Genomic DNA, 57,159 nt, shown 5'->3' with positions numbered 1-57,159 from the left:
GGGGGCCACGGCGCGGTTCTCCCGCCCGTCGGCGCGGGGATAGGAGCCCAGGAAGCGGACGTCGTCGCAGACCCGGTGCAGCGCGGCCAGCGCCTCCCCCACCCGGGCGTCGGCGATGTGCCCCTCGCAGTCCAGCGAGAACGAGTAGACGCCCAGCCGCTGCCGCATCGGCCGCGACTCGATGCGGGTCAGCGAGATGCCCCGGGTGGCGAACTCGCGCAGCAGGTCCAGCAGGGCCCCGGTGCGGTCCCCGACGACGGCGACCAGGGAGGTCTTGTCGTTGCCCGTCGGCTCGGGCAGCGGGCCGGGCCGGGTGACCAGCACGAAGCGGGTGACGGCTCCGGCGTGGTCGGCGATGTCGTCGGCGAGCGCGTCCAGGCCGTAGCGCCGTGCGGCGATCGCCGCGCACACCGCCGCGTCGAACTCCCCGGCGGCGACGGCGGCGGCCGCCCCGGCGGTCGAGCTGGCGGGCAGCGGGGTGACGTCAGGCAGGTTCGCCTCGAGCCACCGGCCGGTCTGGGCCAGCGCGTGCGGATGGCTGGCCACCGAGCGCACGTCGGCCAGCGTCGTCCCGGGCCGGACGGCGAGGGTGAAGGCGACCGGCAGGAACACCTCGCGGGTGATGATCAGCGGATCGCCGTCGGCCAGCCCGTCCATGGTGGCGGGGACGGAGCCCTCGACGGAGTTCTCCAGCGGGACCAGGCCCGCGTCGACGTCCCCCGAACGGACGGCGGCCAGCGTCGCCGCGACACTCGCGCAGGGGATCCGCGTTCCCTCACCGGTGGGAACAGCGCTGCTCAGCGCCGCCTCGGCGAAGGTACCCTCGGGCCCGAGATAGGCGAACCTCGTCGGAGACGTGCTGGGTGGCATCCCGGGCATCCGACGAGGGTAGTGCGGGCGGGTCATGGCGAGAAGGCGACCCGGGGGAAGCTGCCTCGCTGACCGGCAGCTCCGGCTGCCCAGCCGGACGACGACCCGCGACTGGAGGTGGCGTGCCCCCCGCCTCGTCGGCCGCTGCCTCACCGGCACCCTCCCCGACCCAGCTCCGCTCGCTGCATGCGGCGCTGTGGCGGCTGCTGGCCGCCGGCGACCGGGACGACGACGCCTTCCGGAGCACGCTGGACGACGTCGACGACGTCCTGGCCGGCTCCACGGATCCGTACTGGGCCGCGTGGCGTTCGGCGCTGGCCGCCCGCCGCAGCGTGGCCGACGGCGATCCCGACGCCGCCGCGGACGCCACCGCCGCCGCCCGCGAGGCGCTGCACGCCTGCCCGCCCTCGGCGTGGAGCGCCCTGGCCCTGGCCTACCTGGCGCACGTGGAGGTGACCGGCGACCACGTCGACGCCGCGATGCTCATGGCCGTCGACGCCAGCCTGCTCACCGAGGAGCCCTCGGCCCTGGAGCCCTCCCGCCCCCTGCTCCAGGCGCACCGCTGGCTGTCCCTCACCCTCGCCGGACTGGATCTCGAGGAGCTCGCCGTCGCGCACGCGGGCCGCGCGCACGACGTGGCCGCCCAGCTCCCCGACCTCGACGACCAGTGGCGCACGCTGCTGCTCAGCGCCCAGCAGCACGTCGAGCTGGCCCAGACGGTGCGCCGCCGCGGGGACGAGCAGCGGGCCCGCGAGCTCGCCGAGGAGGCCATCGGCTGCGCCACCGCCGCCCGCGAGCTGGACCGCGAGCCCGGGCCGGCCGAGGCCGACCTGCTCGACGTCGTCCAGGCGTGGGCGCTGACCTGCGCCGACGACCTCGACGGCGCGCTCGGGCCGCTGCGCCGCGTCTCCCGGCACGTGCGGGCCGACGGCGACGTGTGGCTGCGCGGCTACACCGACCTGGTCCTGGCCCGCCTGCTCGCCCGGATGGCCCTCCGCGACGGGGACCCCCTGCGTGGCGAGGAGGCCGTGGAGCTGCTCGTCGACGCGGCGGGCGCCTTCGCGTCCTCCGGCGACCGCCGCCGGTACCGGCAGTGCCTGCTGGAGCTGGGGCAGAACACCGCGGACCTCGGCCGCCCCGCCGAGGCGCTGCACTGGCTGGAGGCCTACCGCGCCGACACCGGCCGCGCGAACTCCCGCGGCCGCCAGCTGTGGGCGGAGATGTTCGTGCGCCGCAGCCGGCTGCGCGAGGCGGAACGGCAGGCCGCGGTGCTGCGCCGGCACGCGCTCGAGGACCCGCTCACCGGCCTGGGCAACCGGCGCAGCGCCGAGCGCCGGCTGGCCGGCCTGCGGTTCGGCGAGGAGCCGCTGTCGCTGGCCGTGGTCGACGTCGACCGGTTCAAGGAAGTGAACGACGGCGCCTCGCACACGCAGGGCGACGTCGTCCTCCGCCGGGTCGCCGACCTGCTGCGCGAGCACAGCCGCACCGGGGACGAGGTCTACCGCTGGGCCGGGGACGAGTTCCTCGTGCTGCTGCCCACGGCGACCGAGGCGCAGGCGGTGGTCGTCATGGAGCGGCTGCGCGCGGCGGTGGCGTCGGCGGACTGGTCGGACCTGCGGCTCACCGAGCCGGTGACCGTGAGCGTGGGGGTCGCGACCGCGCCGGAGGTGGACGAGGACCAGCGCGAGCCGGTCGTGGGGTGGCGGACGCTGTTCGACACCGCCGACCTGCTGCTGTTCTCGGCCAAGCGGAGCGGACGCAACCGGGTGCGCGCGCCCGGCGGCGGCCCGCTCGACGGGCGGCCCGGAGCGTGACGGCGGCGGCCGGCTGGGACTCGTGGGGCGCGACGGACGGGGGACGGCGCGTTCCCGGGGACGTGCTCGACAGCGACGGGGGTGCCGTGCACTCTGCGCTCGTGCCACCGGGAGCCCTGCACCAGCGGGTGACCGCTGCGCTGGCGAACTGGCAGCTCGACGACGCCGAGCAACTGCTGTCCGGCGTGGACTCCGAGCCCTCGCCCTACCAGGCGGCCGAGCCGGACCGGGACGCCGGCGGCGCCGCCTCGGACCTGGGCCGGGCCTGGGCCGACACGCTGCGCGCGGAACTGCTGGTGCGCCGGCTGCGCGTCGCGGGCTTCACGCTGGTGGGCGAGCCGGTGACCATCGGCTGCCCCGCGGGTGCGCGGGAACCGGCCCTGGACCTGCACGCCGGTGTGGCGGAGCTGATCGACGGCGCCGGCTCCCCCGCCGACCCGGACGCCGACCCCCGGTCGGAGTCCGCCTCCCACGCGGCGCTGGCCATCGCGCTGGTCCGTTCGGCCAAGGCCGCCTTCGACGCGACCGACGACGACCTGCAGCGGGCGGCCGGCCTCGCGCGGCACGCGCGCATCGAGCTGCTCTCCCGGCGCATCGACGCCGCGATGGACGAGGCGGTGGAGGCGGCCAGCCTGCTCGATCCCGGGCTGCCCCCGAGCCGGCTGCTGGTGGACACCCTCGGCACGCTGGCCGGCGTCCTCGCCGACCTGGAGCTGATGCCGCTGGCCCTGGACTTCCAGCGCCGGGCGCACGAGGCGGCCCGGTCGGCCGCCGCCGATCCCGGCCTGCTGGAGCCGGGGGACGGGGACCCGGACGTGCTCGTCGCGGGAGCCGCGACCCGGCTGGGTGAGCTCTGCGCCGAACTGGGTGAGGGGCTGCTCGACGACGGGCTGCCCGAGACGGCCGTGCCGCACTTCGCCGAGGCGCGGACGCTGGCCGAGGAGGCCCTGCGGCTGCTGCCCCCGGACTCCTCCGGCGTCGTCGCGGCGCAGATCGTGCACGGCTGGGCGCTGGTGGGCCTGGGCGAGCACACCGCCGCCACCGGCCCGCTGCGTGCCGCCGTCCGGGTGACCTCGGCCGCCGACGACCGTGCCCAGCGGGCGGCCGCCCAGCTCGCGCTCGGCCGGACCCTGCGCCGGCAGGGCGACGCGACGGGCGCCGACGAGCACCTCGCCTCCGCCCTCCACCTGGCCACCGAGCACGGCCTGCCCCGGCTCCGCCGCGCGTCGCTGCGGGAGCTGTGCACGCTGCACGCCGAGCTCGACGACGCCGGCCGGGCGCTGCCCTACCTGCAGGCCTACCTGTCCGACGAGCTCGACCGCGTCGACGAGCGGCGCACCCGCTGGGTGGAGCTGTTCGGCCGGCGCAAGAGCCTGCTCGAGACCGAGCGGGCCGCGGGCCAGCTCCGCCGCCAGGCCTACGAGGACCCGCTCACGCACCTGCCCAACCGGCGCTACGCCGAGGCCCGGCTGGACGGCCTGCTCGCCGGCGGCGGCGTGCCCGCGCTGGCCGTCGTCGACGTCGACCGGTTCAAGTCGATCAACGACACGATCGGCCATCCCGGCGGCGACGCCGTCCTGCGGGCCGTCGCCGAACTGCTCATCGCCGGCGTCCGCGACACCGACGAGGTGTGCCGGTGGGCCGGGGACGAGTTCGTCGTCCTGCTGCCCGACACCACCGCCGAGCAGGCCGAGCGTGCGCTGGAGCGCACCCGCCGCAAGGTCGCGGGCTACGACTGGTCCTCGCTGGGGCTCAGCACGCCGGTGACCATCAGCGTGGGCATCGCCTCGGCCGCCCGCGGTGACGACCGGCGCACGCTGTTCGCCGCCGCCGACGGCGTCCTCTACGACGCCAAGCGCAGCGGCCGCGACCGGGTCGTGCGGCTCTCCGGCATCACCCAGAAGCGCGCCGGTGGCAACCCGGTCGACGTGCTGTTCGGTGACTCGGAGCCCGGCGGGGCGCCGGGTGCGGACGACGCGGCGGCACCCGGGGACGACGGCTTCACCCCGCTGCTGGGCGGCCCCGCGCCCACCGACCCGGGAGCGGCCTCGGCCGAGACGGGAGCCGCGCCGGCCGAGCCGCCGCTGGGCGTCGACCGCCCCGGCGAGCCGCTCCTCGGCCCGCTGCCCGCTGCCGAGCCGGCGGATGTCGACGAGCCGGCTCCCGACCCCGCTCCGGTCGCCGTGCGCCGGACGGCCGTCCCCGAGCCGGAGGTCGTCTGGGCTCCCGGCCGCAGCACCGAGCAGGTGCTGGCGCTGGTGCGCGAGGCCCGCCGCGAGCACCCCGACCGTCCGGCCCTCGTGCTGCGGGCGGCCCCGGAGACCCTCGTCGCGCTGGCGAGCGAGCACGACGCCTACACGACCATGGACGCCGCCGCGATGGCCGCCGCCGTCGGGCCCCTGCCGGAGCCGGTGGGGCAGGTCGCCGTCGTCGGCGCCGGTGGCGCCGACACCCCGGTGGCCGCCGAGGCCGCGTTCGTCGCCCGCGTCTCGGGCAGCACGGCGGTCCGGTACGACGACGTCGCCGGCAGCCGCGTCCGCGCGCTGCTGGCCGACCCCGACCGGCTCCCGGACGTCGACTGCCTGGTCGTGGTGGCCGGCATGGACGCCGCGCTGGTGGCCACGCTCGGTGCGCTGACCGACGTCCCCGTCGTGGCGGTGCCGACGTCGGCGGGCCAGCCCCCCGGTGTCGGTGGCCTCGGCGCCCTGATGACGATGCTGACCGCGGCCGCCCCGGGCGTCGCGGTGATCAACGTGGACAACGGCTGGTCGGCCGGGGTGTTCGCCGCCCGCGTGGCCCGCCGCGCCGCCCGCTGACCGCTCACCCCCAGCCAGTTGATCATCGTCTCCGTGCCCGCGACACGGCTCGACGCGCCGCGCACGCGCGCACGCCGCCGATGATCGACTCGCTGTCCGGGCGCCGTCTCCCCCGGCGGCTCGTCCAGCTCTACCTGGGCCTGGCGCTCTACGGCGTCTCCATCGCCGCGCTGGTGCGCGCCGACCTGGGCCTCATGCCGTGGGACGTGCTGCACCAGGGGCTGGCCCGCCGGCTCGGCTGGTCGCTGGGCGTGGTGATCATCGTCGTCGGCGTGCTGGTGCTGCTGGCCTGGATCCCGCTGCGCGAGCGGCCGGGGCTGGGCACGGTCAGCAACGTCCTGGCGGTCGGTCTGGCGGCCGACGCGGTGCTGGCGGTGGTCGATCCACCGTCGTCCCTGCCGATCCGGATCGCGCTGGCCGCGTTCGGCATCGTGTGCAACGCCGTCGCCACCGCCGCCTACGTGGGGGTGCGGCTGGGCCCCGGGCCGCGCGACGGGCTGATGACCGGGCTGGTGCGCCGGACCGGCTGGCGGGTGGGACCGGTGCGCACGTCGATCGAGGTGGCCGTCGTCGTCTCGGGGTGGCTGATGGGCGGCACGGTCGGCGTCGTCACCGTCGTCTACGCCCTGGCCATCGGCCCGCTGGTCCAGCTGCTGCTGCCCCCGCTGTCGGTGCTGCCGCTGCCGCCGCCGCCCCGGCCGCCCGGTCCCGTCGGGCCGACCGGGAGTTGATCATCGTCTCGGTGCCCAGGACACCGCGCGGGCACGCCACGGCACGCCGGGGGACGGCGCACGCCGACGATGATCAACTCGAGCGGGTCCGCAGCCCGGACGCCACCACGGGCACGACGGCGAGCACGAGCAGCGCCGTCGCGGCCGCCCCGCCCAGCGCCCAGGCCGCGAACACCAGCAGGCCGGCGAGCTCGACCCCGAGGCCGGCCAGCGAGGTGACCGTCGCGCGGTAGGGCCCCTCGATGCGCTCCTGCAGCCGCGCCTCGGCCGCGACCAGCACCGCCAGGTACAGGCCGTAGGCGCCGGCGAGCGGGAGCAGCGCGGCCGGGCCGGGCAGCACGGCGGCGGCGCCCAGCAGCAATCCGACGGCGGCCAGCAGCGCCGGCAACCCGCCGTCGGGCAGCCCGTCGGCCCGCCCGCCCAGTTCGGCTCCGGCCGCACCGGCGAGCGCGATCGCGAGGACGGCGAACGGGACGGCGCCGGTCGGCACACCCCGCTCCACGGCGAGCACCGGGAAGTACTCCTCCATGGCGTCGAGTCCGCCGACCAGCGCGACGGCGCCGACAGCTACGCGCAGCGGTGCGTGCCGGACGACCTGCACCGCGCCTGCCCGGAGAGTGGCGAGCAGCGCCTCCTCGCGCTCGCGCGGCGGCTCGGGGAAGCGGAGAGCGAGCACCCCCGCCGAGAGGCTGATCGCGGCGCTGGACCAGGCCACGAGCGGGAACCCGCCGACGGTGTACAGCCCGGCGGCCGTGACCGCCGCGGGCGCCTGGGCCAGCAGTTCCACGGCGGTCATCCGGCCGTTGACGCGGGCGAACGCCTCCTCGGCCCCGACGTCGCGGAGACCGTCGAACACCAGCGCCTCGGCGGCGCCCGAGCCGAGCGCACTCGAGACACCCCAGAGGGCGAAGCCCGCCGCGAACGTCGCCGTCCCCGGTGCGGCGGCCCACAGCGCGAAGGCCGCGGCCTGGAGGACGGCCCCGCAGGCGAGGACCCCGCGGCGCGACCACCGGTCGGCCAGCGCCCCGGCCGGCACCTCGGCCAGCAGGGCGGTCACCGACCAGACGGCGAACAGCGCCGAGATCTCCGCCGTCGACAGGCCGGCGCCGAGGAAGAGCAGCGCGTACAGCGGGTACAGGGGCACGAACTCGGAGAGCGCGGCCCAGCCCACCGCGAGCCGGGCCAGCGGCCGGGCCTGCGGTGGCAGTGCGTTCGAGGATCAATGTCGGCGCATGGCCGGCACCGTAGCGGCGCCGGCCCGGCGACGCAGCAGGATTCCGCCGCGCCGTCCGTGCCCGACTGGCCCTCCGGCGTCGAGAGGAAGCCCACCTTCCCCGCAGTCGGTTCCGGGGGGACGACGCCACCGGCTACCCTTCCCGGCGAAGGGGAGTAGCCCCCCGTCCGCTGGTCGACATGCTGGCGCCCGCTCGCGGGCCGCCCGGTCAGCGGGTCCGCGCCCCCGGCGCGGGTGGGCGAGACCTTCGACCAGCAGCCCTGCGCTGCCGGGTCGGAGGCTGCCCTGGCTCCGCCTGGCGGTGCCCAGCGGAAGTAGGAATCACGTGGTCCTGTCGGTCGTCCTGGCCGCGTTCGTCCTGGTGCTCCCCGTGGAGCTGCCGGACAAGACGCTGTTCGCCAGCCTGGTGCTCGCCACCCGGTTCCCGCCGCTCCCGGTCTTCGTCGGCGTCGGGACGGCGTTCGGTCTCCAGGTGGCCATCGCGGTCACCGCCGGGTCGCTGCTGTCCCTGCTGCCGGAGGCCCTGGTCAGCGGCGTCGTCGCGGCGCTGTTCCTGATCGGCGCGGTGATCCTGTGGCGCAGCGCCTCGAGCGGGCCCGAGGACGCCGGCGACGCGGGCGAGGGGCGCGAGGGGACGTCGTTCCTGCGGGTGGCTGCCATCTCCTTCGGCGTCCTGTTCGCCGCCGAGTGGGGCGACCTCTCGCAGCTGGCCACCGCCGGGCTGGCAGCGCGCTACGACGACCCGCTGTCGGTGTTCGTCGGGGCGTGGGCCGCGCTGCTGGTCGTCTCGGGGCTCGCCGTCTTCCTGGGCAAGAACCTGGCCGACCGGCTGCCGATCGCGCTCATCCGCCGCGTCGCCGCGGGGCTGTTCCTCGTGTTCGCGCTCGTCGCCGTCGTCGAGACGGTCCGGGTGCTGACCTAGGCCGGCAGCTCAGCGGAGCCCGGGCAGCCAGTCGGCCACGGCGCGGCCGATCTCGTGCGGCGAGTCCTCGGGCACGAAGTGACTGCCCGGCACCGTGACCTCGGTCAGGGCCGGCCAGCGGCGGACCAGCTCCCGCTGGCGCCCGACCAGGATGGAACCGGGATCGGCGCCGATGAACAGCTTCGGGACGTCGCTGCCGGCCAGCCACGCCCCGTACTGCTCGACCCGGGCGACGACATCGGCCGGCTCGCCCTCGATCGGGAGCTGGCGAGGCCACTCCAGCGTGGGCCAGCGGTCCTCGCGCTCGGCGAACGGCGCCCGGTAGCGGTCGTGCGCCGCAGGCGTCAGCCCCCGGGCGACGGCGGAGGGCAGGATCATCTCGACGAAGACGTTGTTGTCCAGGACGGCCGCCTCGCCGTCCGGGCCGCGCATGACCTGGAAGATGTTGCGTGCGCCCTCCGGCCAGTCCTCCCAGGTGACCGGCGTGACGATCGCCTCCGTGAACGCGATGCCGCGCACCGCGTCGGGGTGCCGGGCGGCCCAGTCGAAGCCGAGGCCGGAGCCCCAGTCGTGCAGCACGAGCGTGACGCGCTCGGTCGCCCCCACGGCGGCGAGGAAGCCCTCCAGATAGGCGGCGTGCGTGTCGAACGAGTAGGTCCCCGGGCCCGGGTCGGGCAGCCGGTCCGACGCCCCCATGCCGATCAGGTCCGGAGCCAGGCAGCGGCCGAGGTGCTGCACGTGCGGGATCACGTTGCGCCACAGGTAGGACGACGTCGGGTTGCCGTGCAGGAAGACGATCGGATCACCCTCGCCCACGTCCACGTACGCCATCTCGGCGTCCCGGACCTGGACGCGCTGCCGGGGGAACGGGTCCTCGGGGGAGATGTCGTCGGCCATGGCCCGATCGTCACACGGGACCGCCGTCCCCCGCCGGGCGGGAAATCGCGCTTGACCCTGACGCGACGTCAGCCGGTTGCCTGGTCGGCGTCAGAGGAAGGGAGGACCCCATGAACGTGGGCGAGGTCGCCGCGCTGGCCGGCGTCACGGTGCGCACGCTGCACCACTACGACCGGATCGGGCTGCTGTCGCCGTCCGGCCGCACGTCGGCCGGTTACCGGCAGTACTCGGCGGCCGATCTGGACCGGCTGCACCAGGTGCTGCTCTACCGCGAGCTCGGGTTCCCCCTCGAGGAGGTCGCGACCCTGCTGGACGACCCGTCCGCCGATCCGGCCGATCACCTGCGCCGCCAGCACCGGCTGCTGCGGGACCGGCTGGAGCGGACGACGGCGATGGTCGCGGCCGTGGAGAAGGAGATGGAGGCACGGGACATGGGGATCTCGCTGACCCCGGAGGAACGGTTCGAGCTGTTCGGCGACTGGTTGCCGGAGGAGTACGAGGCCGAGGCCGAGCAGAGGTGGGGTGACACCGACGCGTGGGCGGAGTCCCAGCGGAGGACCCGCGCGTACTCGAAGGACGACTGGATCCGCATCAAGGCGGAGACCGACGACGTCGAGGCGCGCTTCGCCGGCGCGCTGCGGGCCGGCGTCGCGCCCGACTCCGAGGAGGCGATGGAGCTCGCGGAGGAGCACCGGCAGCAGATCAGCCGGAACTTCTACGACTGCCCGCCCGAGATGCACGCTGGCCTCGGCCGCATGTACGTCGAGGACGAGCGGTTCACCGCCCACTACGAGCAGCGCGCGCCCGGCCTGGCGCAGTTCGTGAGCACCGCCGTCCAGGCCAACGCCGCACGTCAGGCCTGAACCACCCGCGAGATCTGCACACCCGTGCCCGGGGGGTCCGACGAGGCCCCCGGGTGTGCAGATCTCGCAGACAGGCGCTGGTGACCGTGAGTTGCGCCACCCGCACGAGCGGTGAGCGGCCGCAGCGGTCATGCTGGCGGCCGATGAACCGCATCGTGATGCTGCTGCGCGCATCCGGGGTCCAGCGCGGCGTGCGCGCGGCCGTCGCCGCCGGGCTGGCGTGGCAGGTGGCCACGCTCCTGCCGCCGGTGCTGTCGGACTACGCGTACTACGCGCCGCTGGGCGCGGTCATCGCCGTCTCCCCCACCATCGCCGACTCGGCCAGCGCCGCCTGGCGCAGCGTGCTGGCGATCCTCACCGGCTTCGCGCTGGCCGTGACGGTCTACGAGCTCACCCTCGCGGTGCCCAACGCGCTCACCGTCGCCGCCATCGTCGCCCTGGCGGTGCTCGTCGAGCAGCTGAAGCTGTGGCGGGAGCAGGCCAGCTGGGTCAGCTTCGCCGCCGTCCTCATGCTCACCGTCGGGCTCGACGACCCCGACACCTACGTGCTGCGCTACGCCGGGCTGACCCTGCTCGGCGCGGCCATCGGCGTGCTCGTCACCGCGGTGCTCTTCCCGCCCCTGCAGCTCACCCGCGCCGTCGAGCAGATCGCGCACACGCGCGGGCTGCTCTCCCGGCACCTGGGCGACATCGCGGCCACGCTCCGCGACGGGCGGGTGCCCGAGCCGGACGAGTGGACCGACCGCAACCGCCGCCTCGACCGCGCGCTGGACCGCATGCGGTTCGCCGCGACGCTGGTCGAGCGCGCCCGCCGGGCGAACCCCCGGGCCCGCCGCTGGCAGGGCCGCGCCTCCGAGATCCGCGAGGAGGCCCGCGCCGTCGACCGCGTCGCCGTCCTGGTCGACGACCTCACCTCGCTGGTCGTGGAGTTCCACCCCCACCGGCGCGGCATCGACCAGGTCGACGCCGGTACCGGCTGGGTGCTCGCCGACACCCTCGAGAGCCTCGCCGGGGTCGTCAGCACGCCGTACCACACCACCGACGGGTCGACCCCCGACGAGCGCGACGAGCAGATCGCCCGGGCGGGCGCCGCGCTGCACCGGCTGGTCAGCCTGCTGCGCGAGTCCACCGTCGACGACGACGAGGGCTTCTTCGCCCTGGGCGCGGTCGCCGTCGGTGTGCGCCGCAGCCTGACGGCGCTGCAGGCCGAGGAGCCCCGGGTCGTCGTCTCCGCCTGAGGGTCAGACGCGGACGAGCAGCTCGCCGTGCATCATGCCGAGCCAGCCGTCGTCGGCGTCTCGCCAGGTGCGCCAGGCATCGGCGACCTCGTCGAGCTGCTCCGGCGTCGCCAGCCCGTAGGCCACCGCCTGCTCGGCGAAGGCGGACGACGTCGCCCGGCCCGCCCACGAGTCGCCCCACCACTCGCGCTCCTGCGGAGAGGCGTAGCACCAGGACGAGGTCGTCGCGGTGACGTCCCGCAGCCCGGCGGCGTGCGCCCACGCCAGCAGCCGGCGGCCCGCGTCGGGCTCGGCCCCGTTGGCGCGCGCCACCGCGGAGTAGAGCTCCAGCCAGCGGTCCAGCCCGGGGTTCGCGGGGAACCAGGTGAACGTCGCGTAGTCGACGTCGCGGACGGCGACGACGCCCCCCGGCCGGCACACCCGCGCCATCTCCCGCAGGGCGGCGACCGGATCGGTGAGGTGCTGGAGCACCTGGTGGGCGTGCACGACGTCGAAGGAGCCGTCGGGCAGGTCGAGCGCGTAGACGTCGCCGACCTCGAAGGCCACCTCGACCCCGGCGCGCTCGGCGGCGGCCCGGGCCTCCGGCAGCGGGTCGGGCGACACGTCCAGCGCGAGCACCCGGCCGGGCGCCACCCGCGCGGCCAGGTCCACGGTGATCGTGCCGGGGCCGCAGCCGACGTCCAGGAGGTCCGCGCCCGGGCGGAGGGCGGGCAGCAGGTAGGCCGCGGAGTTCTCCGCCGTGCGCCAGCGGTGCGACTGCAGGACCGGCTCAGCGTGCCCGTGCGTGTAGGTGTCCACGCGAGTAGTCCTACTCCCACCATCCCATCCAGCGAAACGGTGCTCTCGCGCAGTGGGATCGACACATCCTCCCTCACCGCCGCGCGTCCTCCCTCAGCGCCCACGGTGAGCGAGGACGCGCCACGATCAGGGAACCTGATCGTGGCCGCAGGTCAGCCCTCCTCGGCGAGCACCCGCTCCGCCACCGGCACCGCGCGGGCACGGTCGGCGGGCACCAGACCGATGCGGGTGCGCCGGTCGAGCAGGTCCGCGACGCTGCGCGCCCCCTCGGAGCGCACGGCGAAGCGCAGCTCCCCCACCGTCTCCGGGCGTCCCGCCACCACCAGGTCGGGGCCGAGCGCCTCGACCTCCGGCGCCTCGGTGCCGTAGCGGGCGACCAGCCGGACCGGTGCGGCGATGTGGTCCAGCGCCGGCCGCGGCGCCGCCCCGACCAGCGCCAGCCGCGCGGTCGTCGACCGCGCCGTCCCGCCGAGCCGGGCGACGACGGCGTCGACGGTCTCCTCGGCCATGGCGCGGTAGGTGGTGAGCTTCCCGCCGACGACGGTCAGGACCGGTCCGTCCCACGTCAGCAGGTGCTTGCGGGAGAGGTCCGCGGTCGCGTCCCCGGGCCCGGTGCCCGCCGACTCCGGCAGCACCAGCGGCCGGTAGCCGGCGTAGGCACCGACCAGGTCCTCGCGCGTGAGCGGCTCGGCGAGCACCTGGTTGACCGTGTCGAGCAGCTGCTGCACCTCGGCGTCGGAGGGCTGCGGGTCCTCGTCGGTGACCGGCCCGTCGACCGGCTCGTCGGTGATGCCGAGGTAGACCAGCCCGTCGGCCTGGGGCAGCGCGAAGACGTACCGCGACCGCGAGCCGGGCAGCGGCACGGTGAGCGCCGCCGACGGCGAGCCGAGCCGGTCGGCCCGCAGCACGAGGTGCGAGCCTCGCGAGGGCACCAGCCGGATGCCCGGGGCCAGCCGCTGCGCCCACACCCCGGCCGCGTTGACCACCGTCCGGGCGCGCAGCGTCAGCGCCTCGCCGTCGACGTCGGCATGCACGTCGGCACCGTCCACCCCGGTCACGGTGGCGCCGGTGAGCACGCGGGCGCCGTGGGCGGCGGCCGTGCGGGCCAGCGCGACCACGAGCCGGGCGTCGTCGGTGAGCTGCCCGTCCCAGAAGACGACGCCGCCGCGCCCGGGTCGCACCGCCGGCACCATCCGGCCGACGGCGTCCGCACGCACCCGCCGCGTCGCGGGCAGCGACCCGCGCCCGCCCGCCACCGAGAACCGGACCAGGTCACCCAGCCGCCCGCCGACCCCGCCCAGCGCGCTGACGTCGCGGCCTGCGGCGTCGGGGATGAGGAACGGCAGCTGCCGGACCAGGTGCGGTGCCGTCACCCCCATGAGGACGGCGCGCTCGCGGGCGCTCTCCCGCGCCAGGCCGATCTCGCCGTGGGCGAGGTAGCGCAGCCCGCCGTGCACCAGCTTCGAGGACCAGCGGCTGGTGCCCGCGGCCAGGTCCGTGCGCTCCAGCAGCACCACCGACAGCCCCCGGGCGGCGGCGTCCAGCGCGACACCGGCGCCGGTCACCCCGCCGCCGACCACCACGACGTCCACCAGCGCGCCGGCGACGGCCTCGAGGTCGCGTTCTCGCTGCGCGGGCGAGAGCGAGCCGATCACTGTGATCCATCCCGCACGGGCACCGGCAGACTGTAGCCGTGGCCGAACAGCCGGAACTGACGATCCAGGGATGGGGTCCCCCGCCCGCGGGGAGCTCCACCGACGCAGCGGGCGACCGCGCACCCGCGCTGGAGGCGGTGCTGCCCAAGGCCGCCCGCCGCCATCTGGCCCGCGAACTGGGCTGGACGCCGCGGTCCACGCCGCCGGTGCCCGTCGCCGAGATCCGGCTGGCCCCCTCGCGGCTCCCCGAACCCGCCCGCGCCGCGCTCGCCGGGCTCCTGGGCGAGGAGAACGTGCGCACCGACCGGGAGTCGCGCCTGCTGCGCGCGGGCGGCAAGAGCTACCTGGACCTGCTGCGACGGCGGGCGGGCGACGCCACCGACGCTCCCGACGCCGTCGTCCTGCCCGGCACGACCGAGGAGACCGCGGCGCTGCTGGCGCTGTGCAGCGAGCACGACGTCGTCGTCGTCCCGTTCGGGGGCGGGACGAGCGTGGTCGGCGGGCTGGCCGGCGTGGACCCCGACGACCGGCCCGCGGTCGCCCTCGACCTGCGCCGGATGGCCTCGGTGCAGGAACTCGACGTGCCGTCGTCCATGGTGACCGTGGGGCCGGGCATGCGCGGGCCGGCGCTGGAGGAGACGCTCGGGCGCGAGGGGCTCACCTTCGGCCACCTCCCGCAGAGCTGGGAGTTCGCCACCCTCGGCGGGTACGCCGCCACGCGCAGCTCGGGGCAGGCCTCCACCGGGGTAGGGCGGTTCGACGACCTGGTCACCGGGCTGACCCTCGCGACGCCGTCGGGTGTCCTGGACGTGGGGGGTGCCGCGCCGGCGTCGGCCGCCGGGCCGGACCTGCTCGGCCTCGCACTCGGCTCGGAGGGCACGCTCGGCGTGATCACCGAGCTCACCCTGCGGGTGCGCCCGAAGCCGGCGACGTCGTCCTACGAGGGCTGGTCGTTCCGCACCTGGGCCGGCGGCCTCGCCGCGCTGCAGCGCCTCGCCCGCCACGACCTGCTGCCCGACGTCGTCCGGCTGTCCGACGTCGACGAGACGCGGGCCAACCTGCTCATGTCCGGCAGCGCGGGGGCCCGCGTCCTGCGCGGCACGCTCCGCGCGCGCGGGCGCGGTGAGGGCTGCCTGCTCGTGATCGGCTGGGAGGGCCTGCCCGACATCGTGCGGGCCCGGGTGCGCGCCGCCTCCGCGCTGCTGCGGGAGGGCGGCGGTGTCCGGCTGGGCCGCGCCGTCGGGGAGTCGTGGCGCCGGCACCGCTTCGGGGCCCCCTACACGCGTGACACGCTGCTGGACGCCGGGCTGCTCGTCGAGACCCTGGAGACCGCGGCCAGCTGGGCGGCCCTGCCCACGGTGTACGACGCCGTCCGCCGGGCGCTGCGCGAGTCGCTGACCGGCGGCGGGCGCCGTCCGCTGGTGATGACCCACCTCTCGCACGGCTACCCCACCGGCGCCTCGCTGTACTTCACCGTGCTCGCCGACCGCGACGAGGAGCTGCCCATCCAGCAGTGGCTGGGCGCCAAGCGGGCCGCGACCGACGCGCTGCTGACCGCCGGCGGCACGCTCACCCACCACCACGCCGTCGGCGCGGACCACCGTCCCTGGCTGGAGCGGGAGGTCGGGGCGCTGGGCGTCGAGGTGCTGCGGGCGGTCAAGGCGCGGCTGGACCCGAAGGGCATCTGCAACCCCGGCGTACTGCTCCCCGACTGAGGCGCGGCTGGGATCAGGGGACCTGATCGTGCAGCGTCCTCCCTCACGGTGGGCGGTGAGGGAGGACGCTCGGGGATCAGGTTCCCTGATCGTCGCGGGGCGGCGGCCCAGTGCGCTCCGCCGTTGCACCGGTGATGGGATCCTGGTCCGGATGCGCCCCCTCCCCGTCGCCCAGGTGCTGCCGCTCCGTGGTGCGGCGGCTGCCGGCGGGCCCGGCCCGGGCGACGGACCCCGGCCGTGACCCCGGACGAGCCGCGACGGCTCCCGCCCCACCTGGATCCCCGCCGCGCGCCGGCCGCGAGCGCGCCCGGGCGATCGGCGCGGGCCACGGCGGCACGATCGGTCGCCGGGGTGCTCAGCGGGCTCCTGCTGCTCGGCAGCGGGTGGGGCTGGCACCTGGCACGGGTCGCGGAGGCCAGCGTCCAGCGGACCGACGCCATCCCCAGCTCGGGCAACGAGGACGTCAACGGCGAGGACCACGCCGGTGAGGAGATGAACCTGCTGCTGGTCGGGATGGACTCCCGCACGGGGCTCACCCCCGAGCAGCAGCAGGAGTTCAGCACCGGCGAGGCCGACGGCGTGCTGAACACCGACTCGATGATGCTGGTGCACGTCCCGGCCGACGGATCCGCGGCCTCGTTCGTGTCCCTGCCGCGCGACACCTACGTCGACATCCCCGGGTTCGGGGAGGGGCGGCTCAACTCTGCCTACGCCCGCGGCTTCGCCGCGGCCGAGGGGAGCGACGCGGAGAAGAGGGCCGCCGCGGCGCAGCGGCTCATCCAGACCGTCAGCGGGTTCACCGGCCTGGAGATCGACCACTTCGCCGAGATCGACCTGCTCGGCTTCATCAACCTCAGCGAGATCGTCGGCGGGGTCGAGGTCAATCTCTGCCAGGCCACCAGCGACCCCCTCTCCGGCGCCGATTTCCCCGCCGGCGTCCAGACCATCAGCGGCGCCGACGCCCTGGCGTTCGTCCGCCAGCGGCACGGGCTGCCGCGGGGGGACCTGGATCGGGTGGTGCGGCAGCAGGTCTACATCGCCGGGATGCTGCGCAACATCCTCTCCACCGACCTGCTGCTCGATCTCGGCAAGCAGCGCGAGATCGTCGAGCACGTCGGCAGCAGCGTGACGCTCGACCAGGGGCTCGACCTGTTCGACCTGGCCGCGCAGATGCAGGGCGTCGATCCCGGGAACATCACCTTCCGGACCATCCCCGGCCTGACGCCGGAACGGATCGACGGCGCCGAGGTGCTGCAGCCGCCCGGTGACGAGGAGGTCCGGCGCTTCTTCTTCGAGCTCGGCACGGAGCCCGCCGACGAGCCCGCCGCGCCGGAGGAGGAGGAGGAGGAGGAGGAGGACATCTCCGTCGACCCCGGCTCGGTCACCGTGCAGGTGCTCAACGGCTCCGGCGTCTCCGGCGCAGCGGCGGACGCGGCGGCCGCGCTGACCGGGGCCGGGTTCGACGTCGGCGCCGAGGGCAACGCCGAGTCCACCGACCTGACGACGGTCCGGCACCGCACCGGGGCCGACGCCGCGGCGGGGCTGGTCGCCGCCCAGGTGCCGGGCGCCGTCGTGACCGTCGACGACGACCTGCCGGAGGGGACCGTGGCGCTGGTCATCGGCGCCGACTTCGAGGGCATCGGTCAGGCCGTCTCGGCACCGGCGCCCACCGGGGATGTCGTCGCCGACCCGGGGCGGACCGCCGACGACGTCAGCTGCATCAACTAGCCGCCCGCGGGCGCCGCCTCGGACCGGACCTTCGCGCTCAGGTCGCGATGCCGCCGTCGACCGGGATGATCGTGCCGGTCAGGTAGGAGCCGGCCCGCGAGGACAGGAAGACCGCGATGCCGGCCATGTCGTCGGGGCGTCCGATCCGGCCGAGCGGGACCCGCTTGTTCATCTCGTCGCCGGCCGCGGCGAGCGTGGCGGCCATCATCTTGGACTCGAAGGGCCCCGGGGCGACCGCGTTCACCGTGATCCGGCGCGGCGCGAGCTCCTTGGACAGGTTGCGGGTGAGCTGGTGCACCGCGGCCTTGGACGTCGAGTACGAGTACGTGCGTGCCGCGGAGGGCTGCAGGCCGGCGATGCTCCCGATGTTGATGACCCGCGCGGGGTCCTCGTGCGACGCCGCCTTCTCCAGCAGCGGCAGGAAGGCGCGGGTGACGAAGAACGGCGCCTTCAGGTTCAGGTCGAGCACCTTGTCCCAGGCGGACTCGGGGAACTTCTCCAGGTCCTCGCCCCACGTGGCGCCGGCATTGTTGACCAGGATGTGCACCTGCTCCTCGACCTTGCCGACCTCCCCGGCCAGCCGGATGCACTCGGCCTCCTTGGAGACGTCGGCCGGGATGGAGACGACGGTGCCGAACTCCGAGAGCTCGGCGACGGCGGCGTCCCCGGCGTCGGCCTTGCGGGAGCTGATGTAGACGCGGGCGCCGGCCTGGAGCAGCCCACGGGCGATCATCATGCCGATGCCGCGGGTGCCCCCCGTCACCACCGCCACCTTGCCGGTCAGGTCGAACAGGTCCACGCCGCACCTCCGGTTCACGGTCGCCGGCAGCGGTGCCGGCCCTCCCGGCACCCTAGCCAGACACCGGCCGGACCCTCCCGCGAGCGTCCGGCCCGGGGCGCTGTGCCAGCCTCGGCGCATGACCCCGACCATGGGCGCCACCAGCGAGGTCGGCGCGCTGCAGACGGTCCTGCTGCACCGGCCCGGCAACGAGCTGCGGCGGCTGACCCCCCGCAACAACGACCAGCTGCTCTTCGACGGCGTCCCGTGGGTGGACCGGGCGCAGGAGGAGCACGACGCCTTCGCCGAGGCGCTGTCGACCCGCGGCGTGGAGGTGCTCTACCTCGACCGACTGTTGGCCGAGATCCTCTCCTTCCCGTCGGCCCGGGCGGAGCTCATCGGCGCCGCGGTCGACGACCCGCGGCTCGGTGCCAGCCTGCAGCGGGCGACCACCCGGCACCTGGCCTGGCTGGAGCCCGCCGACCTGGCTGCCACGCTCATCGGCGGCCTCGCCCACGACGAGCTGCGCGGCGGCCGGGGGCTCGCGTACGAGGTGATGGACCGCTCGGAGTTCGTCGTCCCCCCGCTGCCCAACCTGCTCTTCACCCGCGACTCGTCGGTGTGGATCGGCGACGAGGTCGCGGTGACCTCGCTGGCCATGCCCGCCCGGCACCGCGAGAGCACCATCACCGCGGCGGTCTACACCCACCACCCGCGCTTCGCCGGCAGCGAGCAGCTCTACGGCGCGAACCTGGAGCATCTGGAGGGCGGCGACGTCCTGCTGCTGGCGCCCGGCGTGCTGGCCGTCGGCGTCGGGGAGCGGACGACGCCGGGCGGTGCCGAGCGGCTCGCGCGCCGGCTGTTCGCCCGAGGGCTGGCGCACACGGTGCTCGTCGTCCCCATCGCCCAGGAGCGCGCCACGATGCACCTGGACACCATCGCCACGATGGTCGACGTCGACGCGATGGTCATGTACCCGGCGGTGGCCGACTCGCTGAAGGCGTGGACGGTGACCGCCCCCGAGGGAGTCGCCGACGACGCGGACCCCGTGGAGCTGACGGTGGCCGGCCCGCGGCCGTTCGTCGAGGCGGCCGCCGCGGCCATGGGCATCGACCGGCTGCGGGTGATCGACACCGGGCTCGACCCGGTCACCGCCGAGCGCGAGCAGTGGGACGACGGCAACAACACCCTCGCCCTGGCCCCGCGGCTGACCGTCGCCTACGAGCGGAACACCGTCACCAACGCCGCGCTCGAGGCCGCCGGCATCGAGGTGATCCGGATCGCGGGTTCCGAGCTGGGCAGCGGCCGCGGGGGTCCGCGGTGCATGTCCTGCCCGGTCGCCCGCGCCCCCCTCCCGGTGTGACGGACCGGTCCGGACGGTCCCCGACCGGCCTCCGGGCGGCTACCGTGCCCCACCACCGCCCCATCCCGAGGAGCCGCCCGCATGAGACGCCCACTCGCCCTCGCCGGCTCGGCGGCCGCGGCCACCGCGATCGGCGCGACCGCCCGGCGGGTGGCCCGCTTCCGCCCCGAGGGCACCCCGGCCACGCCGGTCGACCTCGACGGGCTCGACGCCGAGGCCGCCGCCGGCCGGCTCGCCGAGCTCATCCGCATCCCCACCGTCTCCTACCGCGACCGGTCGGAGATCGACGAGCCGGCGTTCGAGCGCTTCCGCGCCCGGCTGGCCGAGCTGTACCCCGCGGCCCACGCCGCACTGGAACGCGAGCAGCTCGGCGACGGCGCCCTGCTGTACCGCTGGCGGGGGGCCACCGACGAGCCGCCCCTGGTGCTCATGGCGCACTACGACGTCGTCCCGGTGGCCGGCCAGGACTGGAGCCGCGACCCGTTCTCCGGGCTGATCGAGGACGGCGTCGTGCACGGCCGCGGCGCGATCGACGACAAGGGGACGCTGGTCGCGATCCTGGAAGCGGTGGAGGCCCTGGTGACGGCGGGCTTCACGCCCCGGCGCGACGTCTGGCTCTCCTTCGGCAACGACGAGGAGGTGGCGGGCATCGGCGCGCAGCTGGCCGTCGCGGCCCTCACCGAGCGCGGCATCCGGCCGTGGGCGGTGCTCGACGAGGGCGGCGCGGTGGTGCGCGGGATGTTCCCCGGCGTGCCGGGTCAGGTCGCCGTGGTGGGGCTGGCCGAGAAGGGGCGCCTCGACGTCGAGCTGACCACCTCCGACCCCGGCGGGCACGCCTCCTCGCCCACGCGGAACGGCGCCCCCGCCCAGCTGGCCCGGGCGATCCTGGCGATCGACCGGAAGCCCTTCCCCGCCCGCCTGAACGACGTCGTCCTGGGCATGGTCGACGCCGTCGGCCGGCACGCCACCGGGCCGCTCCGGGGCGTGTTCGCCCACGCCGGGTCGCTCCGCCCGCTGCTGGCGGCGGTGCTGTCCCGCGCCGGCCGGGAGGCCAACGCCCTGGTCCGGACGACGGTGGCGGTGACCCGGCTGGAGGGCAGCAGCGCCGGGAACGTGCTGGCGACGACCGCCCGCGCGCACCTCAACATCCGGATCGCGCTCGGCGAGACGGTGGAGTCGACGGTGGACCGGCTGCGGCAGGTGATCGACGACCCGCGGGTGGAGCTGCGCGTCCTGCCCGGCGGCGCCGATCCCTCACCGGTCTCCCGGGTGGACAACGAGGCGTACGCGCTGGTCGCGGCCGCGGCGAACGCCGCCTACCCCGACGCCGTGGTGGCGCCGTACCTGATGGTCCAGGCCAGCGACTCCCGGCACTTCAGCGAGATCTGCGACAGCGTCTACCGGTTCATGCCGTTCGACGTCACCCGCGAGGAGCTGTCCGCCCTGCACGCCGCCGACGAGCGGATCTCGATCGCCGCCCTGCACCGCGGCGCCGGGTTCTTCCGGCACCTCATCCGCAGCGTCTGACGGCTCGTCCAGCCGCACCACCGGACGTCCCGCCGCGGCACGGCGCGGCAGGACGTCCGGTGCAGCGGCCCGATCTCGGCCGGACGCGGGTCAGCGGATGGTGATCTGCCGGGACAGCAGCCCGGCGCGGGCGCGGCGCTCGTCGGCGTCCAGCGGGTCGGTCACCGTCAGTGCCTGCTCGAGGCGGGTCTGCCACTGGGTGGCCGGCTCGATCCAGTCCTCGGCGGGGATGTCGGCGGGGAGGTCCCACACCGGGACGACGAGGCCGTGCGCCCGGAACGCGCCGGCGTAGCGGGTGCCCTCGCCCAGCAGCATCGGCTCGCCCGCGGCGCGCAGCCGGGCCAGGGCGTCCAGCAGCTTCTCCTCGGGCTCCGGGCGGACCCAGCGCAGGTGGGCGCGCTCGGCACCGGGACGCACCCAGTAGGCCGCCTCGAGGCCGGCCAGCCGCACGGTCGGCAGGATCGCCTCGTTGGCGTGCTCGAGGCCCGCCTTGGCCGCCGCGTTCGGCTCGGTGCCCTCGAGCCAGAAGCCGAAGTCGTCGTGCACGGTGACCTCGAAGGGCGCGCTCGTGTCCAGCAACTCCTGCAGCCGCGGTCCGGCCGAGCCGGCGCCGCCGATCGGGCCCGGGTCGACCGGCGCGCCGGCCGGCGCCTCGAGTGCCGCGGCCAGCGCGGTGCCGAGGTCACGGCTGACGTCGTCCGAGGAGGTCTGCAGCTGGACGCCCAGCATGATCTCGCCGTTGGCCCGCACCAGGGCGGGCGAGCCGCCGGGGAGCACGCTGGCGAGGGTGACGTCGCGGCCGTCCGTCGTCTTCAGCGCCGCGGTCGCCGCCGGGACCAGCTCGCGCAGGGCGACCCAGTCGGCCTCGCCGGGCAGCCCCTCGAAGGAGCGGATCACCGCGGGCGCGTAGCCCGAGCCGTGGCAGTGCTTGTAGCGACGACCGGAGCCGCAGGGGCACGGCGCCTTGGGGTTGACGCCCTCGGGTGCGGCGGCCGGGGCGGAGGAGCGCTTGCGGGAAGCCATGCGGCCAGCGTAGGTGGGCCCCGACGGCCGGCGGCACGCCTCCCTCGACCAGCACCGCGGAGGGCCGCCGGCGCCTCGAATCCTGCGAACTCGTGGCCATCAGCGGCTGATCACCACGAGTTCGCACAGTTCGTCGGGCGCAGAAGGGGTGCCCGTGGCGGTGCCCGCCCTTCCTAGGCTGGCTGCCGTGACCCTGGCAGCATCGTCCGCACCCCTCGACCTGACCGATCCCGCCGTCGTCGCCGACCCGTACCCGGCCTTCGCCCGGGCCCGCGCCGAGGCGCCGGTGCAGTGGCACGAGGGCATGGGGCTGTGGCTGGCCTTCACGCACGCCGAGTCCAACGCGGTGCTGCGCGACCGGCGGCTGGGCCGGATCTGGTCGGACAAGGCACCGGCCGAGCGGTTCGAGAGCTTCAACCTCATCCACCGCAACGCCATCCTGGAGATGGAGCCGCCGGCGCACACCCGGCTGCGGCGGCTGATCAGCTCGGCGTTCGCCCGCGGGCACGTGGAGCGGCTGCGCCCCTGGGTGGAGGACCTGGCCCGCACGCTGGTCGACGAGCTGATCGAGCGCTCGGGCGGCTCCGAGCCGGTGGACCTGCTCTCCGGCATGGCCGAACAGCTGCCGGTCGCCGTGATCGCCGAGCTGCTGGGCGTGCCGGAGGCAGACCGCCCGCTGCTGCGGCCGTGGTCCAACGCGATCGTGAAGATGTACGAGTACGGGCGGACGACGGAGATCGAGGACTCCGCCGAGCGCGCGGCCGACGAGTTCGTCGCCTACCTGCGGGCGCTGGCCGCCGAGCGCCGGAAGCACCTGGGCGAGGACCTGGTCAGCCACCTGGTGTCCATGCGGGACGCCGACGGCGACAAGCTGACCGAGGACGAGCTGGTCACGACCTGCATCCTGCTGCTCAACGCCGGCCACGAGGCCACGGTGAACGTGAGCGGCAACGGGACGCTGGCGCTGCTGCGGCACCCCGACCAGCTGCGGCGGCTGCGGGAGGACCGCACGCTGCTGCCGACGGCGATCGAGGAGTTCATGCGTTACGACTCCCCGCTGCAGCTGTTCGAGCGCACCGCCACCGAGGACGTCGAGATCGGTGGCATCACCGTCGAGCGGGGGCAGAAGATCGCCGCTCTGCTGGGGGCGGCGAACCGCGACCCCGCCGTCTTCGCCGACCCCGACACCTTCGACGTCGGCCGCGCGGACAACGGGCACATCACCTTCGGCGCCGGCATCCACTTCTGCATCGGGGCGCCCCTGGCCCGCGTCGAGCTGCAGGCGTCGTTCGGCGCGCTGCTGGACCGGACGTCGACGTTCGAGCTGGGTGGCGAGCCGAAACGGCGTCCCGAGTTCGTGATCCGCGGCCTGGAGACGCTGCCCGTCGTCCTCGGCTAGATCGTGAGCGCCGTCACTGGCAGGATCGCGCCATGCGCGGCCTGATGCAGGACAGCCCTCTCACCATCGACACGATCTTCCGGCACGCCGAGCAGCACTACGGCGACGTCCCGATCGTCACCAACGGGCCGAAGGGAGTCGCCCGGTCGACCTACGGCGAGTGGGCCGACCGCACCCGCCGGCTCGGCGGTGTGCTCGACACCCTCGGCATCAGCGCCGACGGCCGCGTCGGCACCTTCGGCTGGAACAGCCAGCGGCACCTGGAGCTCTACTTCGCCGTCCCGTGCACCGGCCGCGTGCTGCACACGCTCAACATCCGGCTGTTCCCCGAGCAGCTGACCTACATCGCCAACCACGCCGAGGACGAGGTCGTCTTCGTCGACCGCTCCGTCTTCCCGCTGTTCTGGCCCCTGGTCGACACCATGAAGACGGTCAAGCACGTCGTCGTCATGGAGGACGGCGGCGACGCCGAGCTGCCCGACGACCCGCGGATCCGCGACTACGAGACCCTGCTGGCCGCCGCGTCACCGGTCGAGTTCGGCGTCCGCGACGAGTCCCTGGCCGCCTCGATGTGCTACACGTCCGGCACCACCGGCAACCCCAAGGGCGTCGTCTACTCGCACCGCTCGACGGTGCTGCACACGATGGCCGCGCTCTCGCCGAACGCCTTCGGGCTCAGCGTCCGCGACGTCGCGATGCCGGTCGTGCCGATGTTCCACGCCAACGCCTGGGGCATCGCGCAGGCGGCCCCGGCGGCCGGTGCGGCGCTGGTCTTCCCCGGCCCGATGATGCAGCCGGAGAACCTGGCGAAGCTGATCGTCGACGAGGGCGTCACCTTCACCGCCGGCGTCCCGACCATCTGGCAGGGCATGCTGCCCTTCCTCGCGGGCACCCCCCACAAGCTGCGCGAGATCGGCTGCGGCGGCTCCGCGGTGCCCAAGGCGCTGAGCGAGGCCTACCGCGAGCAGGTCGGCATCCCGATCCTCCAGGCCTGGGGCATGACCGAGACCTCCCCGGTCGCGTCGTCCGGTGTGCTGCCCAAGCGCCTCGAGGACGCCGACGACGACACGAAGGCCACCGCGCGCGCCCGCGCCGGCATCCCGCTGTTCGGCGTCGAGGCGCGGATCGTCGACGCCGACACCCTGGAGCCGCAGGCCTGGGACGACACCGCCACCGGCGAGCTGCAGGTGCGCGGGCCGTGGTGCGCGAAGGAGTACTACAACCCCGACGCCGGCACCGTGCTCTCCACCGAGGACGGCTGGATGAAGACCGGCGACGTCGCGGCGATGGACTCCTACGGCTCGATCCGCATCGCCGACCGGACCAAGGACCTGATCAAGTCCGGTGGCGAGTGGATCAGCTCGGTCGACCTGGAGAACGCGATCATGAGCCACCCGAAGGTGGCCGAGGCCGCGGTCGTCGGGATCCCCCACCCGAAGTGGGACGAGCGCCCGCTGGCCTGCGTCGTGGTGAAGCAGGGCGAGAGCCTCACCGAGGAGGAGGTCCTCGAGCACCTCAAGCCGCTGGTGGCCAAGTGGTGGATGCCCGAGGCCGTCGAGTTCATCGACGAGGTGCCCAAGACCAGCGTCGGCAAGTTCTCCAAGAAGGACCTGCGCGCCAAGTTCGCCGAGTACGAGCTGAAGTCCTGACGCCGGGTTGATCATCGCCTGCGCGCTCGCCCCACCGGCGCGTCGCCCCGCGGCGCCCCGCGTCGCGGACACGCGGGCGATGATCAACAGGGGCTCGACCCCGCAGGTAGCCTGACGCCCATGCAGCTGCTGTGCCCGAAATGCCACAACGTGATGGCGCAGTACGAGCGCAACCGCGTCCTGGTCGACCAGTGCACCGAGTGCAAGGGGCTCTTCCTCGACCGCGGTGAGCTGGAGAACCTGATCGCCGCCGAGCGCGCCTACCTCGACGCGGAGGAGGGCCGCCCGGTCGCGCCCCCGCAGGCGCCGCGCCCGCCGGTGCCCGACCCGTACGACCGCGACCCGCGCCAGTACGGCGCGCACCGCTACGACGAGCGCTACTACGGCCGCGGCTACGACGAGAAGTACGCCAAGAAGAAGCGCCGCAAGAGCATCCTCGAGGAGCTGCTCGACTTCTGAGCCCGCGGCTCGGCGGACGACGGCTCAGCGGACGAACGGAGGCTCGCCGGTCTCGCTCACCATGGGCTTGCCGGCGGCCTCCCACTCACCCATGCCACCGGCCACGTTGACCGCGTCGAAGCCGTTCTGGTTCAGCCACGCGGCCACCCGGGCGGAGCGGCCGCCGCTCCGACAGGTGACGTAGAGCGGGTCGCCCTCGGGCAGGTCGTCGAGCCTGCCGGGGACCTCGCCCATCGGGATGTGGGTCGCACCCTCGACGTGGCCGTGCACCCACTCGTCGTCCTCGCGGACGTCGAGGATGACGGCGTCCTGGGGCAGCTCGCTGACGGACACGGTCGGAACCTGCTGCGGCATCACGCGCTCCATCGTGGCACGGGGCGCTCCGCGGCTGCGGACTGCGAGGATGGCCGCGATGACTGCCGTCCACTCCCCCGTGCGGGAGCCCGCCTGGTCGCTGCCCCGCTCGGCCATCGGGCTGTGGCTGACCGAGAGCCTCGTCAGCGTGCTGATGATGGGCGTCGGGCTCGGCGTCTTCCTCATCTGGGTGCCGGCCGATTCCGGCGGCCCGATCCCCGTGCTGCGGTGGCTGGTGCCGATCGCCGTCGCCGTCTACGCCGTCGTCGCGCTCGCCGTCCGGCCGTGGTTCAAGCACCGCACCTACCGCTGGGAGGTGACCGGCGAGGTCGCCTACACGCGCACCGGCTGGCTCAGCCAGACCTGGACGCTGGTGCCGATCTCCCGCATCCAGACCGTCGACGTCACCCGCGGGCTCCTGCAGCAGATGTTCGGGCTGGCCACGGTCGCGGTGTTCACCGCCTCCAGCCAGGGCACCGTGCGCATCTGGCACCTCGAGCACGGCATGGCCCAGCGGGTCGCCGACGACCTCGCCGCCCGCGCCGAACGGACCCGGGACCAGGCCACGTGACCGGCCCCGGCGAGCCCGCCGGATCGGGCGCCCTGCGCCGGACGTCCCCCCGGATCGTCCTGGTGCACACCGCCACGTTCCGGCAGGCACGGCAGCTCGTCCCTATCGCCATCCCCGCGCTCGCCGGCATCGGGCTGGGCGGTGGCCGGTGGACCGTCGTCGGCCTGGTCGTCGTCATCACCCTGGTCTCACTGGCGACGGCGGCGCTGTCCTGGTGGCGGTTCAGCTACCTGGACGGGCCCGGCGCCGTCGTCGTCACCCGGGGACTGGTGTCCCGGTCCACGCGCACGGTCCCCAACGACCGGATCCGCGGCGTGGAGATCGAGGCGCCGCCGATGCACCGGCTGCTCGGCCTCGTCCGGGTGCGCATCGACGCCGCCGCCGGCGGGGCGGGCAGCGCCGGGCGCGCCGCGGCCACGGACGACGAGGTCCTCATCGACGGCGTCCCCCGCGAGGAGGGCGACCGGCTGCGGGCGGCGGTGCTGAGCAAGCGCAGCCGCCTGCCGGCCCTCGGACCGGACACCCCGGACACCGGGCCGGACACCGCGCCCGTCGAGGAGCCGGAGGAGGAGTTCGCCCGCTTCGACAACCGCTGGCTGCTCTACGCACCGCTGGTCGGGGGCTACCTGGCGGTCCCCCTGGCCGGCATCGGCGTGCTGTCCCGGATCGTGGACGAGGTGCCCGACGGCCTGCTGCCCGACGTGGACGGCCCCTCGGTGGACACCCCCGCCGTCGCCGTGGCCCTCGCGGCCACCGCCCTGGTACTGCTGGCCGTGGGCGCGGTGATCGGCGCCGCGGTCGTCAACTGGCGGTTCCGCCTCGTGCGGCGCGGCGGCTCGCTGATCGCCGTCCGCGGCCTGCTCACCCGGCGGCACACCGAGCTGGAGATCGACCGCATCCGCGGGGTCGCCGTGGCCGACGGCGCCGGCATGCGACTGGTCGGGGCGGCCCGGGTCAACGGCCTGGTCACCGGCCTCGGCGACGCCCAGCGCCGGGGTCAGCTGCTCCCGCTCGGGCCGCGCGCGGAGGCCGAGGCGCTCGGCCGCCGGCTGGTCGAGGACCCCGGCCCGCTCGTCCCCCACCCCGCCACGGCCCGGCGCCGGCGCATCGCCCGCGCGGTCACCGGCGGTCTGCTGGTCACCGCCGTCGGCGCGGTCCTCACCGTGACCGAGGGCTGGTGGCCGCTGCTGGTCGCCGGCGTCGTCCTCACCGTCCTGGGCGTGCCGCTGGGCCTGGGCCGGTACGCCTCGCTCGGGCATGCGACGGGACCGCGCTCCTTCGCCGTCCGCGTCGGCTGGCTGGTGCGCGAGCGGGCGGTCCTGGAGCGGCGCGCGGTCGTCGGCTGGGAGGTCAGGCAGTCGTGGTTCCAGCGCCGCGCCGGGCTGGCGTCGGTCGTCGCCTGCGTCGGGGCCGGGCGCGGCGGCTACATCGCGCTGGACATGGCCGCGGACGACGTCGCCGGCTTCGCGGTCGCGGCGTCGGAGCCGTGGGCCGAGCAGCTGGTCCCCCGGCCGGAGCCGGTCGAGCGGACGTGATCCGACGGTGAGGTGAACCTTTCCTTCACAGGTGCGTGAGCGGGACGATGGCGGGTAGCTGGGCCCGCGATGAGGTCGCGCCCCGCTCACCCAGCCCAGCCGCCGGCCGGTGGCGCGTGCCCGCCGGCTGCCTTGCCGAGGCCCACGCGGCCGGCCAGGGCGGCCGCCTCCACCCGCGTGGCCACCTCCAGCCGCCGCAGCAGGTGGGCCACGAGCCGCTTCGTCGTCCGCTCCGAGACGTGCAGCGTCGTCGCGATGTCCACGGTGCTGGCGCCCTCGGCGATCAGCCGCCACAGCCGCCGCTCGTCGGCGGTCAGCCGGTCGGCGATGCTCTGCTCGCCGGACGGGGTGGCCTCCTCCAGCAGCTGCCGCAGCAGCGCCTCGGGCAGCACCGACCAGCCGTCCAGGACGGCGAGCAGCGGGCGCACCAGCGACTCCGGGTCCGCTGTCTTGGGCAGGAAGCCGATCGCCCCGGCCCGCAGCGCCTCGATCGCGGCGTCGGCCTCGGCCAGCCCGGACAACGCCACCACCCGCACCATCGGGTCGGCCCGCCGGATCGCCGCGATCGCCCTGGTCCCGCCGGGCGGCGGCATGTGCAGGTCGACGATCGCCACGTCGGCGTGGTGCCGCCGCACCAGCGCCGCGGCGGCCGAGGCGTCGTCCGTCGTCCCGACCACCCGGACCCTGCCGCCGCTCAGCCCCGGCAGCAGCAGGCTCAGCCCACGCGTGAACAGCGGGTGGTCGTCGACGACGACCACGTCCACCGGGGCCCCGCGTTCAGCAGCGAGCGCGTCGTCGTCCTGCGACATCACCCTCCTGTCGACCGTCGTACTCCGGCGCCCACCGACCGGCTCTCCGAGGAAGTGCCCGTGACACTTGCTGCTGACGCACCATTTGCCAAGCCGGTCCTCGGCCTGCTCGACGATCTCGTGCGGGTGCTCCGCGCACACCTGCCGCGGCGCCGGCTCCGGATCGACGCCGACGACGAACCCACCCCCGAGGACGCCGTCCTGCGCGCCCTCTGCCACGACATGCGCAGCCCGCTCGCCTCCCTGGAGGCGGCGCTGAGGTCGCTCGACGGCCCGGCCGACCGCACCCGCGAGATGCTCGAGCTCGCGCGCGCCCAGACCGCCCAGCTGGCATCGATGCTGCGCACGGCCGACGCCACCGGCGGGGCCGTGCCGCGCACCGGCCGGCGGCTGCTCTGCGACGTCGTCGTCGCCTCGGTGGCCGCCTCCGGGCTCCCCCGGAGCCTGTTGACGGTCGAGGTGCTCGACGGGGCTGGGGACGTGCCGGTCGCCGACGCCCGCGTGCAGCGGATCCTCACCAACCTCCTGGAGAACGCCCACCGGCACGGCGAGGGCCGGCCGGTGCGGCTGCGGCTGACCTCGCGAGGGGGATGGGTGCGCCTGGCCCTCACCCAGGGCGGCGTCCCGGTCGACCGGGTGGTGGGCCACCTGCGGCAGACCCGGCCGCCGATGGATCTGACAGGCCTGGGGCTGTGGTCGGTCCGGCGGCAGACGCTCGAACTCGGCGGTCAGCTCACCTGGGACGACGCCGGCGACGCGTTCACCCTGACGGTGTGCCTGCCGGACAGGTGAAGGACCCCTCTGCCCCCCACGCCTCGCGCGCTCGGCGCGGGCCCCTGCAGAGGAGCCGTCCAACTCGAGCTCCGCCTGCACACTTTGGCACCGGCGGGCCACCGGACGGCACGGGCGGGCCAGCGGGCGCGGGCAGATCCCTGATGTCACCGCAGTCGCGGTGGTCGCGACGACGCTCGAGGGAGAACCCGTGTTCACACACACTCACGCCCTGCAGTACGAGGCCAAGCCCGACGGCCCCGACCCGGCGTACGCCCGCCGGCTGCAGGAGGTGCTCGGCGGTCAGTGGGGCGAGATGACCGTCGCCACCCAGTACCTGCTCCAGGGCTGGAACTGCCGCCTCCCCGGCAAGTACAAGGACCTGCTGCTGGCCATCGGGACCGAGGAACTGGCCCACGTCGAGATCCTGGTGACGCTGATCGACCGGCTGCTGGACCACCAGCCGCTCAAGCCCGACTCCGCCGACCGCACCAAGGAGGCGGCCGCCGGCTTCGGGAACACCAACCCGCAGCACGCCATCGTCAACGGCGGCGGCGCCTACTTCCGCGACTCCATGGGCCTGCCGTGGAGCGGCGGGTACGTCACCGCCAGCGGCAACCTGATGGCCGACTTCCACTACAACGCCACCGCCGAGATGCAGGGCCGGCTGCAGGTCTCCCGGCTCTACAACATGACCGACGACCCGGGCGTGAAGGACACCCTGCGCTTCCTGCTCGCCCGCGACCACTACCACCAGATGCAGTGGCTCAAGGCGATCGAGGAGCTCAAGGTCGACGGGCTCGAGGGCATCCCGGTGCCCGAGGCGTTCCCCATGGACGAGGAGCCGGAGGAGTTCGCCTACGCCTTCCTCGACGCCTCCGACGGCCCGGACGCCGCCTCCGGCAGCTGGGCCAGCGGTCCGGCCATCGACGGGACGGACAAGCAGCTCTCCGCCCGCCCGATCGAGGCCACCGCCGACGCGCCGATCCTGCCGCCGGGTGACCCGCGGCTGTACGGCACGCCGCCGATGCCGGGCGAGACGATGCTGCAGAAGGCCAAGGACCTGCTCAAGTAGGCCCTTCGGGTCTCTCCCCGCTCCACCGCGCCGTCGCCGGCCGGCGGGACGCCCTCCCCGGAGGTCCTGCCGTGCACCTGCACCTTCCGCGCCTGCCCCTCCCGGCGGTGCTGCTCTCCGTCGTCTACGCCGCGGCGATCGCCGTCGCGCTCGCCCATCCCGGCGGGCACACCCTCGCCGGCCTCGTCGTCCTGGCCGGGCTCGTCGCCCGCTGGGGGGTGCGCAACCGCCGGCCCCACGCCGTTCCCGCACCCGTCCCGCTCGCGGTCGCGGGCAGCGCCGGCGCCGCCGACGTCGCCCCCGCACCCGAGCCGGCAGTGGCCCCCGCTGCCGCCGCCTGACCCGTCGCCGGTCCGTCCTCCCTCACCGTGGAGCGTCCTCCCTCACCGTGCGCGGTGAGGGTGGAAGCGCCACGATCAGGTCACCTGATCATGGCCGCCCGGGGCCGACAGCGGGCCGGACAGCGCGAGGCGCGCGCCCCCACGGGGGACGCGCGCCTCGGCTGGAGCTACCTCAGTGCTGGACGGCCTTCTCCGCCCCGATGCCGGTGAACGCCCGCACCTCGAGCTCGGCGTTCAGGAGCTCGTCGGGCTCCTGCTTGGACAGCTTCGTGCCGAGCCAGCCCAGGAAGAACGACGCCGGGATGGACACCAGACCCGGGTTCCGCAGCGGGAACCAGGCGAAGTCGACGCCGGGGAACATCGCGCCCTCCGCACCGGAGACGACCGGCGAGAAGATGATCAGGCCGATGCAGATGACCAGCCCGCCGTAGATCGACCACAGCGCGCCCTGGGTGGTGAAGTTCTTCCAGAACAGCGTGTAGAGGATCGTCGGCAGGTTGGCCGAGGCCGCCACCGCGAAGGCCAGCGCCACCAGGAAGGCGATGTTGAGCCCCGCCTGGAGCGCCAGGATCCCCAGCGCGATCGAGATCGCCCCGATCACGACGGCGGTGATGCGGGCGACCCGCACCTCGCCGTTGGGCGGGACGTCGCCCCGCTTGATCACCGAGGCGTACACGTCGTGCGCGAACGAGGCCGACGCGGTGATCGTCAAGCCGGCCACCACCGCGAGGATCGTGGCGAACGCGACGCCGGCGATGATGCCCAGCAGCACCGTGCCGCCGAGCTCGAAGGCGAGCAGCGGGGCCGCGGCGTTGACCGAGCCCGGTGCGGCGAGGATCTGGGCCGGCCCGACCAGCGCACCGGCGCCGTAGCCGATGACCAGGCTGAACAGGTAGAAGATGCCGATCAGCCAGATGGCCCAGACGACCGAGCGACGGGCGTCCTTGGCCGTGGGCACCGTGTAGAAGCGCATCAGCACGTGCGGCAGGCCCGCGGTCCCGAGCACCAGCGCCAGCCCGAGCGAGACGAAGTCCAGCCTCGTGGTCCCGGTCAGCCCGTACTGGGCGCCGGGGGAGGCGACGTTGCGGCCCTCGACGGCGAGCTCCTGCGCGCCACCGATCAGCGCGGACAGGTTGAAGCCGTACTCGCCGAGCACCCACACGGTCATCACGAACGCGCCGGCGATCAGGAGCGCGGCCTTGATCATCTGCACGTACGTGGTGCCGCGCATACCGCCGACCAGCACGTAGAAGATCATCAGCGCACCGACCAGGGTCACCACGAGGGCCTCGGCGGCATCGCCGCTGACGCCGAGGAGCAGGGCGACCAGTCCGCCGGCGCCGGCCATCTGCGCGAGCAGGTAGAACAGCGAGACGGCCAGGGTCGAGATGGCGGCCGCCATGCGCACCGGACGCTGCTGCATCCGGAAGGCCAGGACGTCGGCCATGGTGAACCGGGCGGTGTTGCGCATCAGCTCGGCGACCAGCAGCAGCGCGACCAGCCAGGCCACCAGGAAGCCGATGGAGTACAGGAAGCCGTCGTAGCCGTAGACGGCGATGGCGCCGGCGATGCCCAGGAACGACGCCGCCGAGAGGTAGTCGCCCGCGATGGCCAGGCCGTTCTGCGTGCCGCTGATGTTGCGCCCGGCGGCGTAGTAGTCCGCGGCGCTCTTGTTGTTGCGGCTGGCGCGGAACGTGATGTACAGCGTGACGAGGACGAAGGCCCCGAAGATCGAGATGTTGACGGCCGGCTCGCCGATCGTGGCGTCGGCGGCGATGAGGTCAGACACGGGTGGCCCCCTCGGACGTGCCCGTGCTGCCCGGCGCGTAGTCGTGGCGTTCGAGGCGCTCGCGCATCTCGTCGGCGATCGGGTCGGTGCGCCTGTTCGCGTGGGCCACGTACAGGTGCGTGATCACGAACGTGGTCACGAACTGGGCGAGACCGAGCACGATGCCGAGGTTCACGTTGCCGAACACCTCGGTCGACATGAAGTCGGTCGCGTAGGTGGAGAGCAGGACGTAGAGCAGGTACCAGGCGAGGAAGGCGAACGTCATCGGGAAGGCGAACCGCCGGAAGCGACGCTTCAGCTCCGCGAACTCCGGTGAGTTCTGCGCCTCCAGGTACTCCTCGGGCGTCAGCAGACGCCGTTCCGCGGGATCGGTCAACGTGCGACCTCCTGGTCAGGGTGGGCGGGCACACCCACGGGAAATGTGAGCGCTGTCACGGTAGGAGGGCGGCCCGGGCGCACGGGGGGTGCGAGCCACGGCTGCGCCGAGCGGTCACCGGTGTTCGGTGTACGGCAGGTCAGGCGGGACGAGCGGTCGCCCCCGCGAAGCCGCCGGCCGGATCAGCGGGGCGGGTGCCCGCGGTCGAGCTGCACCGACTCGGGGGTGTGCAGCCGGACCATGGTCCGGGCGGCGTGCAGCGGCACCCGCCGCGGGGTGGCCAGCGACACCCCGACCATGGTGAGGAACGCCAGCGGGACGGTCCAGGCCGCGGGCTGGGCGAGCAGTGCCCCGGCCCATCCGTCGGGGCCCACGCCGAGCAGGGTGGCCAGGACCGCGCCGCCCGCGCACCCTCCACCCACGAGCATCCCGGCGATCGCGCCCGCGTCGGTGAGCCGGCGCCACCAGATGCCCAGGACCAGCAGCGGGCACAGAGTGGAGGCGGCGAAGGCGAAGGCCAGCCCGACGGCCTGGGCGACCCCCACCCCCTCGGTGAGCAGGGCGAGACCCAGAGGGACGAGCACGGCGACGACGGCACCGGCCTGGAAGGCCCGCACCCCGCCGAATCGGCGGCCCATCACGTCCTGGCTGATCACGCCCGCCACGGCGACGGTCAGCCCGGACGACGTGGAGAGGAACGCCGCGAAGGCCCCCGCCGTCGTCAGCGCGGACAGCAGCTCGCCCGCCGTGCCGGCCAGCATGCGCGCCGGCAGCTCCAGCACCACCGACTCCGCGCGACCGCTCGCGATGAGGTCCGGCGCGTAGAGCCGGCCCAGGCCGCCGTACACGGGCGGGAGCAGGTAGAAGAGGCCCAGCAGCGCCAGCACGAACAGCGTCGTCCGGCGGGCCGCCGCGCCGTCGGGGTTGGTGTAGAAGCGGACCACCACGTGCGGCAGGCCCATCGTGCCCAGGAACGTGGCGATGATGATCGAGTACGTCGTGTAGAGCTCGTGCTCGGCCCCCGCGAGCGGCGACACCCACGAGTCACCGGCCACGCCGGCGTCCCCCACGTCCACCGAGGCGGGCGAGACCGCCCCGTCACCGAGCCAGATCGCCGCCATGAACAGCAGCGGGAAGAGCAGCGCCGTGAGCTTCAGCCAGTACTGGAAGGCCTGTACGAACGTGATGCTGCGCATCCCGCCGAACAGCACGTTGACCAGCACGACGGTCGCGACCAGCACGCCGCCCAGCCACGGACCGGTGCCGGTGGTGGAGGCCAGGGCCAGGCCGGCGCCCTGGAACTGCGGCATCAGGTAGAGCCAGCCGATGGCCACCACCAGCAGCGCCGACAGACGGCGCACGCCCCGCGACTCCAGCCGGCTCTCCGCGAAGTCCGGCAGCGTGTAGGCCCCGGAGCGGCGCAGCGGGGCGGCCACGAGCACCAGCAGGACGAGGTAGCCCGCCGTCCAGCCGACCGGGTACCACAGCATCTCCGTACCGAAGGCGAGGACGAGGCCGGCGACGCCGAGGAAGGACGCCGCGGACAGGTACTCGCCCCCGATCGCCGAGGCGTTGAGCCCCGGCCGGACGGTGCGGGAGGCGACGAAGAAGTCGCTGGTCGTGCGGGAGAAGCGCCAGCCGTACGCGCCGACCACCAGGGTCGCCACGAAGACCCCGGCCACCCCGAGGACGCTGTACCCGGCGCCGGTCATCCGCGGTCGCGGCGGTCCGGGCGGGCGACCGCGGGCCGGGTCACGTGCGGTCCAGCACGTCGGTGAACGCCCGCTCGTTCCGTTCGGCGGCGCGGACGTAGAACCAGCCCACCAGGAACAGGAACGGGTAGACGGCGAAGGCCAGCAGGAACCACGGCAGCGGCACCGCCAGCACCTCGACGTCGGAGAGCTCCGGGAACAGCCAGAACACCAGCGGGGTCCCGCCGACGAACACCGCGAGGGTCGCGAGGCTGAGCAGGGCCAGCCGCAGCTGCGAGCGCACCAGCGAGGACATGTACACCTCGCCGAGCCGGGTCTGGGCGTCGATCTCCCGGGCGGCGGGCACCCGCTGGGCACGAGCCGCGCTGGTGCGGGGGCTGGTGACGCGCACCCGGCGGGGCGTGCTCTCCGACACCGGTCAGCCCCTGCCCGCGGTGCCCGGCCGCGCGCGGCGCACGAGGAGGTCGCGCAGCTCCCGGGTGTGCCGCCGGCTCACGCCGAGGTGCGTGCCGCCGACGACGACGGTGCACCGGCCGGCGTCCATCCGGACCTCCTGCACGTGCTGGAGGGCCACCAGCAGCGACCGGTGGATCCGCACGAACCCGGCGTCCTTCCAGGCCTCCTCGAGGGTGGTCAGCGGTACGCGGACCAGGTGGCTGCCCGCCGGGGTGTGCAGGCGGGCGTAGTCGCCCTGCGCCTCCACGTAGCGGACGCTGGAGCGGGGCACGAACCGGGTCACCCCGCCCAGCTCGACGGCGATGTCGTCGTCCGCCGGCACGGAGCCGCCGGCCCGCGAGCCGACGACCCGGCGCACCGCCTCGGCCAGCCGGTCCTCGCGGACCGGCTTGAGGACGTAGTCGACGGCGCCGAGCTCGAACGCGTCCACGGCGTGGTCGTCGTAGGCGGTCACGAAGACCACCGGCGGCGGCGCCTTGAACCGGGACAGCACCCGCGCGAGGTCGACGCCGCTGAGCCCGGGCATGCGGATGTCGAGGAAGACGGCGTCGACGCCCCGCTCCTGCAGGAGGCGCAGCGCCTCGGTGGCCGAGTCGCAGGTCAGCACCGCTCCGATGCGCTCGTCCCGCTCGAGCAGCCAGCGCAGCTCCTCCAGCGCCGGTCGCTCGTCGTCGACGACGAGCACGGTCAGCCGGTCGCCCGTCACGTGTGCACCCCCGGGGCGAACTTCGGCACCCGCACGACGACCCTGGTCCCCGCGGCCGGCCCGGTCTCGACGACGAGGCCGTAGTCGTCGCCGAAGGCGGTGCGCAGCCGGGCGTCGACGTTGCCCAGGCCCACCGAGTCGACGGAGGCGTCGCCCGACAGCGCCCGCCGCACCTTCTCCGGGTCCTCCCCGACGCCGTCGTCCTCCACCGAGATCAGGCACTCGCCGCCCCGGTCGGCCGCGATGATGGTCACCGTCCCGACGCCCTGCTTGTGCTCCAGCCCGTGCCGGACCGCGTTCTCGACCAGCGGCTGGAGGCAGAGGAAGGGCACGGCGACCGGCAGGACCTCCTGCGCCACCCGCAGCGTGACCTGCAGCCGGTCGCCGAACCGCGCCTTCTCCAGGACCAGGTACCGCTCGATCGACCGCAGCTCCTCGGCCAGCGTCGTGTACTCGCCGTGCCGGCTGAAGGAGTAGCGGGTGAAGTCGGCGAACTCCAGCAGCAGCTCCCGGGCCTGCTCCGGGTCGGTCCGCACGAACGACGCGATGGCGGTCAGCGAGTTGTAGATGAAGTGCGGGCTGATCTGCGCACGCAGCGCGCGGACCTCGGCCTCCATCAGCCGCGTCCGCGACGCGTCGAGCTCCGCGAGCTCGAGGTTGCCCGACACCCAGCGGGCCACCTCGGTCACGGCCCGGACCAGCCCGGCGGACGCCGACGACGTGAACGCCTGCAGGGTGCCGACCACCCGGTCCTCCACCACGAGCGGGCTGACCACGACCTGCCGCAGCCCGCAGCCGGCGTCGGAGCAGGCGAAGTCCGTGCGGTCGCGGACCACCGTGTTGCCGGACTCCAAAACCGTGGCCGCCAGCGCCGCCGCGTCCTTCTCGTGGTGGACGAAGCGGCCGTCCCAGGCCAGCGTCGTCACGGTGTCGGTCAGGGCGACCGCCGGCGCGCCGAGCAGGTCCCGCAGGTGCCGGATGGCGCGCTCCGCGGAGCCGCTGGTCAGGCCCTGGCGCAGCTCGGGGGCGGTCAGCGAGGCCGAGTGCAGCGTCCGGAACGTCGCGTGCTCCGCCTCCGTACCCAGGTGGCCCGGCCGCAGCCAGCGCAGTGCGTTCCGCATCGACGTCCCGGGGCGCCGCCCCGTCCTCCCTCCCGCGATCCGCGCCCGTCGTCCTCCCCCGCCGGACGGGTGGGCCTGCGCACGGTAGATCGTGCGAGCTGGCTCACACCACCCGGCACGACGGAGGGTCACCGGGTCGAGGGCGCGCGATCGTTCGCCCACCGCTCCACGGGCGTAACCGCGGGGTAATCCCGGCCTGGTGCAGTACGGCATGAACGCGTTCGGGCGGGCTGCGACCGGCTGGTTCCCCGTCGTCCGGGCGGCCGAGGTCGGGACGACGCCGATCCCGGTGGCCGCGGGTGACCGGCCCTACGTCGTCGTGCGGCTCCGCCCGGGTGGGAAGGTGAGCGCCTTCGGGCCCCGCTGCCCGCACCGGCTCGCTCCGCTGACCACCGCGACCGTCGTCGACGGCCGGCTGCAGTGCCCCGCGCACGGGTGGCGGTTCGACGGCGAGGGCCGGTGCGCGGAGATCCCGTCGCTGGGCGCCGGGGGAACACCCCCGCCGCGCGGCGATCTGCCGACGCCGTGGGCGGTCGAGGAGCGGTACGGGTGGGTGTGGATCGCCCCCGAGCGGACGTCGTCGCTGCCTGCCCGGCCCGCGGTGACGCCGGTGGCCGCACCCGGCCGGCAGTCACCCCCGCCGCCGGGCGGCGTCTTCGGCAACCTCGACCCGTCGCTGGCCCACGCCTGGCACCCGGTCGCCCTCTCCCGCGAGCTCCGCGCCGGCGGCTGGCTGCAGGTCCGGCTGCTCGGTCGCACCTGGACGCTGGTCCGGGAGGACGGCGTGATCCGGGCGGATCCGCCGGCGTCCGGCGTCCGCGAGCGGCTCGGCGTCCTCTGGCTCGCGCCCGCCGAGCCGGCCGACGTCGCGCTGGAGGTGCCCGAGGCCGCAGACCGGTCGTTCGTCACCGGCTGGTTGCCGCCGCTGCGCTCCCCCGGGCCGGCCGGGCCGCTGGCCGACACGTTCCTCGACGCGACGCACGGCCCGTTCGTCCACCCGACGACGCTCGCGGCGGTGCCGGCGATCGCGCCCTACGAGCTGATCCGCGAGCCAGGCGGCTTCCGCAGCGTCCAGGAGCAGGAGGTGGACAACCCGGTCGACCCGCAGGTGGCCGCCGGCGCACGCCCCCTGCGGCAGCGGCGGCGCACCACCTACGTGCACCGGGCGCCCTTCCAGCTGCGGTTGCGGCAGGAGTTCCTCGACTCCGGGGCGACGACGACGATCGTCTACCTGCTGCAGCCCGAGGACGCCGACTCCACCCGCATCTACGTGTGCCTGATGCTGGCCGCCGGCCCGGGGCAGCGGCTTCCGGCGCCGGCCACGGTGGCCGAGCAGGTGGCGCTGCAGCAGCAGGTCCTCGCCGAGGACATCGCCTCCCAGGCCACCCTGCAGCTGCCCGGGCTGCCCCTGGATCCGCGGGACGAGGTGCACGTGCCTGCCGACGCCCGCGGTTTCGCGCTGCGCCAGGCGCTCTGCGACTTCACTGTCCTGGGCCGGCAGCGCCGAGCGGCTGCCTGAGCCCGGTCACTCCGCCGGCAGCTGCGCGCCGCACGCCGCACAGCGCGTGGGCGGGTCCGCGTCGGCCAGCCGCCCGCACTCGGGGCACACCCGGCGCAGCCAGCACGCCGGGTCACCGCCCTCGTTCTCCGGCTCGGTCACCCGACCAGTCTGGTCCGGTCAGCCCTGGGGTGGACGCGCGTCTCCCTCCTGAGGACGACGAATCCGCACCCGGCGCTGCCTAGGCTCGACGCCGTGGAGAACCCCCGCGACCGCACGAGCGACCGGCTGCGGCAGCATCCGTTCGCCGTCGACGCGGCGCTCGCGGTCGCCGTGTGGTTCCTCGCCGTCCTGCTGCCCCTGGAGACCTACTGGAACGGGACCGCCGCCGCGTTGCTCATCGGCACGCTGATGGTGGCGCCGCTGGCCTGGCGACGGCGGGCACCGGTCCCGGCCGCCGCCGTCGTGGTCGCGGCCGGGCTGCTGGAGCTGGTGGCCGCCCCGGACTTCCTGGTCGCCAACGTCGCGGTGCTGATGATGATCTACGCGCTGGCCGCCTACGCCCCGCGCTGGGCGGGCCAGGCCGGCGTGGTCGTCGGCCTGGTCGGCGCCCTGCTGGCCGCCGTGCGCTTCTTCGGCTACGACCTCGTCACGTCCGTCGCCCCGACCGCGATGGCGATCGGCGTCTCGGTGATCGCCGCGTGGGCGCTGGGGAACCTCCGCCGGGCACGGCTGCAGCAGGTGGCCTCGCTGGAGGAGCGGGCGCAGCTGCTCGAGCTGGAGCGGGACCAGGAGATGCGGCTGGCCGCGGCGACCGAGCGGGCGCGCATCGCCCGCGAGCTGCACGACGTCGTCGCCCACTCCCTGTCGGTGGTCATCGCGCAGGCCGACGGCGGCCGGTACGCCGGCCGGACCGACCCCGAGGCCGCGACCGGGGCGCTGGAGGCGATCGCCGCCACCGGGCGCCAGGCGCTCACCGACATGCGCTCGCTGCTGGGCGTCCTGCGGGAGGGCGGCGGCGAGGAGTACGCGCCGCAGCCGGACGTCGCCGCGATCCCCGCCCTGGTCGAGGACGTGCGGGCCAGCGGGCTGGACGTGGACCTGATCGTCGAGGGCGAGCCGCAGCCGCTGGCCGCGGGCCCGCAGCTGGCCGCCTACCGGATCGTGCAGGAGTCGCTCACCAACGTGCTCAAGCACGCCGGCCCCGCCTCGCGCGCGTGGGTGCGGCTGCAGTGGCGGCCCGACGCGCTGGAGCTGTCCGTGCTCGACGACGGCCGCGGGGCGTCGGCCGCGATGGTCTCCTCCGACGGCGAGGGCCAGGGGCTGCGCGGGATGCGCGAGCGCGCCCAGCTGCACCGGGGGCGGCTGGAGGCCGGGCCGCGACACGGCGGCGGGTTCGGCGTGCACGCCGCCCTGCCCTACGGTTCGAGGCGATGACCGAGTCGCTGGGCGCACCGATCCGCGTCGTCCTCGTCGACGACCAGCAGATGGTCCGCGCCGGGTTCCGCATGGTCATCGACTCCCAGCCCGACCTGACCGTCGTGGGGGAGGCCGGCGACGGCGCGGCCGCGGTCCAGCTGCTGCGCAGCACCCCGGCCGACGTGGTGCTCATGGACATCCGCATGCCCGGCACCGACGGCATCGAGGCGACCCGCCAGGTGATCGCCCTGTCGGAACCACCTCGGGTCGTCGTCCTCACCACGTTCGACCTCGACGAGTACGTCGTCGCCGCGATCGGCGCCGGCGCCAGCGGTTTCCTGCTCAAGGACGCCCCGCCCGAGGAGATGCTGGACGCGGTGCGCACCGTGCACGCCGGCGACTCGGTGATCGCCGCGAGCTCCACCCGCCGGTTGCTGCAGCACGTCGCACCGATGCTCCGGGGCGCACCTGCCTCGGCGCCCGGCGGTGGCGACGACGCCGCGCTGGCCGAGCTCACCCCGCGGGAGCGGGAGGTGCTGGTGCAGATGGCCCTGGGCGCCTCCAACACCGAGATCGCGCGGAGCTTCGTCGTCAGCGAGGCGACCGTGAAGACCCACGTCGGGCGGGTGCTGGCCAAGACCGGCTCGCGCGACCGCGTGCAGGCCGTCGTCCTCGCCTACCGGACCGGCCTCGTGCAGCCGGCCGACCTGCTCCGCGACGCCTGACTCCCGCTTCTCCGCGGATAAGCGGCCTGCTTCTCCGCGGAAGAGCAGGGGTGTACGACCACAGGGGGACGGCGGCGTCCGCCCGGGGGAGCACGGCGGGCGGCCGGAAGATGGCCCTCCGCTCCGACGCGGGAGGACGGCCCCGGGCGGGAGCGTGATCTCCGTTGCCGCATCCCCTGCACCGGAGGTCCGAAGTGTCCGTCCCCGTCATGACCGTCCCCGGCGAAGCGCCGGGCGCTCCGGCCACCGCCGCCGTCCGCGCCGCCGGCCTGCGCAAGACCTACGGCACCGGAGAGACCGCGGTGCACGCGCTGGCCGGGGTCGACGTCACCTTCGCCGCCGGTGAGTTCACCGCGATCATGGGTCCCTCCGGCTCGGGCAAGTCGACCCTCATGCACTGCCTGGCGGGCCTGGACACCGCGACCGCCGGCGAGGTCTGGCTGGGCGACACCCCGCTCACCGACCTGCGGGACGACCAGCTGACCACGCTGCGCCGCAAGCGGATCGGCTTCGTCTTCCAGGCCTTCAACCTGCTCCCCGTGCTCGACGCCCGCGAGAACATCGTCCTGCCCATGCAGCTCGGCGGGCTGCGGCCCGACCCCGCCTGGTTCGACGCCGTCATCGCCCGGCTGGGCCTGCGCGAGCGCCTGGGCCACCGCCCGCACGAGCTCTCCGGCGGCCAGCAGCAGCGGGTCGCCATCGCGCGCGCCCTGCTGCCCCGGCCCGACGTCGTCTTCGCCGACGAGCCCACCGGCAACCTGGACTCCCGCTCCGGCGCGGAGGTGCTCGGGCTGCTCCGGTCCAGCGTGAAGGAGACCGGTCAGACCGTCGTCATGGTCACCCACGACCCCGCAGCGGCCGCCTACGCCGACCGCGTGGTGCTGCTGGCCGACGGCCGGCTGGCCGGCGACCTCGCCGACCCCACCGCCGAGTCCGTGCTCGACGCGCTGCGCGGACTGGGGGCCTGAGGCGATGCGCACCGTCGTCCTCGCCCAGCTCCGCACCCACGCGGCGCGGCTCATCGCCTCCACGCTGGCCGTCGTCATCGCCGTCGGCTTCGTGGTGGCCACGCTCGTGCTCAACGAGACCTCCCGCGCCACGGTGCTGGACACCGTCGGTGCCCGCTACGTCGGCAGCGCCGCCGTCGTCACCTCCCCGTCCGGCGAGTCGCTCGCCGACGACGTCGCCACGCTGGACGCGCTCAACTCCGTCGCCGCCGTCGCCCCCGCCTACGAGACCAGCGTCTCGGCCGCGGTGCCGGGACGCCCGGGCTCGCAGTACCTCTCCGTGCAGTCGGTGGCCGACGCCCCGCAGCTGCGCTGGGAGCAGCTCTCCTCCGGCCGGCTCCCCTCGGCTCCCGGCGAGGTCGCCGTGACCGACCGCGCCCGGGCCGAGGTCGGTGACGTGCTCACCGTCTCGGCGTACGACGAGGACGGTGAGTCGACCACGTCGGAGGCGACCGTCACCGGCATCGTCGACCTGCGCGGCGACCCCGAGGCCGGGCTCTACGCCCGGGGCTTCGTCACCGAGGCGCAGGCCCGTGAGTGGGGCGCCGCCTTCCCGACCCAGCTCCGGCTCGCCGCCGGCCCCGGCTTCGGGACCGACGAGGTGGTCCGCGACGTCACCGCCGCGGTGACCGGCGACGCCGTGGTGCGCACGGGCGAGGAGCAGGCCGAGAAGACGGCCGCCGACATGATGGGCAACGCGACGGCGCTGGCCTCGGTGCTCCTGGTCTTCGGCACCATCGCCGTCGTCGTCGCCGGGCTGGTCATCGCGAACACGTTCGCCGTCCTGCTCGCCCAGCGGACCCGCGAGCTGGCCCTGCTGCGCTGCGTCGGGGCCACCGCCCGCCAGGTGCGGCGCAGCGTGCTCGGGGAGGCGCTGGCCACCGGGCTGGTCTCGTCCGCGGCCGGCGTCGCCGCGGGCATCGGGCTGGCCGCGCTGATCTCCACCGTGGCGGGCAGCAACTCGGCCATCCCGCTGTCCGGGGTCGCCGTGCCGCTGTACGCCGTGCTCACCGGGATGCTCGTCGGCACCGTCGTCACCGTGCTCGCCGCGCTGGCCCCGGCACGGGCGGCCACGCGGGTCGCCCCGCTCGCGGCGCTGCGGCCGGTGGATCCGGCCCCGCTGCGCTCCCGGCCGGGTGTGCTCAGGCTGGTCGTCGGGCTGCTGATGGCCGTGCCCGGCACCGCGTTGCTCGTCGGCGGAGCGGTGATGCAGGAGGTCCTGGTCGCCCTCCCCGGCGGGGTGCTGAGCTTCCTCGGCATCGTGCTGCTGGCCCAGCGGGCCGTGCCTCCGGTCGTCGCGGCCGCCGGCCGGCTGGCCGGCCGGCTCGGCGGCGTCCCGGCCCGGCTGGCCGCGGGCAACGCCACCCGCAACCCCCGGCGGACGGCGGCCACGGCCACCGCACTGCTCATCGGTGTCACGCTCACCAGTGCGTTCGTGGTGGGCGCCGCCTCGACGCGGGCGACGGCCACGGCAGGGCTCGACGCGGAGTTCCCGACCGACGTCGTCGTGCAGAGCTACTCGGACGACCTGCCGACGTCGTTGCCCGGCGCGCTCGCCGACCTGGAACCGGTCACCCGCACCGCGCCGGTGATCGGCGCCGACATCACCGACCCCGACGGCGAATATTTCTACGCGCAGGGCGTGGACGCCGCCGCGGCGAGCGCGGTGATGCGCTCGACGGACAAGAAGGCCCTGCCGCGACCCGGGGAGATCGTGCTCCCCGAGTGGTCGGCGGAGTACTACGCGGTCAAGGACGGCGACACGCTGACGCTGACCGGCGGGGGCCGCTCGCTGCCCCTCCGCGTCCTCGTCACCGGCGAGGACCAGGCGCCGCTGCTCGACGCCGGCGACCTGCGATCGCTGGCCGGGGATGCGGGCCTGGCCGAGGTCTGGGTGATGCTGTCCGAGGCCGATCCGGACGCCCAGGTCGCCGGGGTCGACGAGGTCACCGATCTCGTCGGCGAGGCCGCCCCGGACGCGCAGGTCACCGGGTTGGTCACGATGCGCATCGAGCTGGACGAGATCCTCGACGTCCTCCTGCTCGTGGTCACCGGGCTGCTCGCGGTGGCCGTGGTCATCGCGCTGATCGGGGTGGGCAACACCCTGGCTCTGTCGGTGGTCGAGCGCCGTCAGGAGAACGGGCTGCTGCGCGCGCTCGGCCTCACCCGGGGGCAGCTGCGCGGGCTGCTCGCCTGGGAGGCGGTGCTGGTGGCCGGGGTCGCCTCGGCGATCGGGGTCCTCGTGGGCGGCGCCTACGGCCTGATCGGGGCCGCCTCTGTGCTCGGCGAGCTGGGCGACATCGTGCTCGACGTCCCGTGGCTGCAGGTGGGCGCGATCGTCGTCGTCGCCACCCTGGCCGGGCTCCTCGCCTCGGTGCTCCCGGCCCGTCGCGCCGCGCGCACCTCTCCGGTGGCCGCCATCGCCGCCTGACCCCCCCGCCACGATCAGGGAACCTGATCCCCGAGCGTCCTCCCTCACGTCCCACGGTGAGGGAGGACGCTCCATGATCAGGGAAGCTGATCGTCGCCCTGGGGGTGTGACGTTCCACGGGAAACCTTCGGCGTGCCCGCCCGCGGCTGGGACACTCGACGTCGTGCCTTCCTCGTTCCGCCGCCGTGCCGCCGTCACCGCTGCCGTGCTCGCCGGCCCGGTGGGCTGGATGACCGCCGCCGCGTGGGGCCTGCCGACGGCGCTGGGCGCGCACCGCCGCCGGCTGCGGCCGGTCGTCGCGGGGTCGCCGCACTTCTCCGAGGGCTCGTTCCACAACACGCTGCCCACCCCGGCGCTGGCGCCGGCCAACACCCGCGACGGTCTGCTGCGGCAGTGGCACGAGGAGCGGCACGTCGGCCTGCCCGGCGGCCCCATTCCGCTGGCGCGGCCCGAGATCCCCGCCGAGGCCGCCGACCTGGCGGTCACCTGGTTCGGCCACGCCAGTGCGCTGCTGGAGGTCGACGGCCGGCGGGTGCTGGTCGACCCGGTGTGGGGGCACCGAGTGTCGCCGTCGCCGCTGTTCGGGCCGACCCGGCTGCACGAGCCGCCGCTGCCGGTCGAGGACCTGCCCCCGGTCGACGCCGTCCTCATCTCGCACGACCACTACGACCACCTCGACCTGCCGACGGTCCGCGCGCTGCTGGCCACCCAGACCGCGCCGTTCGTCGTCCCGCTGGGCATCGGCGAGCACCTGCGCAAGTGGCGCGTCCCCGAGGACCGCATCGTCGAGCTGGACTGGGACAGCGTGCACCAGGTGGCCGGCCTGACCCTCACCTGCACCGAGGCGCGGCACTTCTCGGGCCGGTACTTCCACCGCAACACCACGCTCTGGGCGTCGTGGGCCATCGCCGGCCCGCGGCACCGGGTCTACTTCGGCGGCGACACCGGCTACACCCCCGCCTTCGCCGGGATCGGCGCCCGGCTCGGGCCGTTCGACCTGACGCTGCTGCCGATCGGCGCCTACAACGACGCCTGGCACGCGATCCACATGGACCCGGAGGAGGCGGTCCGCGCGCACGGCGACCTCGGCGGTGCGGTGCTGCTGCCCATCCACTGGGCCACGTTCAACCTGGCGTTCCACCGGTGGGCCGAGCCGGTGCAGCGGCTGCTGGCCGCCGCCCGCCCGCGGGAGATCAGCGTCGTCGTCCCCCGTCCCGGCCAGCGGATCGACGTGCTGGCTCCCCCGCCGCCGGACGACTGGTGGACGGCGGTCGGCTCGGGGGTCGAGCCCGGATCGGCCCCTGCCGCCGGCGGCGTCGGCACGTCGGTGCTCGCGCGCACGCTCACCAAGCTCACCTCCCTCCTGCCGGGCGCCTGACGTGACGCACCGCACAGAACTGCGCGTTTAGAAAGGAGTTCACCCCGCAGATCGTGTGGCGCGCAACCAAATCGGGTGTAGTCGCGCCAGTCTCTGCTCCTAGCCGCAGGTCAGCGCACCGATGAACCGGTGACGTGACCTCGACTCCAGGAGCAGAACGATGTTGCAGTTCGGTCGCCGCACCGCCCCCACCGCCCACATCGAGGCGGCGGAAGAGGCGCAGGCGAACGCCACGGCGATCACCGCCGTCGTCTCCGTCATCGGCGAGGCGACCACCGCCCCGGAGGCCATCGCCGCCGTCCTCGACGTGGTGCGCGAGCAGTTCGGCTGGGCGTACGCCTCCTACTGGCGCGTGCAGGACGACCGGGCGCTGCACTTCGTCCAGGAATCGGGCGACGCAGGAGCCGAGTTCCGGGAGGTCACCCTCGCCGCCTCCTTCCGGGAGGGCGTCGGACTGGCCGGTCGGGCCTGGCGGTCGCGCGACCTGGTGTTCGTCCCCGACCTCGGCCGGCTGGCCGACTGCGTGCGGGCTCCCGCCGCGCAGCGCGTCGGCGTGCGCAGCGGCATCTGCTTCCCGCTGCTCGAGGACGGCCGGGTCACCGGCACGATGGACTTCTTCTCTACCGAGACGCTCACCCCGTCCGCCCAGCGGTTGGAGACCCTCCGCGCCATCGGCCGGCTGGTGTCCCAGGCGCTGGAGCGCGTGCTGACCGCGGAGCGGCAGGCCGAGGCGGCCCAGGACATGGCGGCGGTCAACCGGGTGCTGCGGCAGGTGTCGACGGCGTCGTCCCCGGAGCAGGCCATGGCCGGCGCCCTGGACACCATCCGGGAGGGCTTCGGCTGGGCCTACGGGTCCTACTGGCGGGTCGACGACTCGGACCGCACGCTGCGCTTCGTCCAGGAGTCCGGCACGGCCGGGAAGGAGTTCCGGGACGTGACCCTGACCGCCTCCTTCGCCGAGGGCGTGGGCCTCTCCGGGCGCGCCTGGCGCGCCCGTGACCTGGTCTTCGTCGAGGACATCGGTCAGGTGACCGACTGCGTGCGCGCACCGGCGGCCCAGCGCGCCGGGGTGAGGTCCGGCGTGTGCCTGCCGATCGTCGTGGCCGGCCAGGTCGTCGGCACCATGGACTTCTTCGCCACCGCCACGCTCATCCTCTCCCCCGGGCGCGAGGACGCACTGCGCAACACCGCATTCCTGCTCGGCCAGGCGCTGGAGCGGTTCTCCGCCGCGGCCAAGCTGGAGCAGGCCGGCCGCGAGCTGCTCGAGTCGATCACCGAGGTCGAGCGCAACGTGCTGACGTCCTCGACCGTCGCCGGCGAAGGCCGGCGCCTGACCGAGGAGGCCAACGACCAGATCGCCGGGCTGGGCGAGTCGAGCGCCGACATCGGCAAGGTGGTCAAGACCATCCGCGGGATCGCCGACCAGACCAACCTGCTGGCGCTCAACGCCACCATCGAGGCGGCCCGCGCGGGTGAGGCCGGCCGTGGCTTCGCCGTCGTCGCCAACGAGGTGAAGGAGCTCGCCGCGGAGACCGCGCGCGCCACCACCGACGTCGACGCGAAGGTCTCGGCCATCCAGGAGCAGGTCGGCCGGGTGGTGTCGGCACTGGCCGCGATCAGCACCGCGGTCGAGCGGATCAACGAGACCCAGACGGTGATCAGCGGCGTCCTGACCGAGCAGTCCGCCGTCACCCGGGCGATCCTCGAGTGAGGACCCCGGCTAGCGGAGGAGCTTGGACATCCGCCGGTCGGCCAGCGGTTTGCCGCCGGTCTGGCAGGTGGCGCAGTACTGCAGCGAGGTGTCGGCGAAGCTGACCTCCCGGACGGTGTCCCCGCAGACCGGGCAGGGCAGACCCGTGCGGGCGTGGACCTGCAGCCCGGAGCGCTTCTCGCCCTTCATGGTCGCCGCCCGCTGGCCGACCTGGCGCTCGAGCGCGTCGGTGAGCGTCGCCCGCACGGCGTCGTGGAGACGGACCAGTTCGTCGTCGCTCAGCTTGTCGGCCATCTTGAACGGGGACAGGCGGGCGGCGTGCAGGATCTCGTCGGAGTAGGCGTTGCCGATGCCGGCGAGCAGCGTCTGATCGGTCAGCGCACCCTTGAGCTGGCCCGACCGGCCGGCCATCAGCCGGGCGAACGTCTCGCGGTCCACCTCCAGCGCATCCGGGCCCAGCCGGGCGATGCCCGGCACCTCGGCCGGCGACCGGACGACGTAGATCGCCAGGCCCTTGCGGGTGCCCTGCTCGGTGAGGTCGAAGCCGTTCCCGTCATCCAGGTGCACCCGGAGCGCGAGCGGCCCCTTGCCCGGCTTGGGCGGGGCGGCCGGCAGGTTCTCCCGCCAGTGCAGCCATCCGGCGCGGGCCAGGTGGACGACCAGGTGCACGCCGGAGACGTCGAGGTCGAGGAACTTGCCGTGCCGGCCGGCGCCGGTGATCTCCAGCCCGCCCAGCGCGGACAGCGGCGGGTCGAAGGTCTTGATCGCCTGGACGGCGGCCAGGTCGGCGCGCGTCAGCACCCGGCCGACGGCGTCGGCGCGCAGGAAGGCGGCCAGGGCCTCCACCTCGGGCAACTCGGGCACGGTCCCATGATCGCGCGGATCGGGGTGGTCCGCCGTCCCCCGGTGCACCGTTCGTGCACATACCGCCCCATCGGAGGACCCGGAGCGACAACGTGCGCACGAACGGCTGCTCGAGGGGCGCCGGCCCGCCGTCCTTCCTACGCTCGGGCGGTGCCGACGTCGCTGCTCTGGCTCCGGCGCGACCTCCGGCTGCACGACCACCCCGCGCTGCTGGCCGCCCACGACGCGGCCGGCCCGGACGGCGACGTCGTCCCCGTGTTCGTGTTCGACGACCGGCTCTACGGCCCCTCCGGCGACCCGCGCCGCCGCTTCCTGCTCGACTGCCTGACCGCGCTGGACACCGACCTCGACGGCGCGCTGGTCCTGCGCTCCGGGAACCCGGCGGACGTGCTCCCGGCGCTGGCCCGCGAGGTGGGGGCCACCTCGGTGCACATCAGCGCCGATACCGGCCCCTACGGGCGACGCCGTGACGACGCGGTCGAGCAGGCGCTCGGCGACGTCCCCCTGGTGCGCACCGGTTCGCCGTACCTCGTCACCCCGGGCCGCGTGACCACGCGCACCGGCACGCCCTTCCAGGTCTTCTCCCCCTTCGCGCGGGCCTGGCGGGAGCACGGCTGGCGCGCGCCGGCGGGCTCTCCCGACGGCGTCCGCTGGCGGACCGGCGTGCGCTCCGAGGAACCGCCTCCGGCACCCGACCTCGGCGACGTCGTCCTGCCGGCCGCCGGCGAGCAGGCGGCGCTGGCCGCCTGGGCGCGGTTCCGGGACGAGCGGCTGTCCGGCTACGACGAGGGCCGCAACAGCCCCGGCACGAACGGCACCAGCCGGTTGTCCGCCTACCTGAAGTACGGCTGCCTCCACCCCCGCACGCTGGTGGCCGACCTGGCCGGCGAGCCGTCCGAGTCGGCCCGCCGCTACACCGACGAGCTGGCCTGGCGGGACTTCTACGCCGACGTGCTCTGGCACCGCCCGGAGTCGGCACGGGAGTACCTCAAGCCCGAACTGCGGGGCATGGGCTACGACGCCGGCCCGGACGCCGAGGCCCTGGTGCGCGCCTGGGAGACCGGCCGCACCGGCTTCCCGATCGTCGACGCCGGGATGCGCCAGCTGCTCGGCGAGGCCTACGTGCACAACAGGGTGCGCATGATCGCCGCGTCGTTCCTGGTCAAGGACCTGCACCAGGAGTGGACCCGCGGCGCGCGGTACTTCATGCAGCACCTGGTCGACGGCGACCTGGCCAGCAACCAGCACGGCTGGCAGTGGGTCGCCGGTACGGGCACCGACGCCTCGCCCTACTACCGGGTGTTCAACCCGGTCACCCAGGGCAAGAAGTTCGACCCGGACGGCACCTACGTGAAGCGGTGGGTGCCCGAGCTGCGCGACCTGGGCCCGAAGCACGTGCACGAACCGTGGACCGCGCCCGGCGGCATCCCGGCCGGCTATCCCGAACCGGTCGTCGACCACGCGCACGAGCGCCAGGTGTCGCTGGACCGCTACGCCCGCGTCCGCGCCGGCTGATCAGCCGCGCAACCGCGGGGCGGCCCGTGCGGGGTCGCGGGCGCCGGCCGGGTGAGCGGCCATCGCGCGCCCCCACGCGGCCAGCCCGGCGACGTCGATCCCGTGCGGCGGCGCGTCGGCGTAGGGGACGACGTTGCCGACGCCCCGCTCGAGCAGCGTCGCCGCACCCCGGGCGTTCCCCCGGGCGGCATGGGTGAGCCCCACGGCGAGCTGGGCGAGGCCACGCCACAGCTGCCGCTCCTCGGGCACCGAGGACTTCCACGCGTCCTCGAGGACCTCGTGGGCGTGGAAGGGGCGGCCGGCGTCGAGGAGCTCCTGCGCCTCCGCCAGCGCGACCAGCGGCTCGCGCACGATCCCCTCGGGCGCCCGCGGCTCGCCGGGAGCGTCGTGCGGCAGGGGCCGCCCCAGCGCGTCCCGCGGGCGGGCGTTGCGGGCCCGGCCCTCGGCGTCGCGGTCGCGGGGAGTCACGGCCCCATCCTGCACCCGGCCGGTCGCCCGAAAGAAGTTCCCCGTTCAACTGCATCCGTGTCCGGGCGTGCTGCGGAAGTACGGGATGACAGGCACCTCCCCACCGGAAGGAACAACCATGAGCACCGTCCGCACTCTCGGTCGCACCGCTGGTGTACTCACCGCAGCCGGCGCCATGGCCCTGGTCGCCACCCCGGCCCTGGCCAACAACCACACCGCCACCGTCTCGGTGCTGCACGGGGTTCCGAACACCCCGGTCGACGTGTACGCCAACGGCGAGCGGCTGATCGACGACTTCCAGCCCGGCACCCTGACCGACCCGCTCGAGCTCCCCGCGGGCGAGTACGACCTCGCGCTCTTCCCGGCCGACGCCCCGGACGGGTCCGGCGAGCCGCTGCTCTCGGCGATGGACGTGGCCGTTCCCGCGGGCGCGAACGCCACCGTGGTGGCGCACCTGACGGAGGCGGGCGAGCCCGCGCTCACCCCGTTCGTCAACGACACCTCCGCCGTGCCCGCCGGCCAGGCGCGCGTGACGGTCCGGCACACCGCGGCGGCCCCGGCCGTCGACGTGCGCGCCGGTGGCACCCCGGTCATCGAGGGGCTGACCAACCCGAACGAGGAGACGCTCACCGTGCCTGCCGGCACGATCAGCGCCGACGTCGCCCTGGCGGGCACCGACACCGTCGCCATCGGCCCGGCCGACCTGACCCTGGCCGAGGGCACCTCGACCGTCGTCTACGCCTGGGGCAACGACGAGGCCGGCTACGACCTCGCCGTCCAGACGATCAGCGGCACGCACTCCGCGCCCAGCGGCGTCCCCGGTGGCTCGGCCGGCCTGGCCGACGAGGGCAGCTCGCTGCCGATGGTGGCCGCTCTCTCGGTCGCCGGCATGGCCGTCGCCGGCGCCGGCGCCGTCCGTCTCGCCCGCACCCGCGGCTGACCGGACCGGATCCGTGCGACCCGCCGCCGCTGCCGCCGTCCTGGGCCTCGCCCTGGCCGTCGGCGCCCCGACCGCCTGGGTGCTGACCCAGCCGGACGCGGCGGCGGGCGTACCCGTCGAACAGGCTCTCCCCGCGCCGGCCCCCGAGGCCGGCGCGGGGCCCCTGTCCGCCACCCCCTCCGTTCCCACCCGGGACGCCGCCCCGTCGGCGACCCCGAGCGCTCCGGCGCCGGTCCGCATCAGCGTTCCGTCGCAGGGCGTGGACGCCCCCGTCGACGCCGTCGGCATCGCCGCCGACGGCCAGATGGAACTCCCCGAGGACGTCTCCCGCGTCGGCTGGTATCGATTCGGCCCCGTGCCGGGCGAGGACGGCTCGGCCGTCCTCGCCGGGCACGTCGACGACCGGGAGCAGGGGCCCGGTGCCCTGTTCCCCCTCGAGGACGCCGCCGTCGGCGACGAGATCACCGTCACCGACGCCGCCGGGACGGCGACCCGCTGGCGGGTCGTCTCCCGCGAGCTGATCACCAAGCAGGTGCTCCCGCTGGAGCGGATCTTCGCCCGGGACGGCGCCCCGCGGCTGACCGTCATCACCTGCGGCGGCCCGTTCCTCCCGGAGTTCCGGAGCTACCGCGACAACGTCGTCGTGGTCGCCGAGCCGGTCCGGTGACCGGGGCGCTGGCCATCCGTCCGCCGATCCTCGGTAGCGTTCGGTCCGTGGATTCCGTGCCGGGGACGCGCAGCGTCGGCGACCCGGACGACGCCGAGGTCGGCCGCCGCTTCGCCGCCGGCGAGGAGCAGGCGCTCGCCTGGGCCTACGAGCGCTGGGCCGGGCAGGTGCACGGCATGGCGGTGCGCGCCTTCGGGCCGGGCCCCGACGCCGAGGACGTCACCCAGCAGGTGTTCGTCGCCGCCTGGACCGGCCGCGCCCGTTTCCGCCCCGACGACTCGCCCCTGCCGGCCTGGCTGGTGGGCATCTGCCGGCACAAGATCGCCGATGCCTGGGCCCGCCGTGACAAGCAGCGCCGGGAGGCCGAGGCCGCGGTGTCGGAGGCGAAGGCCACACCCGCCGGCGGGACCGACTCGGGGGTCGACACGGTTGTTGCCGACAGGATGCTGGTGCTCGACGAGCTGGACCGCCTCGGCCAGCCCCAGCGCGGGATCATCGAGCTCGCCTTCTTCGAGGACCTCACGCACGCCCAGATCTCCGAGCGCACCGGAATTCCTCTCGGCACGGTGAAATCCCACATCCGCCGAACGCTCGAACGCTTGAGGACACGATTGGAGGTGGATGGTGCCGCACTGCCAGCCTGACGACCTCGCCCTCGCCGCTCTGGGCGAGCCGCTCCCGGCCGAGTCCGCCGCCCACCTGGACTCCTGCGAGCGCTGCGCCTCGGAGGTGTCCAGCCTGCGGCGTGCGGTCGACGCCGTCGCCGTCCCCGCATTCGCCGTACCGAGCAGCGCCGTCCCCCCGCCACCGCCGGTGTGGGACGCCATCGCCGCAGCCACCGGGGTCACCGCCGTCCCGGAGTCGACCGCCGCGCCGGAACCGGACACGGCCCGGCCGTCTCCCGAGGCGCCCGGCGCCACGGTCGTACCCATGCCCTCGCGCCGGCGGCCGCTGCTGCTGGCGGTGGCGGCGGTCCTCGCCGGGGCCGTCGTGGGCGCCGGCGCCGTCGCGGCCATCCAGCGGACCGGCGACGACGGGGAGTCGATCACCACGGTCGCGCTCGATCCGCTGCCCGACGCCGAGGCATCCGGCGTGGCCGACGTCGTGGTCCGCGGCGACGGGTCCCGGATCCTGCGGCTGGAGCTGGACGCCCCCGTCCTGGACGGTAGCTACTACGAGATCTGGCTGATCGACCGGTCCGTCGAGGGCATGTTCCCCCTCGGCGTGGTGGCTCCGGGCACGCAGACCGTGGAGCTGCCCGCCGGGGTGGACCTCGCGGAGTACCCGCTGGTCGACGTCTCGGTGGAGCCCCTGGACGGCGATCCCACGCACTCGGGCGTCTCGGTGGCCCGGGGGGAGATCGACGCCTGATCGGCGGACTCGCCTAGCGTTGACCTCCGTGACGCCGTCCCACCCCGACCTCCTCCCGCACGACGACCTCGGTGCCGCCTGGCGCAAGGCCCGGCCGCGCCCCGCCGGTCGGCACCTGGACAGCGCGGCCAGCAGCCGGCAGAGCTCGCGGGCCCTCGAGGCGGCGTCGCACCACGCCCGGCACGAGGCCGAGCTGGGCGGCTACGTCGCCGCGCAGGCGGCGGAGAACCTGCTGCAGCAGGGCCGGTCCGTGATCGGCGGGCTGGTGGGCATGGCCGCGGCCGACGTCGCGTTCGTCGAGTCCGCGCGGGCCGCCCTCTCCGCCCTGCTGACCGGCTGGCGGCTGCCGGCCGGTTCACGGGTCGCCTGCCTGCCCGGCGAGTACGCGCCGAACATCGGGCTGCTGGGTGCCTACGGGCTGCGCCCCGAGCCCCTCCCCGTCGACGGCGCAGGACGGGCGGACCTCGAGGGTGTGGAGCGGCTGCTGCGCACCGACCCGCCGCGGTTCGTGCACCTGGACCACGTCCCGAGCCACCGCGGCATCCTGCAGCCGGCTGCCGAGGTCGCCGCGCTGTGCCGGGCGGCCGGGGTGCCGCTGGTGCTGGACGCCGCGCAGGCCCTGGGGCACGTGGACACCGACGTCGGGGCCGACGTCGTCTACGGGACCTCGCGGAAGTGGCTGGCCGGACCGCGGGGCGTCGGCGTGCTGGTGGCCCGGCCGGCCGTCGCCGCCCAGCTCACGCCGGTGATGCCCGGCTCTGCCGACCTGCCGCCCATGCGGGCGTTCGAGAGCGCCGAGGGGCACATCGCGGGCCGGATCGGCCTGATCATGGCCGTCGGCGAGCACCTGGCTGCCGGGCCGCACCGTGTCCGGGAGCGGCTGGCCGGGATCGGCCGGCTGACCCGGACGGTGCTCGACGGGGTGGCCGGCTGGACGGTGGTCGAACCCGCCGGGGAGCCGACAGCCACCACGACGCTGCGGCCACCCGACGGTGTGGACGTCGTCGGCACGCGGGCGCGGCTGCTCACCGAGCACGGCATCGTGCTCAGCGCGCTCGGGACCGAGCGCGCGCCGGGGGAGATGACCGGCCCCGTCCTGCGGGTCTCCCCGCACCTCGACGTCACGACCGAGGACCTGGAAGCCCTGGCGACCGCCCTCTAGGACCCGTCCCGCGCTCGAGCGCGCCGCCGCCGGTGCGACGGCTCAGCCGAGGGGCTCGTCGTCCACCTCGACGCTGATGCGGGCCCCGCCGTCGCCCAAGGCGACGGTGACCGTGACGCCGTACTGCACCGCGTCGTCCTCGGCGGTGAGCGTGCAGCGCGTCGTCGCCCCCTCCTCCCTGACCAGCTCGTCCGGGCAGGAGATCTCGGGGCGGGCGCCCACCCCTCGTTCGAGGGCGTCCTCGGCGGCCGTGGCGACCTCCTCGGCCGACAGCGTGTCCGAGCGCTCCCGGAGGGAGACGACCGACCCGCAGGCGGTCAGCGTCAGCGCCGCACCCACCGCGAGGGTCAGCAGCGAACGACGGGACACCATGCTCCTTCTGCGCGGGGCGGGACAGCTCCTCCGACCTTAGTGCGGCGGGCGGACCGCGCCGCAGCCGCGAAGCTTGCGCCTCGACCGGCCGCGGCCCTATGGTTCATTACATGAGTAATGAACCGGCGAACCTGGCCGGCCTCGGAGCCGGATCGTGAACGAGGACGCAGGGCCGATCTTCCGCCAGGTCGCGAGCGAGATCGAGAACGCGATCGTCGACGGCTCCCTCCCCGAGGAGACCCAGGCCCCCTCGTCCAACGAGCTGGCCGCCTTCCACCGCATCAACCCCGCGACCGCGGCCAAGGGCCTGAACCAGCTGGTCGCCGACGGGGTCCTCACCAAGAGACGAGGAGTCGGGATGTTCGTCGCCAGTGGCGCCCGCGAACAGCTGCTCAAGCGCCGGCGGACCGAGTTCGCCGACCAGTACGTCCGGCCCCTGATGACCGAGGCGCAGAAGCTCGGCATCACCGCGGCCGAGCTCACCACCATGATCCGCTCCTGGGAGGACCCGCGATGACCGCCCCGACCACGCCGGTGGTGGCCACCGTCACCGACGCCTCCATGCGCTTCCGCGGGGTGACCGCCCTCGACCGGGTGTCCACCGAGATTGCGCAGGACTCGATCACCGGGCTGCTCGGCCGCAACGGCGCCGGGAAGACCACGCTCATGCAGCTGCTCACCGGGCACCGGGTGCCGACGAGCGGCCGGATCGAGGTCTTCGGCGCCGCTCCCTACGAGAACGACGACGTCCTCCGCCGGATTTGCTTCGTCAAGGAGGGGCAGCGCTACCCGGACCACTTCCGGGTGCGTGACGCCCTCACCGCCGCCGCGCTGGTGTTCCCCGAGTGGGATGCCGACCTCGCCGCCTCGCTGCTGCGCGACTTCGACCTGCCCGCGAAGCGGCCGATCAAGAAGCTCTCGCGGGGGATGACGTCGGCGGTCGGCATCATCATCGGACTGGCGTCGCGCGCGCCGCTGACCCTCTTCGACGAGCCGTACCTGGGCCTGGACGCCGTCGCGCGCCAGCTGTTCTACGACCGCCTCCTCGCCGACTACGCGGAGCACCCGCGCACCGTCGTGCTCTCCACGCACCTGATCGAGGAGATCGCGGCCCTGCTGGAGCGGGTGCTGCTCATCGACCGGGGCCGGGTGCTGCTCGACGCGGACGCCGAGTCGCTGCGCGGCAGCGCCGTGACGGTGGCGGGCCCCCGGGACCGCGTGGCGGCGTTCGCGGCCGGGCACGAGGTGCTGCACACCGAGACCCTGGCCGGCTCCAGCCGGGCCGTCGTCCGCCTCCGGCCCGGTGGCGACGACGCGGCGGCGGCCGGCCTCTCCACCGAACCCACGAACCTCCAGCAGCTAGTCGTGGCGATGAGCCTGCGCACCGCCGGCGCCCGCTCCACGACCCCGTCCGACCTCGAGGAGGCCGCCCGATGAACCGCGTCCTGCAGGCCGCACGACTGCACCTGATCCACCCGGCCATGATGCTGGGCATGCCCTGGCTCATCGTGGGCATCAGCTTCGCCCTGAACCTCGCCACCTGGTACGTCATCGCCTCCGGGGATGACGAGAGCGGCGTGACCGGCGGGGTGGCCGCCCTCTACGTCACCGTGCTCATCGTCTTCGTCCAGGCCGTCACTCAACTGCTGCCCTTCGCCATGGGCGTCAGCCTGAGCAGACGGGCGTTCTACCTCGGGACGGCGCTCGTGGCCTGCGCGACCGCACTGCTGTCCGGCGTCGCACTCTCGCTGCTGGTCAGCGCGGAGAACGCCACCGGGGGATGGGGGCGGGACATCGACTTCTGGGCTCCCGGCATCTTCGAGGTCGGCAACCCGGTGCTGCAGGTGTTCGCCTCGGCGGCGCCCATGCTGGCCTTCGCCTTCGTCGGCGTGGGCATGGGCGTGGTCCACCAGCGGTGGGGACAGACGGGGACCTGGGGACTGATCATCGGCACCATGCTGGTGTTCGGCGGCCTGGCCCTGCTCATCACCTGGCTGGAGGCCTGGCGGGACGTCGGCGAGTGGTTCTCCGACCAGTCCGTGGTCACGCTGACCGTGGGCCTGCCCCTGGCGGTCGCCCTGATCGCGGCCCTCGCGGCGCTACCCGGGATCCGGCGCGTCGTTCCCTAGCCCGGCCGGCACCTCGATCGAGCCCCCGTTCCGTCACAGTGACGGAGCGGGGGCTCACCCGTGTCGGCGCGGCCCGCAGCGAGACGCACGGCCGACGAGTCCACCCACGCCTCGACCGTCGTCCACGTTCCCGCGGACCTGCGGCCTGCTCGTCCGCGGTGTCGCGGCCTGCGTTTCAGCGTCTGCGTTTCCGTGGTTTCGCGGCCTGCTTGTCCGCGGTGATGCAGGGGTCGGGGAATGCCGAAAGGGCCCCAGCACGGATGCTGGGGCCCGATCGGGGAATAGTTGTCCGGCGGCGTCCTACTCTCCCACCCCGTCTCCAGGGCAGTACCATCGGCGCTGAGAGGCTTAGCTTCCGGGTTCGGAATGAGACCGGGCGTTTCCCTCTCGCCATGACCGCCGTAACT

The 57,159-nt window shown here is 74.8% G+C and carries 53 protein-coding genes and 1 rRNA gene (1 of these 54 only partly in view); 34 read left to right on the top strand and 20 right to left on the bottom strand.

Going from position 1 to position 57,159, the window contains the following annotated elements; translation table 11 throughout:
* Positions 1 to 879, bottom strand: partial view of a prephenate dehydratase gene (pheA, locus tag ACI793_RS00270; RefSeq protein ID WP_456604371.1) — the 5' portion only. It extends 69 nt beyond the left edge of the window; only the first 879 of its 948 coding nucleotides appear in the window; its start codon is at positions 877 to 879; its stop codon lies off the left edge, out of view.
* Between the two features lie 113 nt (positions 880 to 992).
* Here pheA and ACI793_RS00265 point away from each other — a divergent pair, with 113 nt between their 5' ends.
* The 3 genes from ACI793_RS00265 (at position 993) to yczE (ending at position 6,231) form a co-directional block, all read left to right on the top strand.
* Complete coding sequence (locus ACI793_RS00265) at positions 993 to 2,684, top strand: diguanylate cyclase (RefSeq protein WP_456604370.1); 1,692 nt, start codon at positions 993 to 995, stop codon at positions 2,682 to 2,684.
* 101 nt (positions 2,685 to 2,785) lie between these two features.
* Positions 2,786 to 5,500, top strand: coding sequence for a diguanylate cyclase domain-containing protein (locus ACI793_RS00260; protein WP_456604369.1), 2,715 nt, complete (start codon positions 2,786 to 2,788; stop codon positions 5,498 to 5,500).
* 80 nt (positions 5,501 to 5,580) lie between these two features.
* Positions 5,581 to 6,231: a membrane protein YczE gene (gene yczE, locus ACI793_RS00255; protein WP_456604368.1), complete on the top strand. Its 651-nt coding sequence runs from the start codon at positions 5,581 to 5,583 to the stop codon at positions 6,229 to 6,231.
* 73 nt (positions 6,232 to 6,304) lie between these two features.
* Here the strand turns inward: yczE and ACI793_RS00250 are convergent, their stop codons facing one another.
* Complete coding sequence (locus ACI793_RS00250; RefSeq protein WP_456604367.1) at positions 6,305 to 7,402, bottom strand: MFS transporter; 1,098 nt, start codon at positions 7,400 to 7,402, stop codon at positions 6,305 to 6,307.
* Between the two features lie 388 nt (positions 7,403 to 7,790).
* Between ACI793_RS00250 and ACI793_RS00245 the strand changes: the two genes are divergently transcribed.
* Entirely contained in the window at positions 7,791 to 8,387 is a 597-nt protein-coding gene (locus ACI793_RS00245) for a TMEM165/GDT1 family protein (protein WP_456604366.1), read from the top strand.
* A 9-nt stretch (positions 8,388 to 8,396) separates the two neighbouring features.
* On the opposite strand, the gene ACI793_RS00240 is transcribed toward ACI793_RS00245, so the two are convergent.
* Positions 8,397 to 9,284: a haloalkane dehalogenase gene (locus ACI793_RS00240; RefSeq protein ID WP_456604365.1), complete on the bottom strand. Its 888-nt coding sequence runs from the start codon at positions 9,282 to 9,284 to the stop codon at positions 8,397 to 8,399.
* Between the two features lie 110 nt (positions 9,285 to 9,394).
* Between ACI793_RS00240 and ACI793_RS00235 the strand changes: the two genes are divergently transcribed.
* Both ACI793_RS00235 and ACI793_RS00230 read left to right on the top strand, forming a co-directional pair.
* On the top strand, positions 9,395 to 10,147 hold the full coding sequence (locus tag ACI793_RS00235; RefSeq protein WP_456604364.1) for a MerR family transcriptional regulator: 753 nt from the start codon (positions 9,395 to 9,397) through the stop codon (positions 10,145 to 10,147).
* Between the two features lie 143 nt (positions 10,148 to 10,290).
* Positions 10,291 to 11,385, top strand: a complete 1,095-nt coding sequence (locus ACI793_RS00230) for an FUSC family protein (protein ID WP_456604363.1) — start codon at positions 10,291 to 10,293, stop codon at positions 11,383 to 11,385.
* Positions 11,386 to 11,388: 3 nt separating this feature from the next.
* Here ACI793_RS00230 and ACI793_RS00225 read toward each other — a convergent pair whose 3' ends face one another.
* Together ACI793_RS00225 and ACI793_RS00220 are read right to left on the bottom strand one after the other, a co-directional pair.
* Positions 11,389 to 12,183, bottom strand: a complete 795-nt coding sequence (locus ACI793_RS00225) for a methyltransferase domain-containing protein (protein WP_456604362.1) — start codon at positions 12,181 to 12,183, stop codon at positions 11,389 to 11,391.
* 152 nt (positions 12,184 to 12,335) lie between these two features.
* Entirely contained in the window at positions 12,336 to 13,838 is a 1,503-nt protein-coding gene (locus tag ACI793_RS00220; protein WP_456604361.1) for a glycerol-3-phosphate dehydrogenase/oxidase, read from the bottom strand.
* Positions 13,839 to 13,876: 38 nt separating this feature from the next.
* On the opposite strand from ACI793_RS00220, the gene ACI793_RS00215 reads away from it, so the two are divergent.
* Together ACI793_RS00215 and ACI793_RS00210 are read left to right on the top strand one after the other, a co-directional pair.
* On the top strand, positions 13,877 to 15,553 hold the full coding sequence (locus ACI793_RS00215; RefSeq protein WP_456604360.1) for an FAD-binding oxidoreductase: 1,677 nt from the start codon (positions 13,877 to 13,879) through the stop codon (positions 15,551 to 15,553).
* A gap of 237 nt (positions 15,554 to 15,790) precedes the next feature.
* Positions 15,791 to 17,281, top strand: coding sequence for an LCP family protein (locus ACI793_RS00210; RefSeq protein WP_456604359.1), 1,491 nt, complete (start codon positions 15,791 to 15,793; stop codon positions 17,279 to 17,281).
* A gap of 37 nt (positions 17,282 to 17,318) precedes the next feature.
* On the opposite strand, the gene ACI793_RS00205 is transcribed toward ACI793_RS00210, so the two are convergent.
* A complete protein-coding gene (locus ACI793_RS00205) occupies positions 17,319 to 18,080 on the bottom strand; it encodes an SDR family oxidoreductase (RefSeq protein ID WP_456604358.1) in 762 nt (253 codons plus the stop codon).
* A 118-nt stretch (positions 18,081 to 18,198) separates the two neighbouring features.
* Here ACI793_RS00205 and ACI793_RS00200 point away from each other — a divergent pair, with 118 nt between their 5' ends.
* On the top strand, positions 18,199 to 19,422 hold the full coding sequence (locus tag ACI793_RS00200; RefSeq protein WP_456604357.1) for an arginine deiminase: 1,224 nt from the start codon (positions 18,199 to 18,201) through the stop codon (positions 19,420 to 19,422).
* Between the two features lie 81 nt (positions 19,423 to 19,503).
* The gene (locus tag ACI793_RS00195; RefSeq protein WP_456604356.1) at positions 19,504 to 20,949 is read left to right on the top strand and encodes a M20/M25/M40 family metallo-hydrolase; all 1,446 of its coding nucleotides are present in this window, start codon (positions 19,504 to 19,506) and stop codon (positions 20,947 to 20,949) included.
* 90 nt (positions 20,950 to 21,039) lie between these two features.
* Here the strand turns inward: ACI793_RS00195 and ACI793_RS00190 are convergent, their stop codons facing one another.
* Positions 21,040 to 21,972: a DUF5926 family protein gene (locus tag ACI793_RS00190; protein WP_456604355.1), complete on the bottom strand. Its 933-nt coding sequence runs from the start codon at positions 21,970 to 21,972 to the stop codon at positions 21,040 to 21,042.
* Between the two features lie 187 nt (positions 21,973 to 22,159).
* Here ACI793_RS00190 and ACI793_RS00185 point away from each other — a divergent pair, with 187 nt between their 5' ends.
* From ACI793_RS00185 to ACI793_RS00175, 3 genes are all read left to right on the top strand, one after another.
* Complete coding sequence (locus ACI793_RS00185) at positions 22,160 to 23,371, top strand: cytochrome P450 (protein WP_456604354.1); 1,212 nt, start codon at positions 22,160 to 22,162, stop codon at positions 23,369 to 23,371.
* A gap of 32 nt (positions 23,372 to 23,403) precedes the next feature.
* Positions 23,404 to 25,020, top strand: coding sequence for a long-chain fatty acid--CoA ligase (locus ACI793_RS00180; protein ID WP_456604353.1), 1,617 nt, complete (start codon positions 23,404 to 23,406; stop codon positions 25,018 to 25,020).
* Positions 25,021 to 25,140: 120 nt separating this feature from the next.
* Positions 25,141 to 25,479 (top strand): TFIIB-type zinc ribbon-containing protein, encoded by a 339-nt coding sequence (locus ACI793_RS00175; protein WP_456604352.1) that lies wholly within the window; start codon positions 25,141 to 25,143, stop codon positions 25,477 to 25,479.
* A 24-nt stretch (positions 25,480 to 25,503) separates the two neighbouring features.
* On the opposite strand, the gene ACI793_RS00170 is transcribed toward ACI793_RS00175, so the two are convergent.
* Entirely contained in the window at positions 25,504 to 25,812 is a 309-nt protein-coding gene (locus ACI793_RS00170; protein ID WP_456604351.1) for a rhodanese-like domain-containing protein, read from the bottom strand.
* A 79-nt stretch (positions 25,813 to 25,891) separates the two neighbouring features.
* On the opposite strand from ACI793_RS00170, the gene ACI793_RS00165 reads away from it, so the two are divergent.
* Both ACI793_RS00165 and ACI793_RS00160 read left to right on the top strand, forming a co-directional pair.
* The gene (locus ACI793_RS00165) at positions 25,892 to 26,404 is read left to right on the top strand and encodes a PH domain-containing protein (RefSeq protein ID WP_456604350.1); all 513 of its coding nucleotides are present in this window, start codon (positions 25,892 to 25,894) and stop codon (positions 26,402 to 26,404) included.
* A complete protein-coding gene (locus ACI793_RS00160; protein WP_456604349.1) occupies positions 26,401 to 27,939 on the top strand; it encodes a PH domain-containing protein in 1,539 nt (512 codons plus the stop codon). The genes ACI793_RS00165 and ACI793_RS00160 overlap by 4 nt, the downstream gene beginning before the upstream one ends.
* 86 nt (positions 27,940 to 28,025) lie before the next feature.
* Here ACI793_RS00160 and ACI793_RS00155 read toward each other — a convergent pair whose 3' ends face one another.
* Entirely contained in the window at positions 28,026 to 28,748 is a 723-nt protein-coding gene (locus ACI793_RS00155) for a response regulator (RefSeq protein WP_456604348.1), read from the bottom strand.
* A 60-nt stretch (positions 28,749 to 28,808) separates the two neighbouring features.
* Here ACI793_RS00155 and ACI793_RS00150 point away from each other — a divergent pair, with 60 nt between their 5' ends.
* The 3 genes from ACI793_RS00150 to ACI793_RS00140 all read left to right on the top strand — a co-directional run bounded on the left by ACI793_RS00150 (position 28,809) and on the right by ACI793_RS00140 (position 30,935).
* Positions 28,809 to 29,540, top strand: coding sequence for a sensor histidine kinase (locus ACI793_RS00150; protein ID WP_456604347.1), 732 nt, complete (start codon positions 28,809 to 28,811; stop codon positions 29,538 to 29,540).
* A 190-nt stretch (positions 29,541 to 29,730) separates the two neighbouring features.
* The gene (locus ACI793_RS00145; protein ID WP_456604346.1) at positions 29,731 to 30,594 is read left to right on the top strand and encodes a manganese catalase family protein; all 864 of its coding nucleotides are present in this window, start codon (positions 29,731 to 29,733) and stop codon (positions 30,592 to 30,594) included.
* A gap of 71 nt (positions 30,595 to 30,665) precedes the next feature.
* Positions 30,666 to 30,935, top strand: coding sequence for a hypothetical protein (locus ACI793_RS00140; RefSeq protein ID WP_456604345.1), 270 nt, complete (start codon positions 30,666 to 30,668; stop codon positions 30,933 to 30,935).
* Between the two features lie 172 nt (positions 30,936 to 31,107).
* On the opposite strand, the gene ACI793_RS00135 is transcribed toward ACI793_RS00140, so the two are convergent.
* The 6 genes from ACI793_RS00135 to ACI793_RS00110 form a co-directional block, all read right to left on the bottom strand.
* Positions 31,108 to 32,724 (bottom strand): solute symporter family protein, encoded by a 1,617-nt coding sequence (locus tag ACI793_RS00135; RefSeq protein ID WP_456604344.1) that lies wholly within the window; start codon positions 32,722 to 32,724, stop codon positions 31,108 to 31,110.
* Entirely contained in the window at positions 32,717 to 33,100 is a 384-nt protein-coding gene (locus ACI793_RS00130) for a DUF485 domain-containing protein (protein ID WP_456604343.1), read from the bottom strand. The genes ACI793_RS00135 and ACI793_RS00130 overlap by 8 nt, the downstream gene beginning before the upstream one ends.
* A gap of 182 nt (positions 33,101 to 33,282) precedes the next feature.
* Positions 33,283 to 34,812 (bottom strand): sodium/solute symporter, encoded by a 1,530-nt coding sequence (locus ACI793_RS00125; protein ID WP_456604342.1) that lies wholly within the window; start codon positions 34,810 to 34,812, stop codon positions 33,283 to 33,285.
* A 40-nt stretch (positions 34,813 to 34,852) separates the two neighbouring features.
* A complete protein-coding gene (locus ACI793_RS00120) occupies positions 34,853 to 35,203 on the bottom strand; it encodes a hypothetical protein (protein WP_456604341.1) in 351 nt (116 codons plus the stop codon).
* Positions 35,204 to 35,230: 27 nt separating this feature from the next.
* Positions 35,231 to 35,974 carry a LytR/AlgR family response regulator transcription factor gene (locus tag ACI793_RS00115; RefSeq protein ID WP_456604340.1) on the bottom strand — a complete coding sequence of 248 codons (744 nt, stop codon included), beginning with the start codon at positions 35,972 to 35,974 and terminating at the stop codon, positions 35,231 to 35,233.
* Positions 35,971 to 37,095, bottom strand: coding sequence for a sensor histidine kinase (locus ACI793_RS00110; protein WP_456604339.1), 1,125 nt, complete (start codon positions 37,093 to 37,095; stop codon positions 35,971 to 35,973). Before ACI793_RS00110 ends, ACI793_RS00115 begins: the two co-directional genes overlap by 4 nt.
* 211 nt (positions 37,096 to 37,306) lie before the next feature.
* Between ACI793_RS00110 and ACI793_RS00105 the strand changes: the two genes are divergently transcribed.
* Positions 37,307 to 38,614, top strand: a complete 1,308-nt coding sequence (locus tag ACI793_RS00105) for a Rieske 2Fe-2S domain-containing protein (RefSeq protein ID WP_456604338.1) — start codon at positions 37,307 to 37,309, stop codon at positions 38,612 to 38,614.
* Between the two features lie 6 nt (positions 38,615 to 38,620).
* Here the strand turns inward: ACI793_RS00105 and ACI793_RS00100 are convergent, their stop codons facing one another.
* Positions 38,621 to 38,755 carry a hypothetical protein gene (locus ACI793_RS00100; protein WP_456604337.1) on the bottom strand — a complete coding sequence of 45 codons (135 nt, stop codon included), beginning with the start codon at positions 38,753 to 38,755 and terminating at the stop codon, positions 38,621 to 38,623.
* Between the two features lie 93 nt (positions 38,756 to 38,848).
* Between ACI793_RS00100 and ACI793_RS00095 the strand changes: the two genes are divergently transcribed.
* The 6 genes from ACI793_RS00095 (at position 38,849) to ACI793_RS00070 (ending at position 47,264) form a co-directional block, all read left to right on the top strand.
* Positions 38,849 to 40,030 (top strand): sensor histidine kinase, encoded by a 1,182-nt coding sequence (locus tag ACI793_RS00095; RefSeq protein WP_456604336.1) that lies wholly within the window; start codon positions 38,849 to 38,851, stop codon positions 40,028 to 40,030.
* Positions 40,027 to 40,737 (top strand): response regulator, encoded by a 711-nt coding sequence (locus tag ACI793_RS00090; protein ID WP_456604335.1) that lies wholly within the window; start codon positions 40,027 to 40,029, stop codon positions 40,735 to 40,737. Before ACI793_RS00095 ends, ACI793_RS00090 begins: the two co-directional genes overlap by 4 nt.
* Positions 40,738 to 40,946: 209 nt before the next feature.
* Entirely contained in the window at positions 40,947 to 41,705 is a 759-nt protein-coding gene (locus ACI793_RS00085) for an ABC transporter ATP-binding protein (RefSeq protein ID WP_311347019.1), read from the top strand.
* A gap of 4 nt (positions 41,706 to 41,709) precedes the next feature.
* Positions 41,710 to 44,175 carry an ABC transporter permease gene (locus ACI793_RS00080; RefSeq protein WP_456604334.1) on the top strand — a complete coding sequence of 822 codons (2,466 nt, stop codon included), beginning with the start codon at positions 41,710 to 41,712 and terminating at the stop codon, positions 44,173 to 44,175.
* A gap of 163 nt (positions 44,176 to 44,338) precedes the next feature.
* Positions 44,339 to 45,553 carry an MBL fold metallo-hydrolase gene (locus tag ACI793_RS00075; protein ID WP_456604333.1) on the top strand — a complete coding sequence of 405 codons (1,215 nt, stop codon included), beginning with the start codon at positions 44,339 to 44,341 and terminating at the stop codon, positions 45,551 to 45,553.
* A 160-nt stretch (positions 45,554 to 45,713) separates the two neighbouring features.
* Positions 45,714 to 47,264, top strand: coding sequence for a GAF domain-containing protein (locus ACI793_RS00070; protein ID WP_456604332.1), 1,551 nt, complete (start codon positions 45,714 to 45,716; stop codon positions 47,262 to 47,264).
* 9 nt (positions 47,265 to 47,273) lie between these two features.
* Here the strand turns inward: ACI793_RS00070 and ACI793_RS00065 are convergent, their stop codons facing one another.
* Positions 47,274 to 48,128 carry an Fpg/Nei family DNA glycosylase gene (locus ACI793_RS00065; RefSeq protein ID WP_456604331.1) on the bottom strand — a complete coding sequence of 285 codons (855 nt, stop codon included), beginning with the start codon at positions 48,126 to 48,128 and terminating at the stop codon, positions 47,274 to 47,276.
* Between the two features lie 150 nt (positions 48,129 to 48,278).
* Between ACI793_RS00065 and ACI793_RS00060 the strand changes: the two genes are divergently transcribed.
* Entirely contained in the window at positions 48,279 to 49,643 is a 1,365-nt protein-coding gene (locus ACI793_RS00060; protein WP_456604330.1) for a cryptochrome/photolyase family protein, read from the top strand.
* Here ACI793_RS00060 and ACI793_RS00055 read toward each other — a convergent pair whose 3' ends face one another.
* Positions 49,644 to 50,111, bottom strand: a complete 468-nt coding sequence (locus ACI793_RS00055) for a DUF309 domain-containing protein (protein WP_456604329.1) — start codon at positions 50,109 to 50,111, stop codon at positions 49,644 to 49,646.
* A gap of 118 nt (positions 50,112 to 50,229) precedes the next feature.
* Between ACI793_RS00055 and ACI793_RS00050 the strand changes: the two genes are divergently transcribed.
* Genes ACI793_RS00050 through egtE form a run of 5 tightly spaced genes read left to right on the top strand, consistent with a single transcriptional unit; the run spans position 50,230 to position 54,251 of the window.
* Entirely contained in the window at positions 50,230 to 51,051 is an 822-nt protein-coding gene (locus tag ACI793_RS00050; RefSeq protein WP_456604328.1) for a DUF4397 domain-containing protein, read from the top strand.
* 13 nt (positions 51,052 to 51,064) lie between these two features.
* The gene (locus ACI793_RS00045; protein ID WP_456604327.1) at positions 51,065 to 51,718 is read left to right on the top strand and encodes a class F sortase; all 654 of its coding nucleotides are present in this window, start codon (positions 51,065 to 51,067) and stop codon (positions 51,716 to 51,718) included.
* Between the two features lie 47 nt (positions 51,719 to 51,765).
* On the top strand, positions 51,766 to 52,362 hold the full coding sequence (locus ACI793_RS00040) for an RNA polymerase sigma factor (RefSeq protein ID WP_456604326.1): 597 nt from the start codon (positions 51,766 to 51,768) through the stop codon (positions 52,360 to 52,362).
* A complete protein-coding gene (locus ACI793_RS00035) occupies positions 52,343 to 53,089 on the top strand; it encodes an anti-sigma factor (RefSeq protein WP_456604325.1) in 747 nt (248 codons plus the stop codon). The genes ACI793_RS00040 and ACI793_RS00035 overlap by 20 nt, the downstream gene beginning before the upstream one ends.
* 28 nt (positions 53,090 to 53,117) lie before the next feature.
* A complete protein-coding gene (gene egtE / locus ACI793_RS00030; protein ID WP_456604324.1) occupies positions 53,118 to 54,251 on the top strand; it encodes an ergothioneine biosynthesis PLP-dependent enzyme EgtE in 1,134 nt (377 codons plus the stop codon).
* Positions 54,252 to 54,293: 42 nt separating this feature from the next.
* Here the strand turns inward: egtE and ACI793_RS00025 are convergent, their stop codons facing one another.
* The gene (locus tag ACI793_RS00025; protein WP_456604323.1) at positions 54,294 to 54,620 is read right to left on the bottom strand and encodes a DUF4333 domain-containing protein; all 327 of its coding nucleotides are present in this window, start codon (positions 54,618 to 54,620) and stop codon (positions 54,294 to 54,296) included.
* Positions 54,621 to 54,777: 157 nt separating this feature from the next.
* Here ACI793_RS00025 and ACI793_RS00020 point away from each other — a divergent pair, with 157 nt between their 5' ends.
* Genes ACI793_RS00020 through ACI793_RS00010 form a run of 3 tightly spaced genes read left to right on the top strand, consistent with a single transcriptional unit; the run spans position 54,778 to position 56,752 of the window.
* Positions 54,778 to 55,140 (top strand): GntR family transcriptional regulator, encoded by a 363-nt coding sequence (locus ACI793_RS00020; protein ID WP_456604322.1) that lies wholly within the window; start codon positions 54,778 to 54,780, stop codon positions 55,138 to 55,140.
* Positions 55,137 to 56,060, top strand: coding sequence for an ABC transporter ATP-binding protein (locus ACI793_RS00015; protein WP_456604321.1), 924 nt, complete (start codon positions 55,137 to 55,139; stop codon positions 56,058 to 56,060). The genes ACI793_RS00020 and ACI793_RS00015 overlap by 4 nt, the downstream gene beginning before the upstream one ends.
* Positions 56,057 to 56,752 carry a hypothetical protein gene (locus tag ACI793_RS00010; protein WP_456604320.1) on the top strand — a complete coding sequence of 232 codons (696 nt, stop codon included), beginning with the start codon at positions 56,057 to 56,059 and terminating at the stop codon, positions 56,750 to 56,752. The genes ACI793_RS00015 and ACI793_RS00010 overlap by 4 nt, the downstream gene beginning before the upstream one ends.
* A gap of 287 nt (positions 56,753 to 57,039) precedes the next feature.
* On the opposite strand, the gene rrf is transcribed toward ACI793_RS00010, so the two are convergent.
* A 5S ribosomal RNA gene (gene rrf, locus ACI793_RS00005) occupies positions 57,040 to 57,156 on the bottom strand.
* Positions 57,157 to 57,159 lie beyond the last annotated feature (3 nt).

This window comes from Blastococcus sp. SYSU DS0617 (genome assembly GCF_054051075.1).
The sequence above is the reverse complement of the archived record's forward strand: the minus strand, read 5'-3'. Positions and strand labels throughout refer to the sequence as shown.

Bases quoted from the DNA above. Each gene is read 5' to 3' on its own strand.
- yczE (WP_456604368.1), top strand. From the start codon at position 5,581: ATGATCGACTCGCTGTCCGGGCGCCGTCTCCCCCGGCGGCTCGTCCAG.
- ACI793_RS00240 (WP_456604365.1), bottom strand. From the start codon at position 9,284: ATGGCCGACGACATCTCCCCCGAGGACCCGTTCCCCCGGCAGCGCGTC.
- ACI793_RS00235 (WP_456604364.1), top strand. From the start codon at position 9,395: ATGAACGTGGGCGAGGTCGCCGCGCTGGCCGGCGTCACGGTGCGCACG.
- ACI793_RS00230 (WP_456604363.1), top strand. From the start codon at position 10,291: ATGAACCGCATCGTGATGCTGCTGCGCGCATCCGGGGTCCAGCGCGGC.
- ACI793_RS00200 (WP_456604357.1), top strand. From the start codon at position 18,199: ATGACCCCGACCATGGGCGCCACCAGCGAGGTCGGCGCGCTGCAGACG.
- ACI793_RS00195 (WP_456604356.1), top strand. From the start codon at position 19,504: ATGAGACGCCCACTCGCCCTCGCCGGCTCGGCGGCCGCGGCCACCGCG.
- ACI793_RS00190 (WP_456604355.1), bottom strand. From the start codon at position 21,972: ATGGCTTCCCGCAAGCGCTCCTCCGCCCCGGCCGCCGCACCCGAGGGC.
- ACI793_RS00180 (WP_456604353.1), top strand. From the start codon at position 23,404: ATGCGCGGCCTGATGCAGGACAGCCCTCTCACCATCGACACGATCTTC.
- ACI793_RS00175 (WP_456604352.1), top strand. From the start codon at position 25,141: ATGCAGCTGCTGTGCCCGAAATGCCACAACGTGATGGCGCAGTACGAG.
- ACI793_RS00165 (WP_456604350.1), top strand. From the start codon at position 25,892: ATGACTGCCGTCCACTCCCCCGTGCGGGAGCCCGCCTGGTCGCTGCCC.
- ACI793_RS00155 (WP_456604348.1), bottom strand. From the start codon at position 28,748: ATGTCGCAGGACGACGACGCGCTCGCTGCTGAACGCGGGGCCCCGGTG.
- ACI793_RS00125 (WP_456604342.1), bottom strand. From the start codon at position 34,812: ATGACCGGCGCCGGGTACAGCGTCCTCGGGGTGGCCGGGGTCTTCGTG.
- ACI793_RS00110 (WP_456604339.1), bottom strand. From the start codon at position 37,095: ATGCGGAACGCACTGCGCTGGCTGCGGCCGGGCCACCTGGGTACGGAG.
- ACI793_RS00105 (WP_456604338.1), top strand. From the start codon at position 37,307: ATGAACGCGTTCGGGCGGGCTGCGACCGGCTGGTTCCCCGTCGTCCGG.
- ACI793_RS00090 (WP_456604335.1), top strand. From the start codon at position 40,027: ATGACCGAGTCGCTGGGCGCACCGATCCGCGTCGTCCTCGTCGACGAC.
- ACI793_RS00085 (WP_311347019.1), top strand. From the start codon at position 40,947: ATGACCGTCCCCGGCGAAGCGCCGGGCGCTCCGGCCACCGCCGCCGTC.
- ACI793_RS00080 (WP_456604334.1), top strand. From the start codon at position 41,710: ATGCGCACCGTCGTCCTCGCCCAGCTCCGCACCCACGCGGCGCGGCTC.
- ACI793_RS00070 (WP_456604332.1), top strand. From the start codon at position 45,714: ATGTTGCAGTTCGGTCGCCGCACCGCCCCCACCGCCCACATCGAGGCG.
- ACI793_RS00050 (WP_456604328.1), top strand. From the start codon at position 50,230: ATGAGCACCGTCCGCACTCTCGGTCGCACCGCTGGTGTACTCACCGCA.
- ACI793_RS00015 (WP_456604321.1), top strand. From the start codon at position 55,137: ATGACCGCCCCGACCACGCCGGTGGTGGCCACCGTCACCGACGCCTCC.
- ACI793_RS00010 (WP_456604320.1), top strand. From the start codon at position 56,057: ATGAACCGCGTCCTGCAGGCCGCACGACTGCACCTGATCCACCCGGCC.